The sequence below is a fragment of the Aeromonas sp. 600282 genome, assembly GCF_049175755.1.
GTDB classification, from domain to species: Bacteria; Pseudomonadota; Gammaproteobacteria; order Enterobacterales; family Aeromonadaceae; genus Aeromonas; species Aeromonas veronii_A.
Genome location: NZ_JAAKVR010000016.1, coordinates 56,595 through 113,428 on the forward strand (window position 1 = coordinate 56,595; position 56,834 = coordinate 113,428).

Genomic DNA, 56,834 nt, shown 5'->3' on the forward strand with positions numbered 1-56,834 from the left:
CCACCCGGGTCGATGTGGCGATTGCCATGACCATCGCCGGCTTCGTCAATCTGGCGATGATGGCGATGGCGGCCGCCGCGTTCCACAGCTCCGGCAGCCAGCAAGTAGCCGAGCTGGAGTCGGCCTACCAGACCCTCACCCCGCTGCTGGGTCAGGCGGCCGCGACTCTGTTCGGCCTCTCGCTGGTCGCCTCCGGCATCAGCTCTACCGTGGTGGGCACGCTGGCCGGCCAAGTGGTGATGCAGGGCTTCGTGCGCTTCACCATCCCGCTCTGGCTGCGCCGCGCCATCACCATGGCCCCTGCCTTCGTGGTAATCGCCATGGGCCTCAACACCACCGAGATCCTGGTGCTGAGCCAGGTGGTGCTGAGCTTCGGCATCGCGCTGGCCCTGATCCCGCTGTTGATGCTGACCGGCGATCGCGCCCTGATGGGGGAGTATCGCAACCACCCGGTGACCCAGGCGGTCGGCCGCCTCATCGTCGCCCTGGTGATCGGGCTCAACGCCTACCTGCTGGTCGCCATGATCTAGCGAACCGTCAAACCGAGAAGAGGGGCTCATTAACTCTGGTTAATGAGCCTCTTCGCACTTTGGCGTATGCTGCCGCTTTCTTTTCTCATTTATCGTTGCGGGAGCCTTGCCATGGAACATACCCGAGTCAGCTTCGTGCTGGGCCATCATCAGGAGCAAGCCAGCGTGGTCTGCTGTCAGCGTGGCGACACCACACTGCTGGTCACCGACCTCACCCCCTTTCATCCCCAGAGCCACCTCTGGCCCGATCAGCCGGGGGATGTGGGCCATGCTCGCTGGGAAGGGGGCGAAGCCGCCATTGGCCCTTGCCGGATGGGGGCCATCAGCCCGGATGGCGAGCTGTTTGTCGATACTGCGATTCCGGTCAAACGGGGCGCAGAGGGGTGGAGTTTCGTGGTGGTCCATCCACTGACCGGAGACCACGCACTAGCCGTTGGCAACCAGGTCGAATTGCAAGTAGATAGGGCTGCCCGCCACGCGTTGAGTCTGGGCCATAGTGGCTGCCATCTGGCGGCGTTGGCGCTCAATCGAGTACTGACTCCCTACTGGCGCAAGGAGGTAAGCGAGCGCGATGCACTGGGCCAGCCCGACTTCGACCGCCTGGCTATTCAAAGCTCTCGGGTCGAGCCTTGTGGATCGCGGGAGCAGTACCGCATCGGCAAGAGCCTGCGCAAGAAGGGGGTCAACAGCGAGGCGCTGCTGGCAGATCTGGCGCTGATTGAAGTGCAGGTCAACCAGCAACTGGCCGACTGGATCGCAGCCGAAGGCGAGATCCGCCGCAGCCGCGCTGGCGAGGCGATCATCGATTCCCGTTACTGGCACTGCATGCTGGAAGGCCAGGAGATCACCATTCCCTGTGGCGGCACCCATGTTGCCTCGCTCGCCGAGTTGGGGGAGGTCAAGGTACAGCTCACTCAAGTGGAAGAGGGCTTTGCCATGCTGACCCGGGTCACGCCAACCGAGGCCTGAGTCGCAAACTTGACCACTCAGGGCTAACGCCCAAATTGGCAATAGAGAAGTATCGCAAATGAGGGGGCATCATCATGCCTCTCAACGCCAGTCATGACGGGCCGATGCTTCTCTTTTAACCACTCCCTGATTAGAATGCGCCTCCCACAGGAGGCACATCACCCATGAGTAGTACCCAACTACGCACCACCCCGGATCGACTTCGTTATCTGGTTCTCTACGAAGGCATCGGGCTGGCACTGGTCGCACCGCTGATCAGCCAGCTGTTCGGTCAGGGCGTCGCCGAGGTCGGTTCGCTGGCCATCTTCTTCTCCATCGTCGCCACTGCCTGGACCTACGGCTGGAACCTGTTGTTCGACAAGGGGTTGCTCAAACTTTGCGGACGCACCAACAAGCGACCACTGGACCGCTTCCTGCACGCGTTTGGCTATGAGGCGAGCTTTATGATGCTCTCCCTCCCCTGCGTCATGTTCTGGCTCGATTTGGGAGTGTGGGACGCCCTGATGCTGGATCTCGGCTTCGTCGCCTTCTACCTCGTCTACATCATGGTCTTTACCTGGGCCTATGAGCGGATCTGGCCGCTGCCATCCAACCCGCAAACGGCATAAGGCCTCAGCCGCAACGAGGCCGACAGAAGGAAAAGTCAGGAAGGACTAATAGGAAGGATGGGAGAATCCCATAAAAACAATGCCAGTCAGCAAGCTGACTGGCATTGGACAAAACAGACTTTCGGACTTACTTGACGGCGTCTTTCAGAGCCTTGCCAGCCACGAATGAAGGCACGTTGGCAGCAGCAATCTGGATCTCTTTACCAGTTTGCGGGTTACGACCGGTGCGGCCTGCGCGGTGGGTGACCTTGAAGGTGCCAAAACCGACCAGTTGCACAGCATCGCCTTCTTTCAAGCTCTGGGTAATACCATTGATGATCTCTTCCAGAGCCACTTTGGCCTGAGCTTTGCTCAGATCTGCTTTGGCGGCAATCGCATCGACAAGTTGAGCTTTGTTCATAACATTTCCTTTATGATCGGGCATTTAGCGCTGGGTCACTCTATGCAAAAAAAAACGCACAGGCAAAGCCTTTATCGAGCCGAACGCGTCAAACGCTGGGGTTTTCATCAAGATCTGCGGAAATAGTCACATTCCACACGCGAAAAACCGTGAGCAGGCCTGAAACCTGCTAGCACGCAGACACAATCCGCTGACTATTTCTTCGCCACTTAACATTATCCCCCCATGGCTATTGACGCTTGCCCAGATTTTCCCTAGTTATAGGTTGTGTCACTGCTCAAACGGCTCGGAATACCGAACAATCGGCCAGCCTTTGCCCCACGGAGGGATAGGGATTATGTTGACGAAACTGGAACAGACCAAGCAGGCGCTGGCAGGCAAGCATAAAGCTATCGACGACTGGCTGGATGCAAGGCAAGCGTTGCTGGTTGGATACATGCAGCTGGCAGGCCTTACTCCGGCGCGGACCAAGCAACGCAGCCTGCCCAAAACAGAAGAGCTGCATCAGTTTTGCGACCGTCTAGTCGACTATGTCAGCGCGGGCCATTTCGAGATCTACCACCACGTCGTCACCGCCTTCGAGCAAGCCAGCGGCGAAACACTGGAGCTGGCCAAGCGCATTTATCCCCATATTCGTGCCACTACCGAGTTTGCCCTCGAATTCAACGACAAATACAGTGATGCCGACGAGGCCCAACTGCTACTGCTCGATGATGACCTCAACGAATTGGGCCCGGTACTGGAGGATCGCTTCAAACAGGAAGATCGCCTGGTCAAGGCACTCCATGTGGTGGAGTTCCTCAGTGCCCAGCAAGCCTGATTGCTATTTTCGGAGCAAGTTCAAGATACTGGCAGCCAAGGTGCATTACACTCAGAGCAATGATTCCCTGTGTCCAGCTGATTCCAAACTAGGAGATGAGCATGTCTGAGCGCCGCCGTTTTGCACGGATCCTCTATTTGACCACGGCCGAACTCACCCAGGGGGAGCACAAGTGGCAGACTCAGCTTGTCGACATATCCCTGCAGGGCGCCCTGTTAATCCGACCGGATGATTGGGAGAGCCGTGACAACAAGGAGTACCAGCTCAGTTTTGTCCTGAGTGGCAGCGACATCGAGATCAAGATGCAGGTCGAGCTAACCCATGAAGCCAGCAAGAAGCTGGGGTTCTACTGCCACCACATCGACATCGACAGTGCCACCCACCTCAAGCGGATGATAGAGCTCAACGTAGGTGACGAAGAGCTGCTGCATCGGGAGCTGGAACAGCTGTTGAACGAGCATCAGGAGCACAACCAGTCGTAACGACGCCCGGCCAGACATGGTGCTCTTTTCTGTTCATTCAGCCTCTATTGCTACGGTTATAACGCCTCGAGCGCCTCTGATAACTTCTTGACCGGCACCACTTCCATCCCCTCGATAGGATGCTTGGGGGCATTGGCGTGCGGCACGATGGCACGACGAAAACCGTGTTTGGCCGCTTCCTGCAGCCGCTCCTGACCAGAGGGGACAGGACGGATCTCCCCTGAGAGCCCCACTTCGCCAAACACCACCAGATCCTTGGGCAGCGCCTGATCCCGGAAACTGGAGACCATCGCCAGTAGCAGCGCCAGATCCGCACTGGTCTCCTCGACCTTGACCCCGCCAACCACGTTGATGAAGACATCCTGATCCGCCATCTGCAGCCCACCGTGACGGTGCAGCACCGCCAGCAACATGGCGAGCCGGTTGTGATCCATCCCCACCGCTACCCGACGCGGGTTGGAGAGCTGGGAGTAATCCACCAGCGCCTGCAACTCCACCAGCAGCGGCCGGGTGCCCTCCCAGATCACCATGACGATGGAACCGGGCGCCTGCTCCTGCCCCCGACTGAGGAAGATGGCGGAGGGATTGCTCACCTCGCGCATCCCCTGTTCAGTCATGGCAAAGACCCCCAGCTCGTTGACCGCACCGAAGCGGTTCTTGTGAGAGCGCAGAGTCCGAAAACGGGAGTCATGGCCACCGTCAAGCAGCACAGAGCAGTCGATGCAGTGTTCCAGTACCTTGGGGCCAGCCAGACTGCCATCCTTGGTCACATGACCCACCATGAAGATGGCCACATGGTTCTGCTTGGCGTAACGGGTCAGTAACGCTGCTGCCTCACGCACCTGTGAGACCGAACCGGGAGAAGATTGGACATCCGCCACATGCATCACCTGAATGGAGTCGATCACCATGATCTGCGGCTGCTCCTGCTGGGCAATCAGGCAGATCTGCTCAACGCTGGTCTCGGAGAGCATCCGTAGCTTGTCGGTAGGCAAACCAAGGCGGTTGGCCCGCATTGCCACCTGCTGGAGCGACTCCTCACCGGTGACATAGAGAGTTTTCATCCGCTCTGCCAGACCACACATGGTCTGCAGCAGCAGGGTCGATTTACCCGCCCCCGGGTTACCACCGATCAGAATCGCCGAGCCGGGCACCACACCGCCACCAAGCACCCGATCCAACTCCTTGAAACCGGAAGTAAAACGGGGGATTTCGGTGGTGGCGATCTCTGCCAGTGTCTGTACCTGACTGCCGACCGCGCCGGCATAACCGGTGTAACGGGCACTCTTGCCTGCGGGAGTGACGGAGCCAAGGCGTACCTCGGTGATGGTATTCCACTCCTTGCACTCGCTGCATTGACCTTGCCAGCGTGTGAAGTCGGCACCACATTCGGAACAAACATAAGCAGTTTTATTTTTAGCCATTGATAACTCGGGGACAGGATGAATTCCTGCTTGATATACTTGTTTGCGACCGACAGATCAAACCCAGAATCGGAAAAGTGACTTTCCGTGGCAGGAACACATGGATTCAGTACACCAACAACATCTGATTGAACAACTTGTACCCCTGCTGCGGGAGAAAGATTTCGAAGAGATCTTCAACCGTCTGACCCAGGACGAAAACAGTAACGGCCGTTTTCTGATCAAGATGGAGCTCAATCGCAAATGCTCCCCTTGCCGCAGGGTTATCGACATGCGCGATGAACTGGAGGACGAGTGCCTGGTGCACGAGTTCGACGGTATCACCCACTTTATGCCGGCCGAGGCCATCGGACTGTTTCAGTCCCAGTGCTATCTCTACCGTGACGCCTATACCCTTGGCGTTTACGAAGCGCTGCAACAATGGCAAAAGAACCATCACCACGCCCGGGTGGATGGCCTGCTGCAACCCCCTGTCAGCCCCTTCCGGCAATACGACGTCAACACCATCGTCTTTGCCAGTTACTACGGGCGACGACAAGAGCGGATGCACTTCAGCTCGCCCTTGCTCATCAAACTTCATGACGGGGAGAAGTTGTTCGCCAAGAGTTCCGATCTTTCCCTCGGCGGCATGAGAGTCTCGGTCCCCTATTTGCCCAATTACCAGACCGGCGCTCAGGTCGAGGTCTTCTTTACCGGGCTGGAGCGGGATCACCCCAATCCGGTGCTGCATCAGCCGGTCGGTTACCAGATCCTCGGTGAAGAGAGCAAGGAAGGGAAGTATTGGCTGAGGCTGGTACGCTCCGGTGAGCAGCCCGCCTTCGATGCCTTCCTCAGCGACTTTATCGAAGCCAACAAGATCCGCTATCGGGTCAGCGTCGACTATCTGCTCTCCGCCGCCATCATCAAGGGATATGAGCAGTTCTACCTGCCACGGATGACCGGCATGCCGCTCTTCTTCAGCACAGGAGACTGTCCCTCACTCGAGATAGCACTGCGCACCGAGAACAACCAGCACCTGCTGGAGTATTGGCGCGACGAGAAAAACCGCGATGCCCTGGCGGGACTCTTCTCAGCAAAACGGATGAAACGCCTCTGCCCTGCTCCCGGCACCACGACCGAAACCCTCATCTACTGCTTCACCCACACGGTACGCAGCCATATCTATTTCTTCTCTGCCACTGCTGAAGAGCTGCGCCAGAGTGGTCTCACCGCCCTCTTCTTCCAGGTGGGCTCCCGACGTCCCAGCTGGCGTGTCTACAAGTTTTCACTGGAGGCGTGTGAATCGCTGGAGGCAGATGTAGGGCAGTTGCAGGGGGTCGAAAATTCGCAACTGCAGGATATTCTGTTACTCGAACGTCTCAAACTGATTGGGTATTGCGGCCTGCTGCAGGAGATCAGTCTGGAGTCCCAACGGGAGGAGTTCCGCCCGGAGGGCGAGCTGGGCAATAATGCCAATGAATTGCAACGTTTTGGTCACGAGCTGGGCGTTGCCCCCTTCGAGATTGAATCCCTGCACTATGTCCAGTTGCGCAAGGAGCTGCGCTATATCCACAAAACAGCCGTTGCCATCCATCACAATGGCAAGTCATGGCTTGGCTGGACCCGAGATATTTCTGCCCATGGCCTGCAGGTCGAGCTGGAAGATGCCTTTATCGGCGAGAAAAACGATGTGGTGACCATCGCCCTGCCCCGTCTGCAGGAGTTATCCAAGAGCATGGATCTGCAGCATCTCTCCTACCGGCTGGTTAGTCTCAACATGACTCGCACCGTGCTGCACCTCTGTATCGACGGGGATTCCGATCGTCATACCGGTCGTCAGTTCTTCAGCCTGCTGATCGAGAGCAACCAGAACAAGCTCAAGGCGGCGCAGGAGCAGCGCCGTTATCGCGGACTGGCGCGAGCCCTGCGCAATATTTACACCCACCACCTGTTCAACTCACCGGTCTATATCAACAAACTGAAGGGTGCCCCCAAGCCAGCCGCCATCGGCAAGTCACTCACTCCGCGCAGCCTGCAACAACTGTTAACCGCCTGTGCCGAGCAACCTGAGCAGGAGAACCTCTATCCGCTGTTTCAGGGGGAGTTGTTCAAGGAGCTGCTGATGAATCCGTTGCGAGCCATCGAGCGGGAGGACAAACCGCGTGAAGATGAGGTCTATATTGCCAGCATCCAGACCAAGGCAGGCCTCCCCATCTTCACCAGCCGCCTCGCCAGCAGCTTTAGCAACCTAAAAGAGAAGCGCCAGTTCATCGAGCTGGCACTGCAGCAGGGAGAATTCTACTCGGTGCTGGTCGGCATCTCCCGCACCGGACGCCCCGACACCAACTTCATCGCCAATGAGCTGGACTACATCGCCAAGTTCGCCATTCACAAGGCAAAGCGGCTGGAAGAGGAGTTGTGGAGTGTCGTGGGGGTTGGCGAGCTGACCGACACCACCCAGGCAACTCTGTTCCGGTTCGGCATCACGCAGCCGCCCCGCTGATCCCATCGACACGGGCGCACTATGTGCCCTGTTTTTTGTCATGCTGCCTGCGGATTGAGCAGCCATTCCAGGATCCGGGGAAAGTGATCCTCCTGCGCCTGCGGGGCGGTCAGCATATTGATGTGGTCATAGTCAAGCCGGTTGCCATTATCACGCCCCAGGCGGGTGTGACGAGCAGCCGAGCCTATCTCGTCGCTGAAACGGCGCACATCGGTCGGATGGCCCAATACCTTGTCGGCTCTGGCAGAGATCATCCAGAGTGGCGGCCAGTTGACCCGTGCCGCCCCTTCGTCATAGGCAAAACCGTCGTGAGGATCCCGCCAGGGGCCACACTTGACCCAGGGGATGGTCTCCTGCAGATAGCGCAGCGGCTCGTCGTCAGCACCTATCTTCAGAGTGCGAGCAGCCAGAAAACCACGGCGGCGAGCCAGCCAGGGGGCCAGCCGATTCCAGATCAGATCCACCTTCAGCCAGCGCTCGGGATTGTGCACCGACACGCCGCGTTTGGTACCAAAAAACAGCAGACTGGCCACCTGCTCCGCCAGCTCGGGAAAGCGCACCAGGGTCGAGGCCATGATGACGCCACCCCAGGAGTGGGCCACCCAGTGCACCTTGAAGCCATGATGGCGCTCGGCAATCCAGCGATGCAGGGCGGGCAAGTCCTCGGTGATTAGCTCGTGCTGGCCGTGCTCCGCCTGCTCGGCGATGGCCGGAGTGCTGAGCCCCCGTCCCCGCAAATCAGCCACATAGACCTGATAGCCGTGGCGGGCCAAAAAACAAGCCAGCCCCTTGCCCGATTCGGTGTAAAAGATGCGGCCGTTCTCGATGGCGCCGTGCACCATCAGGATCGGCTCGCCATGCACGGCGACCCGGGGTTTGATGTGGCGAACATGCAGTTGATGGGCGCCACAGGGGATAAACAGAGACTGCTGCAACAATTCCATTTTTATTGGTTTCCTCCTTGAAACACAGTCAGCGCTTGTCCCAGCGTTGTTCGCTGCAGGCCCGCGCCGCCAGCAGGCAGATCACCCCCTCCAGATCGTGATGATTGAGGGTGGCCGCAGCCTGCGCCCGCACCAGCGGCTTGGCATGAATAGCAATCCCAAGACCTGCCACGCCCATCATCTTGAGATCGTTAGCACCATCGCCGATGGCCACGGTCTGGGCGGCAGCAATGCCGTACTCCTGAGCAAGCTGCTGTAACACCTCGGCCTTGACGCTGGCATCAACGATGCGCCCGCTCACCTTGCCAGTCAGCTGACCCCCTTCCACCGCCAGCTCGTTGGCGAAGATAGCATCGAGCCCCAGCGCCTGCTGCAACTCGCCGGCAAAACGGGTAAAACCGCCGGAGGCGATGGCCACCTTCCAGCCAGCCTCTTTGAGGGTATCGACCATCAGTTGCAAGCCGGGCATCCACGGCATGTTGGCGGCCACCTCGTCGAGAATGGTGACCGGCGCTCCAGCCAGCAGGGCCACCCGGTTGCGCAGACTGTCGGAGAACTCCAGTTTGCCCTGCATGGCAGCAGCTGTTACCGCCGCCACCTGATCGCCGACCCCCGCCAGCCGCGCGATCTCGTCGATGCACTCGATACGGATCGCGGTGGAATCCATGTCCATCACCAACAGGCCGGGTTCGCTCAGGGTGGGTAGTGCCGGCAGGTGGCAGAGATCGATCTCCCACTCACCGCTCTTGAGCTCGGCCACCAACTCGGAAGAGAAGCGATCGCAGCCAAGCAGCAGCAGCGGCACCTCCGTCACCTCGGTGGGAGGATAGAGGGTGGCCACCAGCCCCTGCGCAGCCAACAGTGGTGACAGATGCGTCAGATGGGAGGCGCCCAGCCCCTTGCCAAACAGTACCAACCAGCCGCCCGCCTGCGGGGTCTCTGTCGGTTGCAACGCATCGGCGTTGAGCTGCCAACAGGGTGAGCCGGACAACAACGCAGGCCAATCGGATAACAGAGGGGGGAGCCGGGACAACAACATAAGAGATACGCCTTCCTTGGTGATCAGGGGGTTAACAATGCTGACCCAGAGTAGCGTATTGCTTTTTGCGCAGGCAAGCGCCAAGATCCGGCACTCATTGTCAGCATGAGGTCTCGCGCTTGCAGCGTCATCTTCCCATCAAACGTGTACTCAGTCTGGTAGCCGGCCTGCTGCTCGGCTGCTGGGTACTGGTTGTTCTCCTTCATATGCAGGGAGAGAGCCAGGCTGCGCTGCACACCGAAGCACGCAACCGCGCCCAGGCACTGGTCGCCTATGCTGCCCGCGACATGAAGCGCTGGATCAAGGAGGAGAACAGCAGTGAGCTGGAACGGCTGGCCCGGGATCTGGCGACCGAGCCGGAGATCCTCGATGTCACACTCTATGATGGACGCGGCATTCCCCTCGCCCAGTCGGAACAGGCCGTACCGCTGGAGAGCCTGCTACCCATCGGTGACAATAACAAATCGATGCCGGAACAAGGCAAGGGGCGGATCCAGTTCGTACAGGAGGTCCTGGATGGCGATCAGACACTGGGCTACCTGCGCATCACCCTGGAAGAGCAGCAGATGCTGGCGGACAAGGACACCAGACTCAAAACGATTCAGGAGAAACAGCGGCTGATATTGCTGATTGCGCTGCTGGCAGGTCTGCTTATCTCCTATGGCATTCGTCGCAACTATATGCGAGTGCGCAAGCACAAAAAACGAAGTCCTCCACCCTCCCCGCCGCCAACCAACAATGATGCGGCGCAGTAAACGGATAAAGAAACGGCGACCAGAGGTCGCCGTTTTTGCATGGTTCCAGAGGCTGCGGGATTAGTTGTCGCCCAACAGGACGGAATCCAGCGCGATTTCGATCATATCGTTGAAGGTCAGCTGACGCTCTTCAGAGGTGGTCTGCTCACCGGTACGGATATGGTCGGAGACGGTGCAGATGGTCAGCGCCTTGGCACCGTACTCTGCGGCCACGCCGTAGATACCGGCGGCTTCCATCTCGACACCCAGGATGCCGTATTTTTCCATGACGTCGAACATGGAGGGGTCCGGGGTGTAGAACAGGTCGGCGGAGAAGATGTTACCGACGCGCACGGCAACGCCCTTGTTCTTGGCGGCCTGCACGGCATTGGCAACCAGGTCGAAGTCAGCGATGGCAGCGAAGTCGTGATCCTTGAAGCGCAGACGGTTTACTTTGGAGTCGGTGCAGGCACCCATACCGATCACCACGTCACGCAGTTTCACGTCTTCACGCACGGCACCACAGGAGCCCACACGGATCAGGGTCTTCACACCGTAATCGGTGATCAGCTCTTTTGCGTAGATGGAGCAGGAGGGGATACCCATGCCGTGGCCCATTACGGAGATACGACGGCCCTTGTAGGTACCGGTAAAGCCGAACATGTTGCGCACGTCGCAGATCTGCTCGACGTTCTCCAGGAAAGTTTCAGCGATGTACTTGGCGCGCAGGGGGTCGCCCGGCATCAGCACGGTATCAGCAAAGGCGCCATCTTTCGCATTGATATGAGGAGTTGCCATTCTCTTGATTCCTTCACACTAGGTTGAGTTTTATTGTTTTATAAATTGCCCGCCGCCGAAGTGGCGGGCGGGTAAATTACAGGAAGCTGGTACCGTACGCCAGTTTCGGCAGGCCGTGGTAAGCCGCGATGCTCTGGCCGATATCGGCAAAGGTCTCGCGACGACCGACAGAGCCAGCCTTGACCGGCTTGCCGAAGAACAGCACCGGAATGTATTCGCGGGTGTGGTCGGTACCACCCCAGGTCGGGTCACAGCCGTGGTCGGCAGTCAGCACCACCACGTCGCCATCTTGCAGCAGCTCAAACAGCTCCGGCAGGCGGGAATCGAAATACTCCAGCGCACCGGCATAACCGGCAACATCACGGCGGTGGCCGTAGGAGGAGTCGAAGTCGACGAAGTTGGTGAAGACGATGGTGTTGTCACCGGCCGCTTTCACCTCTTCCAGCGTGCGATCCCACAGCTCGGTCAGACCGGTCCCTTTCACCTGCTTGGTGATGCCCTGCTGGGCATAGATGTCGGCAATCTTGCCGATGGAGACAACCTGGCCACCCGCATCTTTCATGTAATCCAGCACGGTCGGCGCCGGCGGCAGCACTGAGTAGTCGTGGCGGTTGCCGGTACGCTTGAAGTTGCCCTTGCCTGTGCCCACGAACGGGCGCGCAATCACGCGGCCGATGTTGTAGGGCTCCAGCAGCTCGCGCACTATGTGGCACAGCTCATAGAGCTTCTCGAGGCCGTAGGTCTCTTCGTGGCAGGCAATCTGGAACACGGAGTCGGCAGAGGTGTAGAGGATCGGCTTGCCGGTCTTCATGTGCTCTTCGCCCAGATCGTCCAGCACCTGGGTACCGGAGGCGTGGCAGTTACCGAGATAGCCCGGCAGACCAGCCTTCTCGACGATGGCGTCCAGCAGCTCCTGCGGGAAGCTGTTGTGGTGATCCTTGAAGTAGCCCCACTCGAACAGCACGGGCACGCCGGCGATCTCCCAGTGACCGGACGGGGTATCCTTGCCGGAGGAGAGCTCCTGAGCAAAGCCGTAGGCACCGACCACCTCGATATCTTTCTTCAGCCCTTCCGGGAAGTAGCCGGAGGCCTGCTCGCAGGCGTGGCCCAGACCCAGCTGGTTGAGGTTCGGCAGATTGAGGGCGCCACGGCCTTCAATTTCACCTGCCGCACACGCCTTGGCGATATGGCCAAGGGTGTTGGCGCCCACATCTCCGAACTTGTCGGCGTCGGCAGCAGCGCCAATACCGAAAGAGTCCATCATCAGAATAAAGGTACGTTTCATGGGTCTTCCCCTTGTTACAAATCGGCCAAGGTGATACGGCGGTACACTTCAGGCAGTGCCTCCGGCCGTTCGCCACCAATCCGGACAGCCGCCTGCACCATGCTGGCAGCCTGAGCATATTGCTCTTCAGTCTGAGCGTGGATCATCGCGATCGGCTTGTCAGCATCAACGCTTTGACCCAGGCGGATAAAGTCGGTCAGACCGACCGCATAATCAAGTTTGTCACCGGCAGCGCGGCGACCACCGCCCATGGCGACCACCGCCAGACCCAGCTCGCGTGTATCCATGGCGGTCACGAAGCCGCTGTTGGCCGCGAAGACCGGGCGTACGATGGCTGCCTTGGGCAGGTAAGCGTCGTAACGCTCCATGAAATCGGCCGGGCCACCGAGACCTGTCACCATGCGACCGAAGATCTCGGCCGCCTTGCCGTTATCCAGCACCGCCTGCAGCTTGGTGCGGGCATCGCGCTCGTCGCTGGCCAGACCGGCGGAGATCAGCATCTCGGCGCACAGCGCCATGGTCACTTCGTGGATGCGCGGGTTGCGGTATTCACCTGTCAGGTAGCGCACCGCTTCACGTACTTCCACCGCGTTACCGGCGCTGGAGGCCAGCACCTGGTTCATGTCGGTCAAGAGCGCAGAGGTGCGGCAACCGGCACCGTTGGCCACGGCCACAATGCTCTTGGCCAGCTCTTCGGAGGCTTCGAAGGTTGGCATAAAGGCGCCGGAGCCCACTTTCACATCCATCACCAGCGCTTCGAGCCCGGAGGCGAGCTTCTTGGAGAGGATGGAGCCGGTGATCATCGCGATGGATTCGACGGTGGCAGTAATGTCACGTACTGCATAGATACGCTTGTCAGCGGGGGCAAGATCGCCGGTCTGGCCGATGATGGCCACGCCCGCCTCTTTCACCACTTTCAGGAAACGGTCGTTGTCGACCGAGGTCTGGTAGCCGGGAATGGCGTCCAGCTTGTCGAGGGTGCCGCCGGTGTGGCCCAGACCACGGCCGGAGATCATCGGCACGAAACCGCCGCAGGCAGCGACCATCGGGCCAAGCATCAGGGAGACAACGTCACCCACCCCGCCGGTGGAGTGCTTGTCGACAATCGGGCCACCCAGATTGAGGTGATCCCAGGTCAATACCATGCCGGAGTCGCGCATGGCGCAGGTCAGGGCAACCCGCTCATCCATGGTCATGTCTTTGAAGTAGACCGCCATCGCCAGCGCGGCAATCTGCCCCTCACCGATGGTGTTGTTGGTAATGCCCTGAACGAAGAATTGAATTTCTTGGGTACTGAGCGCTTCACCGTTGCGCTTCTTGCGAATAATTTCTTGAGGCAAAAACATCTTTCATTCCCTCCGCCATTGCTGGCGTTACACAAGCCTGAATCTTTGCCCGCACACCGCATGGTGGGGGCTAACAGGGCGGACAGCTGTCCGCCCTCTCATCGACCTATTAGTAACCGCTGGTGTTGGCCGGCTTGTCGCCATGCCCCAGAGTGGCCAGCAGACTGGCCAGCAGGCTGGATGCACCAAAGCGGAAGGTACGGGCGGATACCCAGTCGTTGCCGAGGATCTCTTCGGCCATGGCCAGGTACTGACCGGCAACGGCGGCATCTTTCACGCCACCAGCTGGCTTGAAGCCGACTTTCGGATTCTTGGCCTTGATCACTTCCATCATGATGCGGGCCGCTTCTGGGGTCGCATTGACCGGCACCTTGCCGGTGGAGGTCTTGATGAAGTCGGCACCAGCATCGATACAGATCTCGGAAGCGCGACGGATCAGCGCCTCTTCTTTCAGCTCGCCGGTTTCGATGATCACTTTCAGCAGCACGTTGGCACCGCAGGCCTCTTTACAGGCTTTGACCAGATCAAAACCGATCTGTTCGTTGCCAGCCATGAAGGCGCGATACGGGAACACTACGTCCACTTCATCAGCACCGTAGGCGACAGCGGCACGGGTCTCGGCCACGGCGATCTCGATGTCGTCGTTGCCGTGCGGGAAGTTGGTCACGGTCGCAATGCGTACGTCGGCAGCGCCGATCTCACGCAGTGTCTTGCGAGCGATAGGAATAAAACGGGGGTAGATGCAGACGGCGGCAGTCAGGCCAGCCGGTGACTTGGCCTTATGGCACAGGTCGATCACCTTCTGATCGGTGTCGTCATCGTTCAAGGTGGTCAGGTCCATCAGGTTCAGGGCGCGCTGAGCGGCCACTTTCAGATCAGTCATTCTGTTCTCCAAAGTCTCGATTTAATCCAGATAACCGGGCACCACCATACCATCCAGCGATGGATGCACAGGCAGTAATCCCCAGCTATACGGGAATGGAATTACAGTGCGAAGGCACCGGCACTATCGGGATGCTATTCAAAACACCCTGCAGGCACTGCGACTGTAAATAAGGCAAGAGCCCTGTCACTTTCTTACAAAAGTGCGGACTTGGTTCCATGAAGACTTGAGAAAGGCCGACAACATCTGACCCGACTTCCCAATCAATTCCATTTGACCGCCAACACCCGATTTCATCGAGTATTAGTCATTACCAGCACCCTGCTGGCAATGCCTATTTCAGCCGAGATACCCCCTGTTTGCAAGCCGGATTTGCCAATTTCAGAGGTACCTCACATCTGGCAAATCCAGGTCTAAAAAAGCCTTACGAAAAGAAACGAGTCAGGATCCAGGAGTAGGCCAATCCCCCCAAATAGACCCCGACGATCCCCATTACCCCGGATAAAACAGGAGGCGCCGGGATCGGCAATTTGAGGAAAGAAAACAACAAACCAACTATAAAGCCGGCCACCATCGCCAGTAGCACTTCATTCATATAACCTCCGATTTGACTCATTTTATTATTAGTTTAGATAGGAAAACGGTTGTCACCGCTCCATACGCGAACGCCACGGCAGATGCCGTGGCGTTCGTGTTTATACCCTGTCAGTCAGGCGGCGATTACATGCCGGACAGTGCCAGGAAGAAGCCTGCGATAGTGGCAGACATCAGGTTGGACAGAGAGCCAGCCAGTACGGCTTTCAGACCAAAGCGTGCAATGGTACCGCGGCGGTTCGGCGCCATGGACCCCAGACCACCCAGCAGGATGGCAACGGAGGAGAGGTTGGCAAAACCACACAGCGCGAAGGAGATGATCGCCTTGGTGTGATCGGACATGGCCACACCGTTGATCAGCACTTCGTCTTTCAGGTACGGAGCGAAGTTCAGGTAAGCCACGAACTCGTTCACTACCAGCTTCTGACCGATGAAGGAACCGGCAACCACTGCTTCATTCCAGGGCACACCGATCAGGAAGGCCAGCGGGGAGAAGATCCAGCCCAACAGCAGTTCCAGAGAGAGTTGCGGATAACCGAACCAGCCACCCACACCGGAGAAGATGCCGTTGATCATGGCAATCAGACCGATGAAGGCCAGCAGCATGGCGCCGACGTTCAGGGCCAGTTGCATACCGGCAGAGGCGCCAGCAGCAGCAGCGTCAATGACGTTGGCAGGCTTGTCATCCAGCTCGGCATCGGCAGAGCTTTCGTCGTAGTTCGGGGTCTCGGTCTCGGGAACCAGCAGCTTGGCGAACAGCAGACCACCCGGTGCAGCCATGAAGGAGGCAGCAATCAGGTACTCCATCTTCACGCCCATGGAGGCGTAACCTGCCAGTACGGAACCGGCAACGGAAGCCAGACCACCACACATGACGGCGAACAGCTCGGAGTCAGTCATCTTGGCGATGTAAGGACGAACCACCAGCGGCGCTTCGGTCTGACCGACGAAGATGTTGGCAGTTGCAGACAGGGATTCGGTGCGGGAAGTACCCAGTACTTTCTGCAGACCGCCGCCCAGCAACTTGATGACCATCTGCATGATGCCCAGGTAGTAGAGCACTGCAATCAGGGAGGAGAAGAAGATGATGACCGGCAGAACACGGAAGGCAAAAACAAAGCCGCCGCCACCGAACACTTCAAACATCTTGTTGCTGACCAGACCGCCAAACAGGAAGTCGATCCCGTTCTGGCCGTAGCTGATCACGCTGGATACCGCGTCGGACACGCCGACCAGGATATCGCGACCAACCGGAACATAGAGAACAAACGCCCCCAGACCGGCTTGAATTGCGAACGCACCGACAACGGTACGGACGTTGATTGCCTTGCGATTGCTGGAGAACAGCACCGCGATAAGGACGAGCGTCGCCATCCCTACCAGACCCATGAACAAATTCATTATTATCTTCCTCTAGTAGCACCTGGCTTGTTAGCGAGTTGTTATCAAACCCAACTAATCAAGGGGAGCGCATTATACTAATTAAAGTCCGATAAAATAGAATGCTGGTCACATTTTATCGTTATCAAAATGTCCAAGTGTCACAAAATTAGACAGCAAACGATTTTTACGCTCATTTTTTTTCCTGACAACTAAATCAGGTGTTGCGAATTTGTTTCATGGCAATGGGTCGTGATGGAAAATATGCCGGGCAGTTTCAAATAACACCTTAGCAACATCTACCGATGATTCCTCCCGCAAAGTCATCAATATTTCAGCTATTTTCGGCAGCGCTTCCGGGGTATTCCGAGTGCCTTGCTCATCTTGTAACGGCATATCGGGCGAATCGGTTTCCAGCACCAGGGCCTCGAGCGGCATAGCACGAAATACCTCTCGCGTCTTGTTCGCCCGCTCAAAACTGATTACCCCGCCCACCCCGAGCCGAAAGCCCAGTTGCCAGAAAGCCTCCGCCTGCTGCAACGAACCGCTGAAAGCATGGATCACCCCGCCACGAGGCGGCTTGAAGCGGCGCAACAGCTTGACCACAGTGTCATTGGCGCGCACCGAGTGGATCATCAGGGGGAGCCCAGCATCAGCAGCCAGCCGGATCTGAGCCTCAAACAGCGCAAGCTGCCCCTCCTGCGGCACGTGAGAACGGAGGTCCAGCCCGCACTCACCAATGGCCACCAGCCTGGCAGGTTGACTCATCACCAACGCTCGCAGCCGTTCCATCACCCCCTCCCGCTGCTCACCGGTATACCAGGGATGAATGCCCAAACCATAAAAAAGGCCGTCATGCTGATCTGCCAGTGCCATCACACGAGTCCAGTTATCCTCTGCGATGGCAGGAATGATATACTGCGTCACCCCTAATGCCCGGCAACGGGCCAGCAGCGCCTCCCTGTCCTGGTCGAACACCGGAAAGTCGAGATGGCAATGGGTATCTATCAGCTGCATATCACTCACACCTGTTTGCGGTATTTAATGGGTCATTGAACATGATGAACAACAGAAACAACGGCTTTACCCTGATTGAACTGGTGTTGGTGATCATAGTGCTGGGGATCCTGGCCGTCACCGCCCTGCCACGCTTTATCAATATCAAGGATGATGCCCTGAAAAGCACGGTCTCGGCGACTGCTGGCAGCTTTGCCAGTGCAGTTCAACTGGCAAATGCCGGCTGGTCGGTGAAAGTGAAGGGGGAGTCTATCGGGCTCTACAACTTGAGTAGCTTTGGCAAAGGCGATCTTGATATTAATCGCTATGGTTGGCCTGTAGGCACGAAAGAGGACTATAACCAAGCGCCAGATACAACATTTCCACCTGGCTCTAACGAAAACCAGATCTCTGTTAACAACGAAGATGACTGCAAGCTACTCTTCACTGGATTACTTGATACAGAGCAGACTGTTCCTGACTTAGACAATAACAACACTGAAACTGACTATAGTTCCGAACTTATTATTGCAGATGACCAAACTGAGATCGGAGGGTTAGAGCATCACAACTGCCGCTATATCCTGCGTGATTCTATCGGCCGCTTCCCGGATCACCCCAACGGCCTCGGCTTCGAGTACAACAGTGTTACCGGTGCCGTGACCCGCAATTTTGATTGAGCTCAGCCTCTTCTGCGCAAGCTCGCTCTTTGCTTGAGTCCTCATTATAACGAACCGGTGTGCAGCAGCGCCGGTTCTCCTGAGTGAGCCCCCACTCCTCGCACCACGCATCGTAACGGGCCAGCCAACGCAGCAATACCCCTTTCATCGTCACACCTCCGCCAACAGGTTCAGGTCAAAAACCATCCTAATCAGAGTCGACAAGGGGAGCAAGCCATCCCAATTTTTGCGGTCGGTTGAGATAGAAAGAGCCGGTCAGCATGGCTGACCGGCTCTTTTAACATTCCCTGAAGAGGTTATCAGATGAGCGATAGCTCATCCGCCTCAAAGGCTCTTCAGTTTCTCTTCCGGCAGAGCCAACTCGTCGTTGTGGTTAACACCGATGCCACGCTCCAGCACATGACGGGCGATGGCGTGCGCCTCTTCCAGCGAGTGCATGCTGTAGGTGCCGCACTGATACTCGTTCAGCTCGGGGATCTTGGCCTGATCCTGCACAGTCAGCACGTCGCTCATGGCCGCCTGCCAGGCTGCGCCAACACGGGCTTCGTCCGGCGCGCCGATCAGGCTCATGTAGAAGCCGGTACGGCAACCCATGGGGGAGATGTCGATGATCTCCACACCATTGCCGTTCAGATGATCACGCATAAAACCGGCGAACAGGTGCTCCAGCGTATGGATACCGCGCTCGGAGAGGATCTCCTGGTTCGGCACACAGAAACGCAGGTCGAACACGGTAATGGTGTCCTTGTTCGGGGTCTGCATGGTCTTGGCCACACGCACCGCTGGCGCTTCCATACGGGTGTGGTCAACGGTAAAACTGTCCAATAACGGCATTTCTGACTCCTGATTTGGTTACCAGAACCAGCCCCCACGGGAGAGCTGGTCCTTGCATTGACGGTACTGGGCGCCGTAGCGCTGGGCGCGAGCTTCCACTTTGCGAGAGGTCTTCATCAACCACCCCTTGCTGCGATAGCTGCCACGCCGGTAGCCACCCCACCCTTCGTGATAGTTGAGGTACTGACCATAGGCATCCCACTTGGAGGTGCCATTTAGCCGCTGGGCCTTGTTAGTGTACCAACCCATAAAATCGATGGCGTCGGCAAAGTCATCGCGGTCACTCCAGCTGTTGCCGGTTTCCCGCTGGTAATCAGCCCAGGTTTCATCTTTGACCTGAGCATAACCATAAGCCGAACTGGCCCGCCCGGTCGGGATGAAGAGGAAATACTGCATCGGCGGCTGGGCATCATGTACGTAAGAGGACTCCTGATACATCATGGCCATCACCACATGGATCGGCGTCCCCCACTTCTCGTTCATCTTGAGCGCGGCCTTGTGCCAGTCAGGCTTCTCGCGAAAGATCTGGCACAGATTCTCCGGCTGGGCCGGTGGACGGGTACTGCAAGCAGTCAGGCCCGCCAACAGGCTTGCGACCACCACGAAGCGCATCCACCCCATCAAATGAGGCCACACTTCACGCCTCTGGTCAGGTAAAGAGATAGCCAAGGTCAGATCGCGTCTTCGTTCTCTTCGCCGGTACGGATACGAATGACACGCTCCACCTCGCAGACGAAGATCTTGCCATCACCAATCTTGCCGGTACGGGCGGTGTTCTGGATCGCTTCCAGGCAGGCATCGAGATCCTCGTCCTGCACCACCAGCTCCACCTTCACTTTCGGCAGGAAGTCGACCATATATTCGGCGCCGCGATAGAGCTCGGTATGGCCCTTCTGGCGGCCGAAGCCTTTGACTTCGGATACGGTCATGCCGTTGATGCCGATCTCGGCCAGGGCCTCGCGCACATCGTCCAGCTTGAACGGTTTGATGATGGCTTCAATCTTCTTCATGGTGACTCCTTACCAGTTCTGTTTGCCGAACCCGGATGTAATAGGGTAACGGCGATCCTTACCAAAGTTGCGAGCCGTAATGCGGGGCCCGACTGCCGCCTGACGGCGCTTGTATTCGTTGAGATCCACCAGGCGGATCACCTTGCGCACCACCGCTTCCTCGAACCCTTCTGCCACCATGTCGGCGACCGAGGCATCCTCTTCCACGTAACGCTTGAGGATGGCATCCAAGATGTCGTATGGCGGCAGACTGTCCTGATCCACCTGGTCCGGCGCCAGCTCCGCTGAAGGGGGGCGATCGATAACCCGCTGCGGGATCACGTAGTCAACCGAGTTGCGATATTCGCACAGCTTGAAGACCAGCGTCTTGGGCACATCTTTCAGCACGTCGAAACCGCCCGCCATGTCACCGTACAGCGTGGCATAACCCACCGCCATCTCGCTCTTGTTGCCGGTGGTCAGCACGATACGACGACGTTTGTTGGAGAGCGCCATCAGCAACACACCGCGGCAGCGGGCCTGCAGGTTCTCTTCGGTCGTATCGCGAGCGGTACCTTCAAACAACGGCGCCAGCTGGGTCATAAATCCTTCGAACATTGGCTCGATGGAGATGATGTTGAACTCAACCCCCATCCGCTCGGCCTGCTCCTTGGCATCCTCTACGCTCATCTGGGCTGTGTAGCGGAACGGCATCATCACCGCCTGCACCTTGTCGGCACCGATGGCATCGGCTGCAATGGCCAGCGTCAGCGCCGAGTCGATACCGCCGGAGAGGCCCAGCACAGCACCATGGAAACCGTTCTTGGTGACATAGTCGCGCACCGCCAGCACCAGCGCCTGATAGGTCTCGGCCAACGGCTCCAGCGGCGCAGCCGGTTCCCGCTCTTTCACCGGCTGGCCATCAGCAAAACGTACCAGCGCCAGCTCTTCGGCAAACGGGGCGAGCTTATGGGTCAACTCACCCTGGCTGTTGAACACCTTGGAGCAGCCATCGAAAATCAACTCATCCTGACCGCACACCTGATTGAGGTAGACCAGCGGCAAACCGGTCTGATCGCAGCGCTCAGTCATCAGTTCGCGGCGGATCCAGGGTTTCTCCTGATCGTAAGGAGACGCATTGATGGTGAGCAGCAGATCGGCTCCTGCCGCCTTGGCGGCCAGCGCCGGGCCTGGCTGCCAGAGGTCTTCGCATATGAGCAGCCCTAGCTGATAACCACGGAACGGCACCACGCAGGTCTCGGTCGCCGCGGTAAAGTAGCGCTTCTCATCAAACACGCCGTAGTTGGGCAAATCCTGCTTGAAGTAACGGGCAATCAGCTGGCCCTGCTCATAGAGGGAAGCCGCGTTGTAGAGCGCCTCTCCTTCACGCCAAGGGTGACCCACCAAAATGGCACAGTTGCCCTGCCATTCGGCAACACGAGCCAACGCGGCTTCGACCCGGATCATCAGATCGGCGCGCAGCAGCAGATCTTCCGGTGGATAGCCGGTCAGGGCCAGCTCGGAGCAGACCAGCAGATCGGCACCTTGCTGCTCGGCCTGAGCCGCCGCAGCGAGCACTTTGTCAGTGTTATCTTCGATGGCGCCTACCGTCAGATTCAACTGGGCAAGCATCAGAGAGAGGGCTTTTGCCATGGCGATGCATCTTGTATTCGAAAATGATGGGGAATGATAAAGAAAAGGCGCTGGCTGTGCCAGCGCCCCGGATTCAAGGGGTACAACTTAGATTGGCCGCATTGGTTACACCATTATCCACCAGCAGGGCACAAGGACCACTAATCACCTGACCGTTGGCGGGTGGCGTCATGGCGATGCTGAGGGAAGCTGGTTTCAACAAGTAAGTTTTATTTCCCTGTGCACTGTAGGAGAAGTTCACCACCAAGCTACTATTTTGCGCTGCCGTACAGACATAGGTAGCCGGCTGGTTGTTAGCCTGGGGTTTATCAATACGGCAAGTAGCCCCCGTAGTTGTGGTACTGACATTCAAGCCACCGAAGGTATTTTTGCTGCAAGATACTGGCGCAGTATTGTTGCCATTCCCCTGCTCAAGACACTCGATCCGTCCCGATACCGTGAGAGTTGGCACAGTCTGGGAGCTGGTATCGATCGAGATAGGCATGGTGGCGACCTTGGCCTCACTTCGATCTACCGGTGAGATAAGTGAAGCTGTGATCCCCGAGTTACCTTGGTAGGCCGTCACCTTGATCGATGCACTTTGCAACACGTTGGATGCATCCTTGGTGCTCTTCTTGGCGGACAAATAACCACGGCTGTAGCTACCAAAATAATAGCTGCCAAGATCAACGACTGTCTTGACAGGCTCGTTGGTCACACCGACATAGTCAGAGGCACTGCCAGTCAACTGGCCACTCAATGGCACCAAGCTCCACTCCGCCAGCATGGTCAGATTGATATCCTGAAACGGAACCTTGGCCAACAGATCCTGAGAGGTCAGATCGAGCTTCGAGAGACTGTCCGGCGAGAGCAGATCCACGTAGATACCTCTAGCAATCAACTGGGCGGTCCCCGTATTCATGGTGATCTTGGTGCTGGTATCTCCCCCTGTCGCAGCATTGGCAGGCAACCAATCCGCAAATTCGGTGATCGTCGGCGGCGTGGCCGTGGGGTTTGCGGTCCAGTTGAGGGTGTTTTTCTGCCAGGTGATGTAGGTAGTAACTACGTACTTGATGTAGTTCTGATAGCTGGTCTGGTTTGCGGGCTTGGCAAGAAAATCAGCGCTGGTCACGACAACTTTGATCAGGTTCCAGTCAGGCAGCGGGCGATAGTAACCATCAAGTCTGACAAAGCGGCAGGCATCCACATAATCGCCACTATTGACCGATGAGAGGCCACTGTTGTAACGCAGTCGACTGGTATTGAGTGGAGCGTAAAACTGTTCGAAACTGCTGCCGCTGCCATCGAAATGATCCTTGCAGCAACTGGTGCAGAGACTCGGTTGATCTCTGACACTGCTGTTGAGTACCCCGGTCTGCTTGGTAACCTGGGAGCCCACATTCCAGTACAACAGGTTGCTGCTGGTCAAAATGGCCTTACCGGGCAGGTAGGCATTGACACTCGAGCCATAACTGCAGGAACAGGAGACCGATGCCAGATCCTGCAGCACCTGTTGAGTATTGCCACCATTGTCTGGCTTATAGGTAACAGTCTCGAATTGCACCAGTTTGCCAACAGAACCATCCTTGGAGGTCACGGTGGGCAATGGCTTGCTGGTCTCTTGCTTGCGCCCTTCCTGGTCAATCTGGATGGAAATGACATCGGGCGCGACCCCGGGGGTATAAACCACATGGGGCGGCTCACGACTGGTATCCAACCCCCCGTTAAACTGATTCTGGGTTAATGACTCAACAGGCGATACCGCACCGGAAAGCAACAAGGAATGGGACTGCCCGACGCTGTCGCTCCAACTGACAGTGACATTGACCACCTTTCGGCCAGGATAGGCATGCAAATAACCCGCCGGGATAGCCGTCTGCCAGCCAGAGCCATTCCAGTACTGATTACTGACGCTCCAACTAAGGGCATAAGTCCCACCGCCATCAGGAGGTGTTGCCGAACTGGAACCTGCCGCGATACTGTTATAAGCAGTAAACGGTGAAACCGCGCTTACCACTCCATTGAAGGTACGAAACGCATCCAGTTTTGACTCCGCCAGACGCATGGCTACCTCATAACGGCGGCTATCCTGGGAGGTATTGAGCAACGAACGAGACATAGCCACCAGTCCTGCGACCCCCACTCCCAGCAGAACCAGGGTGATCAAAATCTCTAACAGCCCAAATCCCTTGTGCGGTTTCATACATGCTCCTACCAGTCGCGCCAGCTACCAGGCACCAGATTGATGCTCTGAAACGCAGCCCCATTTTCGATATTGCTCAACACCGCCTGATCATACTTGGCATCAAAGGTACCGTTAGCCGTTTTGCCCAGTTGATAGTTGGCCACCACGGCACCGTTGACGATAGCCCCCCCCTTCAAGCTGATATCAGTAGTCGCCGTAGCAGGCGTGGATGAATAGGCAAACACCAGCCCATAGAGGGTAGCGCTCCCATTGACCATCAGATTGCCATTGCGAACGATGAGTACCACGGGCGCAGCAACCGAGCCGATAGACCCACCCGGTTTGCAGTCTCCATCGACGATAATCAGGCCGCTTGAGGCGGTCGAGAGCGAGTCGCAATTATTCAACCGATGTACTGCTCGTGACTCCAGATTGGCCCACCCCGTAGCGTCATCATTCTCGTTAAACAGATACCAGACCAGGTCTGTGGGGAATGCCGTATCATTATCTTTGATGTCCGACTGCTTATCACCCTTCTGGCTAATGTAGGTACTACACCCGCCGCTGTAGTCTCCCTGGTGGCAAGTCTGACCAGAACCATTGGTCAAATCCACATTGCCATTCGTCCAGACAGATAACGGAACCCCTGGCCCCCCACCGTTAGGGTTGGCCACCACAGTGAAGTTGCCGGATACTGCCATACCACCGGCAACTGTCAGGGGGGCTGCGGGAGTGCCGGCCAACACGCTTATCTTGATGGCCTTCACCTCAACCTCTGCATTGGCGGTACTGTCCACCAGGGTTGCCATAGTGCGCACTTTAACCGGAACTACGTTCGCCCCACCGACAATCACGGTCGGTTCATCCAGAGCCCACAGGGTATAATTGCCAGCCGAAACAGTGATAGATATACCGCTACTGGGGGTGCGCCAAGCTGCATCCTGCGCAAGCCGTCCGACCCCATCCGAGAGACCCAGCTCGGCCAGTGCCAACGCCTGCCGGTACTGTACTTCATTAAGACTGACACGACGGTCAGCAACCATCAGCTTGCCCACCAGCAAAGAGATGCCAAGCAGGATCACAATAAGCAGCAGCGTAATAGTGAATGTGGTAAAGCCAAGATAACGTTTCATGGCATCAATACCCGTCGTTACGCAGCTTGATATCACGCTGCAAGGTGAGTTTAAGTGCACTATTTGCCTTTAACTGACCCGATATGGCCAAGCGCACCGTTCTCGCGCCAGCCGACGCACTGCTTCCAAGCAGCGAAAAAGTGAGGTCAGTCACCTCAATGGTGTCATCGGTACTGAGTAAATTCCCCGTGCTGCAACTGGTACCGAGCTGCACCCCTTTGTCGGTACTGTCGTAGCTGTAAATAAAGATCTCATTGGCACCGAGGGTTCCATTGTTATCATCATCGTATTTCAGCCGGATACAGCGATAAATCTTGGAACCAGTGATCGTCTCATTCATCAGGTCGCTGCCAGTATCAAAATAGAAGGGGGATCTGGAGCCTGATGCAGCATTGAGAAACACAGTAGCTCCCTGATCGTAACCAGTTCGCTGTACATCACGGGCAATCATGTCCGTGATACTTTGCAGCTCCTGATTTAGACGACTTACCTGCATCGATGTTTGATTGGCCTTGAGAATAGTGGCGAACAAGGATGTTACGGCTGCGACCAAAAACAGACCTGCGACCATGGCCACCATTAACTCGACGATGTTAAAGCCTCGTGCCAGACCTAATCGCATGGAGAGCTCCCCGTGACTGGCTCGGTTCTCACTCGCCCATTTGTGGCAATAATAACCCTGTGCTCAGAGGTCCCGTTCTTCAGACAAATAGAACCATTGCCCAAACCGCCACTGCCGTGAAGATCTTTGAATGAGCCTCTACGGTTATTGATTTCAAGAGCATTTTCAGAACCGGATAATTCATAGTTTGTCGTCAGAGTAATGCCGTTAAACTCGCTGGCATCAACGCCCTTGCGACCTTCAATAACAGAACATGAATCCGAGCAGCTATTACATGCCGAATCAAGAACGATGCGATAGCACCAATTGGCCTGCCCCGCATTGAATATCTTGAAGATTATCGGCTTATTACGTTTGATAGCCTCAGACTTGAGCAGCATGATATCCGTGTAAACGGCTTGGGTAGCCGCCTTGACCATCTGCTCCTGGCGCAATGACTGATAACTGGGGATGGCTACGGTTAGCAGCAGGGCGACCAGAGCCATGGCGATCATCAATTCAATCATGGTAAAACCGGCTGAGCGCCCCTCTGCGAATTCCATTGGCTAAAGACTCCTTTCTTTTCGCACATGCCAGTAGAGTATGATGTCAGTACTATCCTATAGTATCTATCTGTTTAACGAACCCTGCCGCGCCCATGAGAATCAAACAATCCGGAATCACCCTGCTGGAATTGATGGTGGTCGTTGCCATCGTTGCCATCATTGCCGCTGTCGCCTACCCGAGCTTTACTGACGGTCTGCGTAAATCTCGTCGAGCCGATGCCATCAAGGGCTTGCTGACCATGCAGCTCAAACAAGAAGAATTTCGCATCTCCAATGCCAGTTACAGCAGTGCGATAGCCAGTGTGGGCAACCCAACCAGCGATTACTACACCTTTAGCATTTCTGGCGCCAGCGCCACCGCCTACACACTAGTGGCCACCAGCAAGGGGGCCCAGGTCGGCGACAAGGCCGGCAATACGGCCTGTGATACCCTGACTATCAACAAGGCCGACATCAAGACGCCTGCCGAGTGCTGGAACTGAACGCTACCAGCATTCGGTGGCTGTCATGGTGGCTCGTGATACCCCCTGCAGTCCGCTCTGATCGAGAGTCAACAATCCACAGGGATCGCCATTCATCACACCTGTCGGAATGGCGGTCAGGGTATAACGGGCCCCACTGGCATTGAGCGCTACATTGTAATACGCAGCCCCCCCATCCCTCGGCAGGGTCGCCAAGCCGGCAGAGGCTAGGTTACCGGCGTCGTAATTGCCATTGGCAGTAAACTCCCGCTCCAGATATTGCGCCGCTTCCAGCAACACTGCCTTGGCTTCGGCCCGCTTGGCAGCCGCCATGTAGTTGTTGTAACTGGGATACGCGATCGCGGCCAGAATGGCGACCACTGCGACCACTATCATCAACTCAATCAGGGTAAAACCACGTTCCATGCCAACCTCTACTCCAGTTGCAACCAGGACTGGCGGCCACCCAGATCGCCTGCCCCCTCTTCCAGCGTGACCGAGATATTTCCGCTGGAGCCGCTGATATATTTGCGCTCCATCTCGGCATCTTCCACTACGCTTGGCGTCGTGGTGAGCTCATCAAATTGCTTGCCGCTGACCGGCACCTTGATGTCATTACCAGAATCATCCTTGATCGCGACGTAGTCATCATCGTTGACAGCCCCGTCGCCGTTAACGTCGAACACCGAGTAGGTGAGTCTGGCCCCCGAGATGGGATCCAGCTCCATCAACCAAGAGCGGCCACCAAAGTCACAGGCATCCGCCGACGGGATCAAGGTATTGAAGATCAGTCGCTTATGCCGATAGAGCATCTCGGAGACGGCCCGCTCACCGACCCCCTTGCTCAAGCTTGGCGATTTCAATAGCAGATACCAACCCTTTTGGCTGGTGTAATTGACATTCCGGTTGGAGACAACCCTCACGTTGAACTTGATAGTGGTGCCGTTGGCCACAAACTCATGGGTGATGATCTGCTGCAACAGCTGGCTACTGAGCACGGTAGCCCCCGTATCCCAGATACCGTACACCGCTTCCAGCCTCGGCGTGGCGGGAACCAGTTTGTCATCATTGGTAAAATAACTGCCAGTCCCCATCATCACCATAACCCCCCCTTTAGGGTGCCGAATAGCCAAAGGACGCATGGTGATCGGCTGACGCGTACCGGCACTGCAGCTGCCATTACAGGCCTGGAACAGCGGCTTGGGCTTGTTGCCCGTTTTCAAAGCACTTCCCCACTGGGCACTGTTTTTGTCAGTCAGATCGAATTTCCACAGATTGCCGTGCAGGTCACCGGCATAGACATAGTCGACAACCCTGTCCCCGTCTTGATCTACCGGCAAGGGGGAAGATAGACCGTTGGGCTCGCTGGAAGACCCTACCTCGGTATCAATCTCTTTGATGATGGCGCCAGTCGCCAGATCCAGCACAAAAAGCCTCGCAGTCTGACTGGTGCTGTTGTAACCATTCGCAACCAGAGCAACCCATTTGTTGTCGGCTTTGACACGTACCAGAGTGGGTGCCGCCAGTGCAACCCCCATTTCGCTATCGGTGAACTCCCACAGCATCTTGTCGGCGGTGAAGTTATCCGGGGCCGTCACATCGATGGCAAATACCGCCTTGCCACCGGCACCGGTGGATCCCAGCAAGATGCTCTTCCAGCGACTGCCCAGATAGGCATCGCCCACCTTGGGCGTCCCATCCACATAGTAGCGATGGCTGTAATTCGGTCTGGTCAACTGATTCAGCTCGCCCAGCAGGCTGGACGGGATATAGGCCAGTCGCTCGACACCGTCGGCGACTCGAAATCCGTGCAGCATACCGTCATTGGCACCGACATAGAGCATGGGTGGGCGCCGTGTAATCGCCGTCGAGCTTAGAAAAGCTTGGTAACCCTCCCGCTCGGTCTGGGTCAGACCGGCTGCACTGCTGTAACCGTAATCACGCTTGCCCACGTAGACGGGATCAGAATTGATGATGTCGCCGAGCAGATCACTACGATTACGAAACGCACCACCATTGCGCTGCTCACCACTGCGATCACCGCGCAGATAGGCGACACGGCTTTCTCCCTGGTTGTCACCAGCGACATTGAATAGAGCCCGGTTGGTCACATTCAGCGTATCCCAACGAAAGGGGATGCCGACACCATCTTGCCGGGTGAAGATATTGCGTGCCGAAGGCTCGGGGATCAAGGTAGCGGCATCCCAAGCGATCTCCCCAAGGGTGCCATCGCTGTTCAGCGGGATCGAGACCAGTTGCCCCGACCAGTCGCCGCTGTTGTAGCGGGCCTGGTAGATGTGGGTATTGCTGTCCAGCCGGGTTGCGTTGGCGGTCACTGAACTGGCTGAGCTGTTACGGGCGGCAATCTGTGCCAGCGTACTGCTCAGGGCTGCGGCGAAGGTATCCGGATCCGCCGCGCTGAAAAAGCTCCCCTTGCTGTTGACAGCCGCATGCCACAGATCGTCGATCTTGAACTCATCGGAATCATAAGGATTCGGCCAACTGCCCGGGATACCGTTGGCAGGATTGAGCGACCCGTTGACCCCGAGTCCGACGGTAAAGTTGACCAGATGCTGCCAGTTGGCAGGATCCGCCGTGCTGGTTGGCACCTTGTTGGCGAGATCGGGGCGCAGATCTCTCTTCCAGTACTGGTAGGCCACATCGGCCAGCGTATTCTCGATGCTATCTTTGTCCTGATCGCCGACCGAGGGGGAATCACCGTTCCAGTAGCCATCCGTCATCAGGATGTTGTAGCTCTGGCGGCAAGTCAGATGAGGAAGCGTGCTGCCGGCACGGGCAGACCAAGGGCCATTATTGTCACTGCGGGAAAAATACTCCCCAACCTCTTTCAGACCGGTACGCAGCGGTGTCCCCTTCGCCAAAATATCGCGGCCATACAGTTCATTGAAAAATGCGCTTCTGTCGGTACCCGAAAAAGGGGTGACACCACGAATAACACTATCCTTGGCATTGATGGTGGCAAAGCCGACCCGAATTCCCTCTCCCTGACTGGCAAAAGCTCGTCCCACGCCTGCCCGAGCAGCCAAAATCCGCGAGCGGTAATAGGTATACCAGTTGGCAAAATTCTGGATCTCTTCGTCATAGCTACAAACGGGAGCGTTTTTGCAGTCACTGCGATTGGGGCGACCGTCATAGACGGTGGCCACCGCTTTGTTTATCACCACCTGGGTATAGTTCTTGGCGTTGAATACATTGCCACTTCCCTTGTAGTCAAAATAGACAGCCGGCCAGAAACTCTCGTCTTGGTTGTAATAATCAGGAGAAAACTCAGTGTAATAGATGGCCCACCATGCTCGATTGGTTTCAGTCAGGTTGCGACAACCGGCCGCCGTCTTCATAGGGTTGTGAGGGGCACAGGTCACTTTGGCATTTGCCATCAAGGAGCCATCCGCATTGGCCCAGGGACGATAGGTCAGCTGCGGGTTGTAATAGAGCTTGTTGTTATGGCTGGAGCGCACGTAGGCATTGCGGGCATTGTCGCTAGCAAAGGTGATCGTATAGTTGGAGTAATCGTCATTCCCATAAACATTGTTGGCTCGTGGGTAGACATAGCGTGCTTCGTTCTCGATCAAGGACTCGGGCATGATCTCGAAATGCATCGAACCCGAATCATCCAGGGTAAACATGATATTGGGATCGGCCCGGGTGCCGAGATAGAGGGGAACCTGGGCAATATCGAGCGCCGCCTGCGCCGAAGTGCAGCAGAGCATCACTGAAAGGCCAAAACCAAGTTTGCCCATACACCGCCTCCTAGCGACTATAGGTCGATTGCAACAGCACCCGGCTCTCGTCAGAGAGACCAAATCCCCTTGCAGTAATACGATATAGACGACGCTCACTGATGGGCTCATCGACTGCCAGATCCTCGCTCCCCCCCTGGGTATAGGGCAACCGTTCGATAAAGTATTCGGGAGCGCGCCCCGCCAGACCACTGTTGGTATAGGTACGCCAGGCGGTCGAAGGGGAGGCAGGATCCACCGCGGTGTCGATAAATTCATACAGGCCCGCGCTGTTGTCATAGGGACCCGAGTTGCCAGCCTCGATATAGCGCTCGGCAGCGCGCAGGCCCGCTTCTGCCGCCTGCAATGCCTGCAGTGCCTCTTTCTGGTTACCCGCCATCTTCTCTTGCAACTGCGCCCCACGCATGCTGGCCATACCCAGCAGGCTCACCATGACCAGAAAAATCAGGCTGATCACCAGCGCCATCCCCTGCTGTCGATCCATCATGACTGGGCTCCTCAAGGTAGCCGATTGCGCAGCGCAACTGTGGTTTCGGCGACCCAGTACCAGTTGCGATCGGTCGCCCGGAAGGTGGCTCCGGCAAAGCTAAGGGCCTGCGGAGACGACACCACATTGCCTTGGTTACTGCGCATAAGAAGCTGTACTCCAATCCCCAGTACATTGTTCCAGTTTGGATTGCTGGCGGCGCTCACATAGCGATCTGCCGCCCGATCCCGGTTCTGATCCTCGCCGAATGTAAGTTGCATATTGGCCACCCCTTCGATAAGGGGCATACCTGCAGCCACCCCGTTCTTGCGATAAAGCGCATAGGGGCTGCTGGCTGAGGGGCGGGCGATATAGTAGAGACGGGTTTCCACCCTGTTCACGACCGAGCCAAGACCAAACCGCTCCTCGGGTGGGCTGCTGGCCCCCCCCCAGGAACTGCTGGCATTGCCTGGCGTATATTTGTTGTCATTGGAGTGGACGATATTGACCTCACGCCCCCCTGCCACGCCCTGTACTTTGGTGACCTGAAATATTCTGGCCTTCTGACAGTCGGAGACCATGACGATATCTCCCTCGCACAGATCGCTATAACCCTGTGCGCCGGAACCACAATAGTCGGCCTTGCTGGATAGCTGCTGCACAAACAGCTGGGCGGCACTGTTATGATTATCACGACTGAGCGGAACCCCAACCCCAACCGGCCCCTGAACCAACAGGATATCGCTACCCGGCATGGGTCTGGGCTCGGAACCGCTGAACAGAGCAGACAGCTCGGCTGGCAAAGTGGACGTCACATTGTCGTAACCACGCAAAAAGGTGGTGAAGTTGTAGGGCAGTGCCGTACTGTTGTTGAGGGTATTGGTGATATTGACCCCCTGTTTGCTGAGACACCCCTGATAGCCCACCATACGCAGCTCTTTTTGCAGCAGATTGGTGGCAAATCCGCTATCTTCCCGCACCCGGGCAATGGCCTCGCCAGTGAGATAGGTTTTGTGATTGCCGAGAAACACCTGAATCATGACCCCCACCGTTATCAGCGAGAGCACCAAGGCGATCATCACCTCGACCAAGCCGATCCCGTGCTGGTGTAGCGGCAAACCGCTCCTGCTCATAGGTCCGTCCTCAGGATCATGCTGCGCGACGCAGGATCAGTCGACAGCCGACTGCTATCCCACTGAATAGTGATGGTGGCCCTTCCGGCACTGACCGATACGGCGCCATCGCCACCTGGTAGCTCGGCTACGACCCGCTTCCAGTGTTGCAGATCCTGAACCGCCATAGAGCTACCCGAGACAGTTTCGCCCAAGTCGATATTGTATTGCCCGTTCAGAGCCGCGCTGCGATTAGCCCGCATCATGTCGTTGATCATGTATGCATACTGGGTCGCCTCGGTACGCGTCAGCGCCGACTGGTTACTCTTGAGAGCCTGCAGTTGCAGAGTCGCCATGCCCAGAATACCGATGGAGAGCACCAGTACCGAGATCATGATTTCAAGCAGTGACAAACCCCGTTCTCGCATCATGGGCAGCTAGCCTCGGTAATGGAAGGGCGACCAGCCACTGTGATGTTGATATCACGGGAGGGCTCATTCCGACACTCATCAGGACGCAGGGAAAATACCCGTGCCAACGGAGTGCGGCCATCAAGAAAACCCTCGCTATTAAAACGCAGCAGGGAGGTATTGCTGCTCAATACCCCGCCCCCCATGTCGGGAAAGCCTCGCAACAACTCACCATTATCCAGTATGCCGTTACCGTTGCCATCGACCCAGATCTGCCAGCCAGCCTCCCAGTGATGCTGGGTCAGGTTATCGGCAGAGGCGGAGAGGGTCACTACCGTGTTGCGGCGAATGGCTTCTGAGCGGGCAAGGTTGATGGCCGCAACAAAGTTGTTAGCCTGAGTATTGAGAGAAATAGTGCGCAGCAAAGCGTTGAAGGAAGGAACCCCCAACGTGAGTAACAAAGAGACGAGCGCTATGGTGACCATAAGCTCGATAAGGCTAAAACCTGAACGCAAAAACATCCTGTTTCGCTCTGATTTGTTCCAGGAGGACAGACACACTCCATGTGTGCTAAGCCAGAATAAGGGCTTGCTGGCAGTCTATGCCGGGCACTTGGGGTTTCAATCCCGGCAATGCAAAAGTTCGAGCTACATCATCAATTTTTGCTGCGATCTGGTTGCGAACATGCACAAAGGACTCGTTGGGACCAAAAAAGCCACCTCAACGAGGTGGCTTTGGCAATAAACCGACATCTAGCGAGATGAGAGGGATCAGAGGATCCGCAGCTCGGGTGGTACCTCAAACACCACGTTCTCTTCACGGCCAGGATGCTCGGCGACGACATTGCCACCCAACTCCCGCAGGCGTGCAATCACGGACTGCACCAGCACCTCGGGAGCGGACGCACCGGCAGTGACGCCGATCGCCTTCACACCCTCTAGCCAGCTCGCCTCGATCATCGACGCATCGTCGATAAGATAGGCTCTGGCGCCCACCTTCTCGGCCAGCTCGCGCAGACGGTTGGAGTTGGAGGAGTTGCGAGACCCCACCACCAGCATGGCGTCCACCAGCCCCGCCATCTCCCGCACCGCATCCTGACGGTTCTGGGTGGCATAGCAGATGTCATCCTTGCGCGGCCCCTGGATCTTGGGGAAGTGCTTGCGCAGCGCATCGATCACGTCAGAGGTCTCATCCACGCTCAGGGTAGTCTGGGTGACGAAGCAGAGGTCATCCGGATTCTTCACCTTGAGCTTGGCCACATCTTCAGGCGTCTCCACCAGATACATGCCGCCTTCGCGATTCTCGTACTGCCCCATGGTCCCGATCACCTCGGGGTGACCGGCGTGGCCGATGAGCACAGCCTCGGAGCCCTTGCGGCTGGCACGATGCACCTCCATGTGCACCTTGGTCACCAGCGGACAGGTGGCATCGAATACCTTGAGGGCGCGGGACTTGGCCATCTCGCGCACTGTCTTGGCCACGCCGTGAGCAGAAAAGATGACGATGCTGTCGTCAGGCACCTCATCCAGCTCCTCGACGAAGACAGCGCCCGCATCTTTCAACTTGTTCACCACATACCGGTTATGCACCACTTCGTGGCGGACATAGATGGGGGCACCGAACTTCTCCAGCGCGCTCTCGACAATGCTGATGGCGCGATCGACACCGGCGCAAAAACCGCGAGGGTTAGCAAGCAGAATATCCATTAATGCACCTTCTCCTCATCATCAACACCCAGGATCTCCACCTCGAAGGTGACGGTATGACCGGCCAGCGGGTGGTTGAAATCGACTGTGACCGACATCCCTGCTACCGCCCGGATGATGCCCGGCAGCTCGCTGCCGTTAGGCTGATCGAACAGGATGATGGTGCCGACTTTTGGCTCCACATCGGCGCCAAATTTGGCACGGTCGAGATGGTAGATGTTGTCGGGATTGGAGAGACCAAAGGCCTCTTCCGGCGCCAGAGTAAAACTCTTGCTCTCCCCTTCGCTCAGCCCCAGCAGACACTGCTCGAAGGTGGGGGTCAGGCTGCCATCGCCCATCCGCAGGCGGGCAGGTTTGCCGTGCAGCGCCGTGCTGTCGGCAACCGAGCCATCTTCCAGCTTGATGGAGAAGTGGAACAGCACGCTGCTGTTAGCGGTGATCTGCTGGCTCATGCCTGCTCCTTTTTCTCACCACGGACACCGTCCAGCACGATCATGGCGGCCCCGATAAAGATAAAGCTGTCGGCCAGATTGAATGCCGGCCAGTGCGCACGCTGCCAGTAGAAGTCGAGGAAATCGACCACATGGCCCAACACCAGTCGATCAAAGACGTTGCCGAGGGCGCCGCCGATGATGAGTGAATAGGCGATACCGCTCCAACGCTGGGTCACCGACTGCTTGCGCAGCCAGTGGATCAGCAATCCACAGATGGCAAAAGCCAGCACCGCGAAGAACCAGCGCTGCCAGCCCCCCTGATCAGCCAGAAAGCTGAATGCGGCCCCCTTGTTGTAGACGTGAACCAGATTGAAGAAGGGGGTGATCTCCACCCCCGGGTAACCAAATGGCAGCAACTTGACCACGGCGAGCTTGCTCGCCTGGTCCAGTACAAAGGCCAGCACTGCCAGCCACAGCCAACGCAGGCCGCTTTTATGTTGAGTCATGTTCATCAGGCAAATTGACGAGTTTCGCCGTCACCCTCAACGTTGGTCACACAGCGACCACAGATCTCTTCGTGACCCGCGATGGTGCCCACATCTTCTACATGGTGCCAGCAGCGGTCGCACTTGGCGGCAGCAGACTGGGCCACGCTCAACCACAGGTCATCACGCTCGGTCGCCACAGAGCCTTCCGGCGCAATGTCAGCCTCCACAACCTTGGCTTTGGAGGTGAGCAGCACGAAGCGCAGCTCATCAGCCAGGGCATTCAGGCGTGCAGCCAGCTCCGGCTTGGCGAACAGGGTCAGCTCGGCCTGCAGGGAGCCGCCGATGCGCTTCTCACCACGAGCCACTTCCAGCGCCTTGTTCACTTCACCGCGCACGGTGAGGATCTCGGCCCAGAACTCGTCGTTGAGGGTTTCACCCGCTTCCAGCCCGAACAGGCCGTCGTACCACTCTTCGGTGAAGACGAACTCGCCGCGCTCACCCGGCAGCAGGGCCCAGATTTCATCAGCGGTGAAGCTCATGATCGGCGCCATCCAGCGCACCATGGCCTCGGCGATGTGATAGAGGGCGGTCTGGCAAGAACGACGGGCCAGGCTGTCAGCCTTGGCGGTGTACTGGCGATCCTTGATGACATCCAGATAGAAGGAGCCCATCTCGATGGAGCAGAACTGCATCAGCTTCTGGGTTACACCGTGGAAGTTGTACTCGTCGAATGCCGCCATGATCTCGGCCTGTACCGCTTTGGCACGACCCACAGCCCAGCGATCCACCACCACCATGTCGGCAGGTGCCACCATGTCGGTCGCCGGATTGAAGCCGTTCAGGTTGGCCAGCAGGAAGCGGGCAGTGTTGCGAATACGACGATAAGCATCGGCAGAGCGCTTGAGGATCTCGTCGGAGACAGTCATCTCGCCGGTGTAGTCAGTGCTCGCTACCCACAGACGCAGGATGTCGGCACCCAGCTTGTTCATTACGTCTTGCGGGCTGACCACGTTGCCGATGGACTTGGACATCTTGCGACCCTGACCATCCACGGTGAAGCCGTGAGTCAGCACCTGGTTGTAGGGAGCCTTGTCTTTCATGGCCACACCGATCATCAGGGAGGACATGAACCAGCCGCGGTGCTGGTCAGAGCCTTCCAGATACATGTCGGCTGGCTTGCCGTTGAACTCGGGACGGGAATCAACCACGGAGGCATGGGTAGAACCGGAGTCAAACCAGACGTCGAGGGTATCAGGTACTTTCTCGTAGTTGTCGGCATCGGCACCCAGCAGCTCCGCCTTGTCCAGATCCCACCATGCCTGAATGCCGGACTGCTCGACCCGCTTGGCTACTTCGTGCATCAGGCGCACGGATTCCGGGTGCAGTTCCTGGGTCTCTTTATGGACGAACAGGGAGATGGGCACACCCCAGGTGCGCTGACGGGAGATACACCAGTCAGGACGGTTCTCGACCATCGCCTGAATGCGGTTTTTACCCCAGGCCGGTACCCAGCCGCTCTGGCCTTGCTGGGCAATACCGTCCTTCTCGATGCGCTCGATCTCTTCCAGTGCGCGCTTGCGCAGACCCTTCTGCTCCATGCTGATGAACCACTGTGGAGTAGCACGGAAGATGATCGGGGTCTTGTGACGCCAACAGTGCGGATAGGAGTGGTTGAACACCTTGTGATGCAGCAGGGCGCCGCGCTCGGTCAGCACTTCGATCACGGAGGCGTTGGCCTTGAACACATGCTGACCGGCAAACAGTTCGGTATCCGGCAGGTAAACACCGTTGCTGCCAACCGGGTTGGCCACTTCCAGACCGTACTTCTGGCCGACCACGAAGTCTTCCTGACCGTGGCCAGGTGCGGTGTGAACGGCACCGGTACCGGCATCCAGGGTGACGTGATCACCCAGTACCACAGGCACATCGAAGCTGTAGAAGGGGTGGTTGAAGCGCAGCTGCTCGAGCGCGGCCCCCTTGGCATAGCCCAGATTGTGGAATTTCTCGATACCGGCGCGATCCATGACGTCCTTGACCAGCTCTGCGGCCAGGATCAGACGCTCTGGGTGCTCACCTTCAACCTGCACCAGTGCGTAATCCAGATCGGCGTGCATGGCGATGGCGCGGTTGGCTGGCAGGGTCCACGGAGTGGTGGTCCAGATCACCGCAGAGAGCGGGCCCTTGCCGGTGTGGCCTTCGGCGCAGTCAAACTTGGCGGCAACGGTCGCCTCATCAACAGCCTTGAAGCGCACATCGATGGAGGGGGAGTTCTTGTCGTAGTACTCAACCTCGGCTTCAGCCAGCGCGGAGCCGCAATCGGTACACCAGTGCACCGGCTTGGAGCCTTTGTGCAAGTGGCCGTTTTCAACGATCTTGGCCATGGAGCGGATGATGTTGGCTTCGGTGCCAAAATCCATGGTCAGGTAGGGGTGTTCCCAGTCACCCAGCACACCCAGACGGATGAAGTCGGTCTTCTGCGCTTCGATCTGGGTCTTGGCGTATTTGCGGCACTCGGCACGGAATTCGGCAGCGGAAACCTTCTCACCCGGCTTGCCGACCATGCCTTCCACTTTCAGTTCGATAGGCAGACCGTGGCAATCCCAACCCGGCACATAGGGGGAATCAAAACCGGAGAGGCCCTTGGACTTGATGATGATGTCTTTGAGGATCTTGTTGACCGAGTGACCGATGTGAATATTGCCGTTCGCATAGGGGGGGCCATCATGCAGAATGAAAGAAGGCTTGCCCGCTTTGGCGCGGCGAATAGCGCCGTAGAGATCCTGATCGTACCAACGTTTCAGCATGTTGGGTTCGCGCTTGGCCAGATCGCCACGCATCGGAAACTCGGTTTCCGGAAGATTCAGGGTGTGTTTATAGTCGCTCATCAGTCCTGGGTTCCCTTCTTTTCTAAAAGAGTGCTGGGTAAATTGAATTGTGGCAGCCCGAACCAGGCTCGGGCCGCCAGGGCATCTCGTTCGATCTGCTCTTTCAAGGCAGTGAAAGAGGCAAACTTCTGCTCTTCGCGCAGCTTGTGGCGAAGCAGCACCTTGACCTGCTGACCATATAGATCACCAGAAAAATCAAATAGATGTACTTCCAATCTGGCTTGTGTACCGCTCAAGGTCGGCCGTACACCCACATTGGCTACACCGGGGAAGGTCTTGCCGGAACATATCACTTCCACCGCAAACACGCCACCGACCGGGATCACCTGACGCTTGAGGGCCAGATTGGCAGTGGGAAAACCTATGGTGCGCCCTAGCTTGTCGCCGTGGGCCACCCGGCCGCTGATGCTGTAGGGGCGGCCAAGCATCAGCTCCACCTCCGCCATCCGGCCCGCCTTAAGGGCTTCACGCACCAGGGTGCTGCTGACCCGCTGCCGTTCGAGCTGGAAGCTCTGGGTGCTGATCACCTCGAAACCGAAGCGATGGCCCGCCTCCTCCAGCAGGTGGAAATCCCCTTCCCGCCCCTTGCCGAAGCGAAAATCATCGCCGACCACCAGATAGCGCACCCCGAGCTTCTCCACCAGCAACTGCTCGATGAAGGTCGAAGCCGCCTGCTCGGCGAAGCGGTGGCTAAAGCGCACGCAGAGCATGCGATCGATATCCAGCCCCTGCAGCGCTTCGTACTTTTCCCGCAACCGGCTCAGCCGGGCGGGCGCCGCCGTGCCGGCAAACAGCTCCAGCGGCTGCGGTTCAAACAGCATGACGCAGGCGGGCAATCCCAGCTGGGCCGCTTTCTCCTTGAGACGTGCCAATACCGCATGGTGACCCTGATGAACCCCATCAAAGTTGCCAATGGTTAATACACATCCCCGGTGACGGGGCTTGAGATTGTGAATGCCGCGAATAAGCTCCATCAGTGCCTTGTGCGTTGCTGCCATGGAAATCGGCGGATTATATATCAGGCAGCAGGCAGGGTCAGCCCTCATAGCCTGATTTCAACTATCCGGGCCCAATCCCGCCCCTTGGCGGTGCCATGGGGCACTATCCCCATGACGCCACAGGATCACGGCTACTGCTGCCCCGATTTAAGGTGATGCGGCCGAATGCCCAACAGCAGCAACACCACGGCATAGACCGCAGCCCCCAGCGACAGCAGCATGGTCAGCTGCAAACTGGCCTTGCCCATGCTCCATGCGCCCCACTGGGCCAGATCCGGCGACAGGTAGGCGAGCACGCCCCCCATCAGCACGCTGGCGACCAGCAGCTTGAGGCAGAACACGCCGGTATGGCGGGAGGGACGATAGACGCTCTGCTGGTACAGCCCCTTGAACAGCAAGGCCGCATTCAGAGTGCCCGAGCAGGCGGTCGAGAGCGCCAGCCCCACGTAACCGAGCGGGTAGATGAAGATGAGGTTGCAGACCATGTTGGCAATCATCGACATCACCCCGATCCGCACCGGCGTCTTGGTGTCCTGACGGGCGTAGTAACCGGGCGCCAGCACCTTGATCAGCATCAGGGAGAGCAGACCGGTGGTGGAGGCCAGCAGGCTGGCGCTCGACATGCTCACTTCATGCAGACCAAATTCGCCGCGCATGAACAGCACCCGCAGAATCGGCTCGCGCATGACCGCAATGCCTATCATGGCGGGCAAGCCGAGCAGCATCACCATCCGCACCCCCCAATCCATGGTGCGGGAGAAGTCCGCCGGATCGGCATCCACATGCTTCTTCGCCAGCGCAGGCAGGATCACGGTACTGATGGCCACTGCAAACAGACCGAGGGGGAACTCCAGCAGGCGATCAGAATAGTAGAGGTAACTGATGGCACCGGTCGCGAGGAAAGAAGCCAGCATGGTATTGACCAACAGGTTGATCTGGCTGACCGAGACCCCGAACAGGGCGGGGATCATTAGGGTTCGGATCTTCACCACCCCAGGGTGATTCCATCCCCACTTGGGCCATACCAGCATGTTGATTTGGCGCAAAAAGGGGTACTGGAACAAAAACTGCACCAAACCGCCCAAAAAGACACCAATCGCCAGCGAGATCTCAGGTTTGTCCATCAGTGGCGCAATCCACCAGGCCGCCGCAATCATGGTGATGTTGAGAAACACCGGCGTGAACGACGAGACCGCAAAGCGGCCGAAGGTGTTGAGGATAGCTCCCGCCATGGCGGTAAAGGTGATGAACCAGAGGTAAGGGAAGGTGATCTTGAGCATCAGACTGGCGAGCTCGAACTTCTCGGCCGCAGGGCCGCCATGCAGCCAGTCCCAGAACCAGCCCCAGCCAAACAGCGCGGTCAGTACACCCGACCCCAGCACACCAAGCAGGGTGACCACCGTCACTATGCCCCCCAGCGTACCCGCAACCGCCGCCAGCAATTCACGCACCTCCCCCTCATCGCCATTTTTCTTGTACTCCGTCATCACGGGGACAAAGGCCTGGTTGAAGGCACCTTCGGCGAACAGACGACGCAGAAAGTTGGGAATGCGATTGGCAAAAAAGAAGACGTCGGCGGCCACCCCGGCACCAAGCAGATTGGCGATGACCACATCGCGAACCAAGCCCATTACGCGGGATGCCAGCGTCATTCCGGACACTATCATGCCGGATTTGATCAATTTCTTACTCAAGACGAGGCCTCTGGAACTGTCAGAATGAAAAGAATGCTGCTAGAATCGGCCGACAGTTTAACCGTCTCCCTACTGACACACCACCGGGAGGCGGTGTTTATTTGCACAAATCATTTGACAATATGTGGTTGGAAGGGCATATTTCCGGGCCTTTTCAATACACTCGCTAAGACAGTTTTAGGAGTTTTACCTTGGCTAACATCAAATCTGCTAAGAAGCGCGCTCTTCAGTCAGAAAAACGCCGTCAGCACAACGCCAGCCGTCGTTCCATGACCCGTACCTACCTGAAGAAAGTCATTGCTGCTATCGCCTCTGGCGACAAAGCTGCTGCGACTGCCGCTTTCGCTGTTGCTCAGCCGATCATGGATCGTATGGCGACCAAAGGCCTGATCCACAAGAACAAAGCTGCTCGTCACAAGAGCCGCCTGTCTGCCCAGATCAAAGCTATGGCTTAATCAGCGTCTGCTGATCAAAGCTGAAAAAACCGGCCTTAGTGCCGGTTTTTTATTTATCTGCGCTGCAATAAAGTCGATGTAGCAAACTGATCATTTCACGCACCTCATGACTGCGCAGCGAATAGTAGACCGTCTGGGCCTCTTTGCGTGTCGTCACCAGCTCATCCCGCCGCAGCAGCGCCAGATGCTGTGACAAGGCCGACTGACTCAATCCCAATCGCTCGTTGAGCTCTCCTACTGACAGTTCGCGCTCCAGCAACTGGCACAGAATAAACAGTCGCCGTTCGTTGGCCAGCGCCTTGAGCAAGGCCACCGCTTTACTCGCATTGGCTTCCATCTCTTCAAGTTGCATCACATCTCTCCTCTACCACTGATCGCCGATGATACGTGGTGACGGGTCGTTTTAAAACGACAGGGTGGCCGGCTGGATGGCGGAGAAGTTCTCCTGGCCGGAAAAGAGAAAGGTAAAATCGCTCTCGCAGACCCGCTTCACCGCCGGATGCTGGATCATTCGCTCGGCGAAGATGACGTAATACTCCTCCATCAGATCCTGAGTTTCCCCGATCAGCATCACCCCCTCCCCCTCAAGGATCTCCTCCCGATAGATGGTGGGAGCCATGAAGATGCCCTGATTGAAGAAGCCAAACGCCTTCATCAAGGCGGCATCATCAAACTCGCCAAGAATGCTGGGAGAAACCCCCTGCTGCTCGAACCACTGGGTCAGCTGACGCCCCATGGCAGTACGGCGACCGGGGATCAGTAGCTTGCGCTCTTCCAGACAGGCGGGAAAGGGCTTTTCAGGCAACGGCGCCTTGCAGAAGAAGCTGACGCCACAGCCGCCCAACCGTTTGGAGAGCAGGCCCGCATGCTGGCTGGAGTCCACCGGACAGTCGGAGAGGATCATATCGAGCTTGTGCTCGCTCAGCTGCTCCAGCAGCAGTTCGTGGGTCGATTCGAAACAGCGCAGATGGATGGAACCATCATTGGGGATGACAGAGAGCAGCACGCGGCTGGCAAGGCGCTTGGAGAGGGCATCGGCGATGCCGACGTCGAACAGGATCTGGCTCTCCTTGCGGTAGTTGACGATATCGAGCATCTCGTAGGAGAGGCTGAACATCTTGTCGGCATAGCGAAACACCAGCTGGCCCAGCTCGGTCGCCTCAAGAGAGCGCCCCTTGCGTTTGAGTAGCTTGCCCCCGAGGCGCTGCTCCAGCAGCTTGATCTGACCGGTGACGGTTTGCGGGGTCAAAAAAAGGGCTTCCGCAGCCTGGGTAACGGAGCCCTTCTTCTGAGTCATCCAGAAATAGTAGAGATGGTTGTAATTAAGGTGTGACATCCGATGGGGTTCCCGCTTGACGCGGACTCCGGTAGCAGCTGAGTTCAACCGCCAGAATGTCATACATGTCGCTAACCGAGTCAACCTTGTTCGCGCCAAACTGCTCCATCAGACTGGCCTTGAGGCGTGCTTTGTCCGGCATTCGGTCAGCGCAATAACGCTTGTTGGAACGCTTGACCATCTCCCCTGCCCGACTGCTCAACGCCCGCTCGGAGAAGGTCTCGCCGAAACGAGCCTTAGCCTGCTTGTCCCCCAACATCAGAGCACTCTCCACCACCCCGTTGAGATAGGCCGAACAGCTGGCCGAACCAGCCTCCTGTCGACACTCTTCAAACCCGCCAGCTAATCCCATAGGACTGACCAAGAAGAGCAGTAACCATGCCTGTTTTCTCATAAACCCTCCGCATTCTGGTCCCCATCACTCTTGGGGAGTGACAATCGCAAGGCCAGATAGCCAACCAGCGCTGCAATGCTGGATCCAACGAGGATCCCGAGGCGCGAGTAGCTGCCGTAATCTAGCCCACCATGCTCAAAGGCCAGTGACGCGATAAACATCGACATGGTGAATCCGATACCACAGAGGATGCTGACCGCAAAAATCTGCTTGAAGTTAACCCCGGGCGGCAACTGGGCGATACCCAGTTTGACCGACAGCCAGCTGATGGTAAACACCCCGAGCGGCTTGCCGATAAACAGTCCCAGCATGATGCCCATGGGCACCGGATTCAACAGGGAGGAGAGACCTATCCCCTCAAGGGATACCCCTGCGTTGGCAAAGGCAAACAGCGGCAGGATCAGATAGGCGCTCCAGGGATGTAACGAGTGCTCAAGATGCTTGAGTGGCGACTCATAACGCTTCCCCTTGAGCGGGATCATAAATCCGACCACCACACCGGCCAACGTCGCGTGAACGCCCGACTTGAGCACCGCAACCCAGAGCACCAGACCAACCAGCATGTAGAGGCTGATCCTGTCCTCGCCACGACGGTTCATCCAGAACAGGGTAAAGGTAGCCAGAAGACCGATCGCCAGCGCCTCAAGCGACAACTGCTGGGTATAGAAGAGCGCGATGATGATGATGACACCTAGGTCATCCATGATGGCCAGCGCCAGCAGGAATACCTTGAGGCTCACCGGCACCCGCTTGCCGAGCAGCGCCATCACCCCGAGGGCAAAGGCGATGTCGGTCGCAGCCGGGATCGCCCAGCCAGCACGCGCCACTTCGTCCGAATAGTTAAAAAAGGCGTAGATCAAGGCTGGAGCCAGCATGCCGCCCACCGCCGCGATGGCCGGAAAAGTCGCTTGCACCCGGGAGGAGAGCGCCCCCTCCAGCATTTCACGCTTCACTTCCAGGCCAACCAGCAGGAAGAAGATCGCCATAAAGCCATCGTTGATCCAGAGCAGCAGTGGCTTGTTGATGTCGAGAGCCGCGATGCGCACCTGCACCGGCGTGTCGAGAAACGCCTGGTACCCGCCAGCCAGCGCGGTATTGGCTAAAATCATTGCCAGCATGGCAGCCATGATCAGAATAATTCCGGAGGCGGCCTCCAGCTTCAGGAACTTTTTGATTACATCACTCATGGTTAAATTTTCCACCGTATTGCTTTGGTTTGAGTCTATCTCTTGCAACAACCAATGGAAAATCGTTTCTTGCTGCTCAATACAACGAAAAAACCGAAGGCAAAATAGAACATACCTGCTATAAGCAGGTTTTTCCTCGTCTCTGGTTACCGTCTTATTAATCAATAAAATGAATTTTCAATTATTTAACTGCATAAAAAAGGCGCCCTGAAGCGCCTTGCTATCAGATGGCGACGGGCGCCTTGATGCCGGGATGGGGGTCATAACCCTCGATCTCGAAATCCTCGAACTTGTAGTCGAAGATGGAGTCAGGTTTGCGCTTGATCACTAGGGTCGGCAGCGGGCGCGGCTCGCGGGAGAGCTGCAGCGCAGTCTGCTCCATGTGGTTGGAGTAGAGATGCACATCACCGCCAGTCCAGACGAAGTCACCCACTTCCAGATTGCACTGCTGGGCCATCATGTGGGTCAGCAGGGCGTAGCTGGCAATGTTGAACGGCAAGCCGAGGAACACATCACAGCTGCGCTGGTAGAGCTGGCAGGAGAGCTTGCCGCCCGCCACATAAAACTGGAAGAAGGCGTGGCAGGGGGCCAGCGCCATCTTGTCCAGCTCGCCCACGTTCCAGGCGGATACGATGATGCGGCGCGAATCCGGGTTGTACTTGATGTCATCCACCGCCTTCTGGATCTGGTCGATGACAGACCCGTCAGCGGCAGGCCAGGAGCGCCACTGAGCGCCGTAAACCGGCCCCAGATCGCCATTCTCGTCGGCCCACTCATCCCAGATGCTGACGCCGTTTTCCTTCAGATAGGCGGTATTGGTATCGCCATTGAGGAACCAGAGCAGCTCGTGAATGATGGAGCGCAGGTGGCACTTCTTGGTGGTCACCAGCGGGAAACCTTCCGCCAGATTGAAGCGCATCTGATGGCCGAACAGGGAGACAGTACCGGTGCCGGTACGGTCTGACTTGACGGTGCCCTCATCGAGGATTTTCTGCATCAGGTCGAGATAAGCTCGCATTATTTCGCCTCCTTCACGGCATTACCGAACAACTGCGGACGCTTGTAGGCGGCCCAAATCATCAGGGCACCGACGATAATCATCGGGGTGGAGAGGATCTGGCCCATGCTGATCTCCTGGAAGTAGAGACCGAGCTGGCTGTCCGGCTGGCGCACAAACTCCACCAGGAAGCGGAACAGGCCGTAGAACAGCAGGAACATGCCGGAGATGGCGCCGCGCGGCGGATTCTTGCGCCAGAAGAGATTGAGGATGATGAACAACACCACCCCTTCCAGGGCGAACTGGTAGAGCTGGGAGGGATGACGCGGCTCGGGACCCGCCTCCGGGAAGATGATGGCCCAGGGCACATCGGTGACCCGGCCCCACAGCTCGCCGTTGAGGAAGTTGCCGATCCGGCCAACGCCGAGACCAAACGGAATGAGCGGTGCCACAAAGTCGGCCACGGTGAAGAAGTGGCGCTTGGTCTTGTGGGCAAACCAGACCATCGCGGTGATCACCCCGATCAGACCACCGTGGAACGACATACCGCCGGTCCAGATCTTGAACAGGTAGGTGGGATCCGCGAGGAAGAGATCGAAGTTGTAGAACAGCACGTAACCGACACGGCCACCGAGGATCACCCCGAGGAAGCCGTAAAACAGCAGATCCGACACCTCGTTGCGGGTCCAACCGCTGTTCGGTGCATCGGCACGACGGCCGGCAAGCCACATGGCAAACGCGAAACCGAACAGGTACATGAGACCATACCAGCGTACCGATAGTGGTCCCAAACTGAATGCTACGGGATCAATCTGCGAGAAAACCCAATATCCATCGTGCTGCATATGCGGCCCCAGTCAAAATAAAAGCCGCATTTTCCGATCATTCGTCAGCAGGGACAAGGCATGATTATCAATCACTCTGTTTCGATTTATGACCGGCTCGCAGCAAACCGCCCAAACCATGCTCTTCCAGATAACGGGCAAACAGGCCGCGCAGCACGTGGGGATTGTCATGTTTGAGGCCATCAGCCATCAGTTCCGTCAACTCGCTCAGGGTGGATTGACGCAGCACGTACTTGATCCGGGCGATGTTGTGGGTGTTCATACTGAAGCGGCGATAACCCATAGCAAGCAGCAGCAGCACACCGACCGGATCACCGGCCAGCTCGCCACACACCGACACCGGCTTCTGGTAGCGATGGGAAGCATCAACCAGCTGTTGCAGGGCGCGGATCACCGCTGGATGGAAGGCATCGTAGATATTGGCAACCCGGGAATTGTTGCGATCTACCGCCAGCAGGTACTGGGTAAGGTCATTGCTGCCCACAGACCAGAAGTCGATGAGCGGTGCCATCTCCGGCAAAATAAAGAGGGCTGAGGGCACCTCGATCATCACCCCGAGGCTGGGGTAGCGGATCACCGCATCGCGGCTTGCCGCCTCTTCCGACACTTCCCGCCATGCCTGATCCAGCAGACGACGGGAGGCTTTGATTTCGCTGACGCTGCTGATCATCGGCAGCATGATGGCCAGATTGTCCAGCCCTTCACTGGCCCGCAGCATCGCCTTGAGCTGCACCAGAAACAGTTCGGGGTGATCCAGCGTGATCCGGATCCCCCGCCAGCCAAGGAAGGGGTTTTCCTCGACGATGGGGAAATAGGGCAACGGCTTGTCGCCGCCCACATCCAGCGTCCGCATGCAGACCGGCCGGTTGCGGTAGGTCTCCAGAATGCCGCGATAGCGGGCAGTCTGCTCCCACTCAGAGGGGAAACTCTCCTGCAGCATAAAGGGGATCTCGGTGCGATAGAGACCGACCCCGTCCGCCAGCTGATTTAGGGAGATCTCGGTATCGGCGCTGAGACCGGCGTTGAGCAGCAGGGAGACCTTGGTGCCGTCGGCCGTCTCGGATGGCAGGTTGTCGACGCTGCGCACCAGGCTATCGAGCGCCCGCTCTTCGCTCAGCAGCTGACGATACTCGGTCAGGATCACCTGATTGGGCTCGATGAAGAGATCGCCGCTGTAGCCATCGACGACCAACATGCGACCACCGATGTCACCAAGGGGCAGATCGACCCCCATGATGGCAGCCACCCCCATGGCGCGGGCCAGAATGGCCGCGTGGGAGTTGGTCCCCCCCTTGAGCGAGACCACCCCGGTCAGATACTCGCGGGGCACTTCCGCCAGAATGGTGGCCGTCACCTCGTCGGCAACCAGCACAACCGGCTCGCCGATGGAAATATGCTCCGGTTCATTCTGCACCAGTCGGCTGATCAGCCGCTGGGCAATATCCTTCACGTCGGTGGAGCGCTCCTGCAGGTAGGGATCCTTCATCCCCTTGAACTGCTCGATCAAGCGATCGCTGATGAGCTTGACCGCAGATACCGCAGTCCAGTGCTCCTTGCTTACCTTGTTGCGAATGGGCTTGATGTAGCCGGGATCGTTCAGCAGATGGAGATAGATATCGAAGATCGCCACCGAATCCTGGCTGTAGCTCTCGCGAAAACGCAGCGCCAGACTCTCCAGATCGTGACGCACCTCCTCCACGGCCAGCTCCAGCCTCGCCAGCTGGCTGGCATGGTTTTCATCCTTGCGCGGGGTAATGGACGAGAGCGCCTTGCGGGGCCGCCACACCCAGGCCTTGGCCATGGCAATACCGCTGGCACCGGCAATACCGCGCAGCGGCTTGCTCCAGTCGGTCTTCTGCAACCACCCCTTGGCCTGCGCCTGGGCGATACGCGCCGCCAACTGGGCCGCCAGGGTGACCATGAAGGACTCTTCCCCCTCATCGAAGCGGCGACTCTCCTTCTGCTGTACCACCAGAATGCCGACCACCTGACGCTGGTGCATGATGGGGGCGCCCAGGAAGGAGCGGAACGCCTCTTCGGCCACATCGGGCAGGAATTTGAAACTGGGATGCGCGGGGGCATCCGCCAGGTTGATCAGCTCTTCCCGCTGACCGACCAGACCGACGATGCCCTGTTCGAAGGGCAGAGTGGCCTTGCCGACCGCGGACGGGGCCAAGCCGTCGGTAGCCGCCAGGCGATAGCGGCGCACCTCGGGTTCCGAGACATAGACGGAGCAGCAGTCCACTGCCATGGCGTGCCGGGTCTGGCTCACCAATGCTTGCAAGGCCTGCTCGAGGGTATTGGCCTCGGCCATGCTCTCGACGATACGTCTCAGTTCCGTTAACAACTAATCTGTGCTCCTTAACGGGCGCGGTTGCGCCGCCCATCCTTCTTGTTGACCTGCACTACCGGCACTGGCATCGCCAGCGGGGCAAACTCTTTCATGACCCGGCGGTAAACCTCCCGCTTGAACGAAACGACCTGACGCACCGGATACCAGAAGCTGACCCAACGCCAGTCGTCAAATTCGGGATGGCCATGACAGCCGAACTGGATCCTCGACTCCTTGCCCGAATTCAGCTGTAACAGGAACCATTTTTGTTTTTGGCCAATACAGACCGGTGAACTGTCCCAGCGGACAAGACGTTTGGGTAAACGGTACTTTAGCCAGTTACGACTGGTGGCCATGATGGTCACATCTTCGGGCTTGAGGCCAATCTCCTCATACAGCTCTCGATACATGGCCTGCTCTGGCGTTTCACCATCATCAACCCCCCCCTGCGGAAACTGCCAGGAGTGCTGCCCATAGCGTTTAGCCCACAACACTTGTCCTTCACGGTTACAGATCACGATACCGACATTGGGACGAAATCCGTCGCCATCAATCACGTGATCACCTTATAAAGGCTGAATCTATAAGGAGATTGTTCCACATTCACTCCGTGGCAGCAAACAAGGAGTGAATCCCCTGTTTCATGAATAACTTTCAATTTCAAACATACTTATAAACAAATCCAAGGATCCGCGCCCCCAAGTTGCCCACCCAGGCTGTGCATAAAGCTGTTAGCAAACGGGTATATACAGTACTTTTTAACTGTACGCGAAAAGTAACTCTTCGTATCACCACGCGACATTAAATATAAAAAATCATTATTTTTTATGAACTTGAGATAAAATAACTGGATCTAGATCCATGTTACCCCAAGAGCCTGATCCATGATCCGGATTGTGAACAAGTTCAACTGCTCAAAGATCCACCGCGGCGAAATTATCCACAGGAGTGGCACAATATCTACCCCGTTTACCCTGTAAAAATGGGGTGGCATTCACAATTTTTTGTAACATATCAGCGACTCCAACCACTTTCATCCACTTATCCAAGATTTCTGTGGATAACTGTGTGTAACATCATGCACAAACCCTTGGACAACTATTTAGAGGTCAAACCAGACCAGGATCACTACTCGATAAAATAGACAAAATCCTTTAAAATCATAATGATGAGATGATAGTCCCCAAACTCTCTGCATTTGATCTTATCCACTCAGGATCGGTTATAAAAACAGCGATCCTTCTCGGGATCCTCCCCTGTTAGAATATGGCGAGCAAGATGGAGCCAACTATGCCAAGCAATCCCCAATCCGAGCAGGAGTTATTGAGCCGCGCCTATGCCATGGCCGGATTCACCCTGGCGCAGCTGGCCGCCGAGGCTGGTGTCGCGGTGCCCAAAGACCTGCGCCGTGACAAGGGGTGGGTCGGTCAGTTGATCGAGCTGCAACTGGGAGCCAGCGCAGGGAGCAAGCCGGAGCAGGACTTCCCGGAGCTGGGGATCGAACTCAAGACGATCCCCGTGGATCCTCAAGGCAAACCGCTGGAGACCACCTTCGTCTGCGTCGCCCCGCTGATCGGCGTCAGCGGCCAGCGCTGGGAGGAGTCCAACGTGCGCAACAAGCTCTCCCGGGTGCTCTGGATCCCGGTGGAAGGCAGTCGGGAGATCCCGGTTGGCGAGCGACGGGTCGGCATGCCGCTGATGTGGAGCCCGAATGAAGAGGAAGATCGGCTGCTGCGTCAGGACTGGGAGGAGCTGATGGACATGATAGTGCTGGGAGAAGTGGAGCAGATCAGCGCGCGCCACGGCCAGGTGATGCAACTGCGCCCCAAGGCAGCCAACAACAAAGCGCTGACTCGCGCCATCGGCCGCGATGGTCAACCCATAATGACCCTGCCCCGCGGCTTTTATCTCAAGATCGACTTCACCCACAGTCTGCTGCAACGCTATTTTGCCTTGCCGACTTGATCTGCCTTATCAACATCTTTGTCATATGGTGGTATAAAAATAGACAGGAACCATTTTTAACTCACAGACAAGGAGGCGTCATGCCACTGATCAAACAGTTTTTGAAGTCCAAGCCCGAGGTCAAGGTGACCTTTGCCGTAGAGAAAGAGGCGGCTGCAGGAGCGGAACAGGTGATGCTGATCGGCGAGTTCACCCAGTGGCAACCGGTCGAGCTGAAACGCATGAAGAGCGGCGAGTTCAAAGCCACCCTCAATCTGCCGACCGACGGCCCGGGGTACTTCGAATATTGCTACCAGCTCATCACTCCGGCAGGGGAAACCCTCTACGAGAATGACTGGGCTGCGGACGACTATGTGCCTGGCCCTTTCGGGCGTGACAACTCGGTGGTACGGGTCATCCAGTAACGGCAACCAGAGAGCCAATAGACGGATACAAAAAAGGCTCGCCATTGGCGAGCCTTTTCACTACCTGTCGAGCTATTTGCCGACATACCGACACCAATTCGAATCGAATTAGTTGAGCTTCTCTTTGATACGAGCAGCTTTGCCGGACAGGTTGCGCAGGTAGTACAGTTTGGCGCGGCGAACATCACCACGACGCTTCAGTTCTACACTGTGGATCAGCGGAGAGTGAGTCTGGAATACACGCTCAACACCTTCGCCGTTGGAGATCTTGCGAACGGTGAAAGCAGAGTGCAGACCGCGGTTACGCTTGGCAATAACGATGCCTTCGAAAGCCTGCAGACGCTCTTTACCACCTTCTTTAACACGAACTTGAACACGTACGGTGTCGCCCTGGGCAAAAGCCGGGATGTCGGTACGCATTTGCTCTTGTTCAAGCTGCTGAATAATCTTGCTCATTGTCTTTCCTTACCTAGGATAAACTGAAAACTCTACTTAACGCTGTCACGCACTTCGCGGACATACTCGGCAAGAAGTGATTCTTGCTCGTCAGTCAGAGCTAGGTTGTTAATAAGTTCCGGCCTTCTTTGCCAGGTTCGTCCGAGCGATTGCTTGAGACGCCAGCGCCGAATCACTTCGTGATTGCCGCTTGTCAGCGCCTCGGGCACCGCCAATCCATCCAACACCTCCGGCCGAGTGTAGTGGGGATGATCCAGCAAGCCATCCGTAAAGGAGTCCTGCTCAGCACTGGCCTGATCACCCAAGACTCCTGGAACCAGACGCGAAACCGCATCGATCAGGGTCATGGCAGGCAACTCGCCACCACTTAACACGTAATCCCCGATAGACCACTCTTCGTCGACTTCGGTTTGTATCACGCGTTCATCGATACCTTCGTATCGACCGGCTACCAGAATCAGTTTCTGATTCGTCGCCAACTCGGTTACGCCCGCTTGAGTCAGCTTGCGTCCCTGAGGGGAGAGATAGATGACTTTCGCCCCGTCTCCCGCCGCTTGCTTGGCTGCATGAATCGCGTCACGCAGCGGCTGAACCATCATTAACATGCCGGGCCCACCACCATAAGGACGATCATCGACCGTACGGTGTTTGTCGTGGGTAAAGTCCCGGGGGTTCCAGCACTCAATCTGCAGCAGGCCACTCTTGACGGCCCGACCCGTTACCCCGTGCTCGGTAATGGCTCGGAACATTTCAGGGAAGAGGCTAATCACCCCAATCCACATAAGAAACCTCCGGCACCCGTGTTAGCGCGGGAAACTAGAAACCAGGATCCCAATCAACTTCGATTGTTCGAGCAGTCAGATCAATGTTCTTGATCACCTGCTCTTCCAGGAACGGAATCAACCGCTCCTTTGCACCAAAGGCATCTTTTACATTGGCCTCAACCACCAACACATCGTTGGAGCCGGTTTCCATCAATTCGGTCACCTTGCCCAGGTCATATCCCTTGGTGGTCACTACCGAGCAACCAATCAGGTCACGCCAGTAGAACTCGCCCTCAGGCAACGCAGGCAATAGATCAGCGGGTACGCCGATCTCGACATTGGTCAATGCCAGGGCATCTTCGCGCACATCGATACCATCGAGTTTGCAGATCAGACCCTTGTTGTGACGTTTCCAGGATGAAACCCGAATTTCACGCCACGCCCCGTTCTGATTAATCAGCCAGGGGTTGTAATCGAAAATCGCTTCGGCAACATCGGTGAAGGAGTTCACTTTAAGCCAGCCCTTGATGCCGTAAACGGTCCCCAGGGTGCCCAGAACTACAGGTTTTTCCACCTTAACTCCTTACCGTTTGGCTGATTAAGCAGCTTTGGCAGCGTCTTTGATCAGCTTGGCAACGCGCTCAGAAACAGCGGCACCAGTAGCAACCCAATGCTCGATACGAGCCAGGTCCAGGTTCAGCTTTTCAGCCTGACCAGAAGCAACCGGGTTGAAGAAACCAACGCGCTCGATGAAACGACCGTCGCGGGCGTTACGGCTGTCAGCAACTACTACCTGGTAGAACGGACGCTTTTTCGCGCCACCACGTTGTAAACGAATGGTTACCATATCGTCCTCATTAACATCTAATGAACAAGGCCCGCAAACACGCGGACCCTAGCTTAAAATAAGCCGCATAATTCTACTTGGATTCGTAATAATTGCAACCAAGCCAGCCATTTTTTGCGCAGGGCTGCAATGAAAAGGGCCTGCAACTCGCAGACCCTCGCTCAATACCTAACTCCGGATAATCAGAACGGACCGCGACCGCCACCAAATCCCGGTGGCAGCATGTTCTTCATCTGGCTCATCATTTTGCGCATGCCGCCCTTGCCGGACATCTTCTTCATCATACGCTGCATCTCGGTGAACTGCTTGAGCAGCTTGTTCACGTCCTGCACCTGCATGCCGGAACCTGCAGCGATGCGACGCTTGCGAGAGCCCTTGATGAGGTCGGGATGGGCACGCTCTTTCGGCGTCATGGAGCTGATGATGGCCTCCATCCGCACGGTGAGTTTGTCATCCATCTGATCCTTGATGTTGTCCGGCAGGCCGGACATGCCCGGCAGCTTGTCGAGCATGCCCATCATGCCGCCCATGTTGCGCATCTGGGCCAACTGCTCGCGGAAGTCCTCGAGATCGAAGCCTTTACCGCTCTTGACCTTGCTGGCCAGCTTGGCCGCTTTCTCTTTATCGACGTTACGCTCCACCTCTTCGATCAGAGAGAGCACATCGCCCATGCCGAGGATGCGAGAGGCGAGGCGATCAGGGTGGAACGGCTCCAGCGCATCGGTCTTCTCGCCCATACCGATGAACTTGACCGGTTTACCGGTGATGTGGCGCACCGACAGGGCGGCACCACCGCGGGCATCGCCGTCCGCCTTGGTAAGGATGACACCGGTGAGCGGCAGCGCTTCGTTGAACGCCTTGGCGGTGTTGGCGGCATCCTGACCTGTCATGGCATCCACCACGAACAGGGTCTCGACCGGCTTGATGGTGGCATGCAGATCCTGGATCTCGGCCATCATTTCGCTATCAACATGCAGACGGCCGGCGGTATCGACGATCACCACGTCATAGAATTTCTTGCGCGCCTGATCGATAGCGGCAGTCGCGATGGCAACCGGCTTCTGGCTTGCATCGCTCGGGAAGAAGTCGACGCCGATGTCACCCGCCAGGGTCTCCAGCTGTTTGATCGCCGCAGGGCGATAGACGTCGGCACTGACCACCAACACCTTCTTCTTGTTGCGCTCTTTGAGCAGTTTGGCCAGTTTGCCGACCGTGGTGGTCTTACCGGCCCCCTGCAAACCGGCCATCAGGATAATGGCGGGCGGCTGGGCAGCCAGATTGAGCTGTTCATTGGCCTCCCCCATCACGGTGACCAGCTCGCCGTGCACTATCTTGATGAATGCCTGACCCGGGCTCAGGGATTTGGCCACTTCCTGCCCGACGGCACGCTCCTTGACGCGCGCCACGAAATCACGCACGACCGGCAGGGCGACGTCCGCCTCAAGCAGCGCCATGCGGACTTCGCGCAGGGTCTCTTTGATGTTCTCTTCGGTCAGCCGACCACGGCCACTGACATTGCGCAAGGTGCGCGAGAGTCTTTCAGTCAAATTCTCAAACATGACGCATTCCGGTTCTTGGCGTAATAAATAGGGGGCATTATAACCCAGAGCAGCCGCGAGGACGATTATTCACCGCACCGTCGCTCATCTATGCTTCGTCCCTATATATGGGCGGATCGGCCATTGCACAACTGGCGAGCACATCTTGTGCAAGGTATACTGCTCCTCTTATATCCCTAAATGCTTGTGTAACAACGACCTGGTTATGATCGTGATCTCTGTTCTGGCCCTGGCGTTTTATCTGCTGGCCATCATCGCCTCACTGCACCTGCTGCTCAATGCCAAACAAGTCGGGTACACCCCCCTGTTCGCTTGCGTGGGACTGGCACTGGTAGCCCATGGTGCATCTGTTGCCAGCGAAGTAATGGTGACCCATTCCGGTCAAAACCTGAGCATGCTCAACGTCGCCTCGCTGGTGAGCCTGATCATCAGTTGCTTCATGACCTGCGTCACCCGTCGCTTCAACGGCTGGATCCTGCTGCCGGTAGTCTATAGCTTCTCGGCCCTGTTGCTGGCTGCCAGCGCCTTGATCCCGGGTCGCTACATCACCCATCTGGAGGCCCATCCCCAGCTGTTGCTGCACATCGGCCTAGCCCTGATGGCCTATGCGGTATTGATGATCGCCTGCCTGTTTGCGTTGCAGCTTGCCTGTCTGGACAAGCAGCTTAAATCTCGAAAAATCAGCAACCTGCCAGCCATGCCGCCACTGATGACGGTGGAGAAGCGGCTGTTCCAGCTCATCTCGGCGGGTCTGTTCCTGCTGACACTCTCCATTGCCTCCGGCCTGTTCTTCCTCGAAGACATGTTCGCCCAGGGCAAATCACACAAGGCGGTACTCTCCATTCTGGCCTGGTGTGTCTATGTGCTGCTGTTGTGGGGCCATCACACCTATGGTTGGCGCGGCCGTAAAGTCATCACTCTCAGTCTGATCGGCAGCTTCATCCTGACTCTTGCCTATTTTGGCAGTCGCTTCGTCAAAGAAGTGCTGTTGAGCTGACACCTATACTCTTTTAGCCATACCATCCAACAGGAGCCCTTTTTGGACAGCATCTCAACGAGTACATTACTGATTGTTCTCGTTATCTTGATCCTTCTTTCCGCCTTTTTCTCCAGTGCCGAAACCGGCCTGATGTCCATCAACCGCTACAAACTTCGGCATCTGGCACAGACCAAACACAAAGCCGCACGTCGCGTCGAGCAACTGCTCGCCCGCCCCGATCGCCTGCTGGGGCTGATCCTGATCGGCAACAATCTGGTCAATATCCTCGCCTCCGCCATCGCCACCATCGTCTGTATCCGGCTGTTTGGTGATCTCGGGGTCGCCATCGCTACCTTCGGCCTGACTCTGGTAGTACTGGTATTCGGTGAAGTGACGCCAAAGACACTGGCAGCCATGTTTCCGGAGAAGATCGCCTATCCCGCCTCCTGGATCCTCAAGGGGCTGATGGTGCCGCTCTCGCCGCTGGTCTGGCTGATCAACGGCATCACCAGCGGCCTGCTCAAGATGCTGAAGATCAATCCCAACAAGGATGACTCCCTCAACACCGAGGAGCTGCGCACCATCGTCAATGAGGCGGGTAACCTGATCCCCCAGCGTCATCAGGAGATGCTGCTGAGTATTCTGGATCTCGACAAGATGCTGGTCGAGGACATCATGGTGCCGCGCAGCGATATCTACGCCATCGACATCAACGATGACTGGAAGAGCATCCAGCGCCAGCTGGCCCACTGCGCTCACACCAAGATCCTGCTCTATCGCGATAATATCGACGACGTTGTCGGCTTTTTGCACGCGCGCGATGCCCTGCGGCTGGTTGCCAGGGATCAGTTCAACAAATCGAGCCTGTTGCGGGAAGTGGACGAGATCTACTTCATTCCGGAAGGAACGCCGCTCAACGTGCAGCTGGCCAAATTCCAGCGCAACAAGGAGCGAATTGGCCTGATCGTCGACGAATACGGCGACATTCAGGGGCTAATCACTCTGGACGATATTCTGGAAGAGATCGTGGGCGACTTTACCACCTCCATGACGCCTGCGCCAAGCGACGAGATCCACCCCCAGTCAGATGGTTCTTATCTGGTCGAAGGCTCAGCCAATATTCGTGAGCTGAACAAGGAGATGAACTGGCACCTGCCCATCGACGGCCCGCGTACCCTCAACGGTCTGATCCTCGAATATCTGGAGGAGATCCCCCAGCCCAACATCGGGATCCGGTTGGCCGGTTATCCTATCGAGATCCTCGATGTGGAGAACAACATGGTCAAGATGGCGCGGATTATGCCGGCATCGTACCGAGCGGAGTCGGATTCGCAAGATTGAAAAAGGGCTGCCAGTGGCAGCCCTTTTCTATTGCAGCTCTTCACTGTTCATCTTCATCATCCGGCTCCAGCACCAGCGTCGGGATCAACTCGCCAAACACCCTCTGTAGCTCGTCACGGTTGGCCAGCAGGTCTTGCAGCGTATAGCTGTCCATCACCGCCAGAAACGCATCCATCGCCTCTTTCAGCGCACTCTTGAGCAGACAGACAGAGACGATGTGGCAA

At 57.1% G+C, this 56,834-nt stretch carries 59 protein-coding genes (2 of these 59 cut by a window edge); 14 read left to right on the forward strand and 45 right to left on the reverse strand.

Annotated elements, in window-relative coordinates:
* The 3 genes from G5137_RS15380 to G5137_RS15390 form a co-directional block, all read left to right on the forward strand.
* Positions 1-530 carry the 3' portion of an Nramp family divalent metal transporter gene (locus G5137_RS15380; protein WP_042053364.1) on the forward strand. It extends 694 nt beyond the left edge of the window, so 530 of the gene's 1,224 nt are visible here — the last part of the coding sequence; the start codon falls outside the window, past its left edge; its stop codon occupies positions 528-530.
* A gap of 111 nt (positions 531-641) precedes the next feature.
* Entirely contained in the window at positions 642-1,499 is an 858-nt protein-coding gene (locus tag G5137_RS15385) for a hypothetical protein (protein WP_266134763.1), read from the forward strand.
* A gap of 164 nt (positions 1,500-1,663) precedes the next feature.
* Positions 1,664-2,107: a PACE efflux transporter gene (locus G5137_RS15390; protein WP_005358045.1), complete on the forward strand. Its 444-nt coding sequence runs from the start codon at positions 1,664-1,666 to the stop codon at positions 2,105-2,107.
* 127 nt (positions 2,108-2,234) lie between these two features.
* Here the strand turns inward: G5137_RS15390 and hupA are convergent, their stop codons facing one another.
* The gene (gene hupA, locus G5137_RS15395) at positions 2,235-2,507 is read right to left on the reverse strand and encodes a nucleoid-associated protein HU-alpha (protein WP_005340484.1); all 273 of its coding nucleotides are present in this window, start codon (positions 2,505-2,507) and stop codon (positions 2,235-2,237) included.
* Between the two features lie 337 nt (positions 2,508-2,844).
* On the opposite strand from hupA, the gene rsd reads away from it, so the two are divergent.
* Entirely contained in the window at positions 2,845-3,327 is a 483-nt protein-coding gene (rsd, locus tag G5137_RS15400; RefSeq protein ID WP_216952872.1) for a sigma D regulator, read from the forward strand.
* Between the two features lie 101 nt (positions 3,328-3,428).
* Positions 3,429-3,809: a PilZ domain-containing protein gene (locus G5137_RS15405; RefSeq protein ID WP_216952871.1), complete on the forward strand. Its 381-nt coding sequence runs from the start codon at positions 3,429-3,431 to the stop codon at positions 3,807-3,809.
* 56 nt (positions 3,810-3,865) lie between these two features.
* Here the strand turns inward: G5137_RS15405 and radA are convergent, their stop codons facing one another.
* Complete coding sequence (gene radA / locus G5137_RS15410; protein ID WP_005341318.1) at positions 3,866-5,233, reverse strand: DNA repair protein RadA; 1,368 nt, start codon at positions 5,231-5,233, stop codon at positions 3,866-3,868.
* Positions 5,234-5,333: 100 nt separating this feature from the next.
* On the opposite strand from radA, the gene G5137_RS15415 reads away from it, so the two are divergent.
* Entirely contained in the window at positions 5,334-7,715 is a 2,382-nt protein-coding gene (locus G5137_RS15415; RefSeq protein ID WP_421206094.1) for a PilZ domain-containing protein, read from the forward strand.
* Positions 7,716-7,753: 38 nt separating this feature from the next.
* On the opposite strand, the gene G5137_RS15420 is transcribed toward G5137_RS15415, so the two are convergent.
* On the reverse strand, positions 7,754-8,659 hold the full coding sequence (locus tag G5137_RS15420) for an alpha/beta fold hydrolase (protein WP_216952869.1): 906 nt from the start codon (positions 8,657-8,659) through the stop codon (positions 7,754-7,756).
* Between the two features lie 28 nt (positions 8,660-8,687).
* On the reverse strand, positions 8,688-9,698 hold the full coding sequence (serB, locus tag G5137_RS15425) for a phosphoserine phosphatase SerB (protein WP_216952868.1): 1,011 nt from the start codon (positions 9,696-9,698) through the stop codon (positions 8,688-8,690).
* Positions 9,699-9,817: 119 nt separating this feature from the next.
* Between serB and G5137_RS15430 the strand changes: the two genes are divergently transcribed.
* On the forward strand, positions 9,818-10,453 hold the full coding sequence (locus tag G5137_RS15430) for an AhpA/YtjB family protein (RefSeq protein ID WP_219265291.1): 636 nt from the start codon (positions 9,818-9,820) through the stop codon (positions 10,451-10,453).
* Positions 10,454-10,513: 60 nt separating this feature from the next.
* Here the strand turns inward: G5137_RS15430 and deoD are convergent, their stop codons facing one another.
* The 7 genes from deoD to G5137_RS15465 form a co-directional block, all read right to left on the reverse strand.
* On the reverse strand, positions 10,514-11,230 hold the full coding sequence (gene deoD, locus G5137_RS15435; protein ID WP_040096807.1) for a purine-nucleoside phosphorylase: 717 nt from the start codon (positions 11,228-11,230) through the stop codon (positions 10,514-10,516).
* Positions 11,231-11,306: 76 nt separating this feature from the next.
* Positions 11,307-12,515, reverse strand: coding sequence for a phosphopentomutase (locus G5137_RS15440; RefSeq protein WP_421206092.1), 1,209 nt, complete (start codon positions 12,513-12,515; stop codon positions 11,307-11,309).
* Positions 12,516-12,529: 14 nt separating this feature from the next.
* A complete protein-coding gene (gene deoA, locus G5137_RS15445; protein ID WP_005358033.1) occupies positions 12,530-13,861 on the reverse strand; it encodes a thymidine phosphorylase in 1,332 nt (443 codons plus the stop codon).
* Between the two features lie 109 nt (positions 13,862-13,970).
* Positions 13,971-14,744: a deoxyribose-phosphate aldolase gene (gene deoC, locus G5137_RS15450; RefSeq protein WP_005340468.1), complete on the reverse strand. Its 774-nt coding sequence runs from the start codon at positions 14,742-14,744 to the stop codon at positions 13,971-13,973.
* A gap of 424 nt (positions 14,745-15,168) precedes the next feature.
* Positions 15,169-15,339 (reverse strand): XapX domain-containing protein, encoded by a 171-nt coding sequence (locus G5137_RS15455; RefSeq protein WP_005340467.1) that lies wholly within the window; start codon positions 15,337-15,339, stop codon positions 15,169-15,171.
* A gap of 125 nt (positions 15,340-15,464) precedes the next feature.
* Positions 15,465-16,739 (reverse strand): NupC/NupG family nucleoside CNT transporter, encoded by a 1,275-nt coding sequence (locus G5137_RS15460; protein WP_005340466.1) that lies wholly within the window; start codon positions 16,737-16,739, stop codon positions 15,465-15,467.
* Between the two features lie 216 nt (positions 16,740-16,955).
* Positions 16,956-17,735, reverse strand: coding sequence for a TatD family hydrolase (locus tag G5137_RS15465; protein ID WP_216952865.1), 780 nt, complete (start codon positions 17,733-17,735; stop codon positions 16,956-16,958).
* Positions 17,736-17,776: 41 nt separating this feature from the next.
* Here G5137_RS15465 and G5137_RS15470 point away from each other — a divergent pair, with 41 nt between their 5' ends.
* Positions 17,777-18,394: a type II secretion system protein gene (locus G5137_RS15470; RefSeq protein WP_421172251.1), complete on the forward strand. Its 618-nt coding sequence runs from the start codon at positions 17,777-17,779 to the stop codon at positions 18,392-18,394.
* A 324-nt stretch (positions 18,395-18,718) separates the two neighbouring features.
* On the opposite strand, the gene luxS is transcribed toward G5137_RS15470, so the two are convergent.
* From luxS to G5137_RS15510, 8 genes are all read right to left on the reverse strand, one after another.
* Positions 18,719-19,228, reverse strand: coding sequence for an S-ribosylhomocysteine lyase (gene luxS / locus G5137_RS15475; protein WP_005340462.1), 510 nt, complete (start codon positions 19,226-19,228; stop codon positions 18,719-18,721).
* Positions 19,229-19,246: 18 nt separating this feature from the next.
* On the reverse strand, positions 19,247-19,840 hold the full coding sequence (locus G5137_RS15480) for a hypothetical protein (RefSeq protein WP_272502552.1): 594 nt from the start codon (positions 19,838-19,840) through the stop codon (positions 19,247-19,249).
* Positions 19,841-19,899: 59 nt separating this feature from the next.
* Positions 19,900-20,238 (reverse strand): nitrogen regulatory protein P-II, encoded by a 339-nt coding sequence (gene glnB / locus G5137_RS15485; protein WP_005308848.1) that lies wholly within the window; start codon positions 20,236-20,238, stop codon positions 19,900-19,902.
* Positions 20,239-20,247: 9 nt separating this feature from the next.
* Entirely contained in the window at positions 20,248-21,870 is a 1,623-nt protein-coding gene (locus G5137_RS15490; protein WP_421172252.1) for an NAD+ synthase, read from the reverse strand.
* A 73-nt stretch (positions 21,871-21,943) separates the two neighbouring features.
* Positions 21,944-24,052, reverse strand: coding sequence for a type IV pilus modification PilV family protein (locus G5137_RS15495; protein ID WP_421255638.1), 2,109 nt, complete (start codon positions 24,050-24,052; stop codon positions 21,944-21,946).
* Between the two features lie 8 nt (positions 24,053-24,060).
* On the reverse strand, positions 24,061-25,167 hold the full coding sequence (locus G5137_RS15500) for a PilX N-terminal domain-containing pilus assembly protein (RefSeq protein ID WP_421208960.1): 1,107 nt from the start codon (positions 25,165-25,167) through the stop codon (positions 24,061-24,063).
* Between the two features lie 4 nt (positions 25,168-25,171).
* Entirely contained in the window at positions 25,172-25,759 is a 588-nt protein-coding gene (locus tag G5137_RS15505; protein ID WP_216954532.1) for a PilW family protein, read from the reverse strand.
* Between the two features lie 20 nt (positions 25,760-25,779).
* Positions 25,780-26,331, reverse strand: coding sequence for a GspH/FimT family pseudopilin (locus G5137_RS15510; protein WP_421208961.1), 552 nt, complete (start codon positions 26,329-26,331; stop codon positions 25,780-25,782).
* Between the two features lie 95 nt (positions 26,332-26,426).
* Here G5137_RS15510 and G5137_RS15515 point away from each other — a divergent pair, with 95 nt between their 5' ends.
* A complete protein-coding gene (locus G5137_RS15515) occupies positions 26,427-26,816 on the forward strand; it encodes a type IV pilin protein (protein ID WP_100654566.1) in 390 nt (129 codons plus the stop codon).
* Between the two features lie 3 nt (positions 26,817-26,819).
* On the opposite strand, the gene tppA is transcribed toward G5137_RS15515, so the two are convergent.
* The 12 genes from tppA to murJ form a co-directional block, all read right to left on the reverse strand.
* Positions 26,820-27,221: a type IVa pilus pseudopilin TppA gene (tppA, locus tag G5137_RS15520; protein WP_100654567.1), complete on the reverse strand. Its 402-nt coding sequence runs from the start codon at positions 27,219-27,221 to the stop codon at positions 26,820-26,822.
* Between the two features lie 8 nt (positions 27,222-27,229).
* Positions 27,230-30,556 (reverse strand): pilus assembly protein, encoded by a 3,327-nt coding sequence (locus G5137_RS15525; RefSeq protein WP_421255639.1) that lies wholly within the window; start codon positions 30,554-30,556, stop codon positions 27,230-27,232.
* Positions 30,557-30,566: 10 nt separating this feature from the next.
* Positions 30,567-31,043 (reverse strand): pilus assembly PilX family protein, encoded by a 477-nt coding sequence (locus tag G5137_RS15530; protein ID WP_123173790.1) that lies wholly within the window; start codon positions 31,041-31,043, stop codon positions 30,567-30,569.
* Positions 31,044-31,054: 11 nt separating this feature from the next.
* On the reverse strand, positions 31,055-32,155 hold the full coding sequence (locus G5137_RS15535) for a PilW family protein (RefSeq protein WP_123173791.1): 1,101 nt from the start codon (positions 32,153-32,155) through the stop codon (positions 31,055-31,057).
* Positions 32,152-32,547 (reverse strand): type IV pilus modification protein PilV, encoded by a 396-nt coding sequence (gene pilV / locus G5137_RS15540; protein ID WP_272950156.1) that lies wholly within the window; start codon positions 32,545-32,547, stop codon positions 32,152-32,154. Before pilV ends, G5137_RS15535 begins: the two co-directional genes overlap by 4 nt.
* Positions 32,548-32,561: 14 nt before the next feature.
* Positions 32,562-33,065 (reverse strand): type IVa pilus pseudopilin TppE, encoded by a 504-nt coding sequence (gene tppE / locus G5137_RS15545; protein WP_100646794.1) that lies wholly within the window; start codon positions 33,063-33,065, stop codon positions 32,562-32,564.
* Positions 33,066-33,314: 249 nt separating this feature from the next.
* On the reverse strand, positions 33,315-34,250 hold the full coding sequence (ispH, locus tag G5137_RS15550; RefSeq protein ID WP_123173793.1) for a 4-hydroxy-3-methylbut-2-enyl diphosphate reductase: 936 nt from the start codon (positions 34,248-34,250) through the stop codon (positions 33,315-33,317).
* A complete protein-coding gene (gene fkpB, locus G5137_RS15555; RefSeq protein ID WP_005341354.1) occupies positions 34,250-34,702 on the reverse strand; it encodes an FKBP-type peptidyl-prolyl cis-trans isomerase in 453 nt (150 codons plus the stop codon). The genes ispH and fkpB overlap by 1 nt, the downstream gene beginning before the upstream one ends.
* Complete coding sequence (gene lspA / locus G5137_RS15560) at positions 34,699-35,196, reverse strand: signal peptidase II (RefSeq protein ID WP_129504761.1); 498 nt, start codon at positions 35,194-35,196, stop codon at positions 34,699-34,701. The genes fkpB and lspA overlap by 4 nt, the downstream gene beginning before the upstream one ends.
* Positions 35,196-38,057, reverse strand: a complete 2,862-nt coding sequence (gene ileS / locus G5137_RS15565; RefSeq protein WP_421255640.1) for an isoleucine--tRNA ligase — start codon at positions 38,055-38,057, stop codon at positions 35,196-35,198. Before ileS ends, lspA begins: the two co-directional genes overlap by 1 nt.
* Positions 38,057-39,031: a bifunctional riboflavin kinase/FAD synthetase gene (ribF, locus tag G5137_RS15570; protein ID WP_236353766.1), complete on the reverse strand. Its 975-nt coding sequence runs from the start codon at positions 39,029-39,031 to the stop codon at positions 38,057-38,059. Before ribF ends, ileS begins: the two co-directional genes overlap by 1 nt.
* Positions 39,032-39,186: 155 nt before the next feature.
* Positions 39,187-40,749, reverse strand: a complete 1,563-nt coding sequence (gene murJ / locus G5137_RS15575) for a murein biosynthesis integral membrane protein MurJ (RefSeq protein ID WP_247823906.1) — start codon at positions 40,747-40,749, stop codon at positions 39,187-39,189.
* Between the two features lie 191 nt (positions 40,750-40,940).
* Here murJ and rpsT point away from each other — a divergent pair, with 191 nt between their 5' ends.
* Positions 40,941-41,204, forward strand: coding sequence for a 30S ribosomal protein S20 (gene rpsT, locus G5137_RS15580; protein WP_005308808.1), 264 nt, complete (start codon positions 40,941-40,943; stop codon positions 41,202-41,204).
* 49 nt (positions 41,205-41,253) lie between these two features.
* Here rpsT and G5137_RS15585 read toward each other — a convergent pair whose 3' ends face one another.
* The 8 genes from G5137_RS15585 to rppH form a co-directional block, all read right to left on the reverse strand.
* Positions 41,254-41,556, reverse strand: coding sequence for an ArsR/SmtB family transcription factor (locus G5137_RS15585; RefSeq protein WP_013724128.1), 303 nt, complete (start codon positions 41,554-41,556; stop codon positions 41,254-41,256).
* Positions 41,557-41,607: 51 nt separating this feature from the next.
* Positions 41,608-42,540, reverse strand: a complete 933-nt coding sequence (gene nhaR / locus G5137_RS15590; RefSeq protein ID WP_005340434.1) for a transcriptional activator NhaR — start codon at positions 42,538-42,540, stop codon at positions 41,608-41,610.
* Entirely contained in the window at positions 42,527-42,892 is a 366-nt protein-coding gene (locus G5137_RS15595; protein ID WP_216954529.1) for a hypothetical protein, read from the reverse strand. Before G5137_RS15595 ends, nhaR begins: the two co-directional genes overlap by 14 nt.
* 38 nt (positions 42,893-42,930) lie before the next feature.
* Complete coding sequence (gene nhaA, locus G5137_RS15600; protein WP_005341370.1) at positions 42,931-44,121, reverse strand: Na+/H+ antiporter NhaA; 1,191 nt, start codon at positions 44,119-44,121, stop codon at positions 42,931-42,933.
* 223 nt (positions 44,122-44,344) lie between these two features.
* Positions 44,345-45,139, reverse strand: coding sequence for a thymidylate synthase (gene thyA / locus G5137_RS15605; protein WP_421255641.1), 795 nt, complete (start codon positions 45,137-45,139; stop codon positions 44,345-44,347).
* A complete protein-coding gene (lgt, locus tag G5137_RS15610; protein ID WP_421202933.1) occupies positions 45,139-45,963 on the reverse strand; it encodes a prolipoprotein diacylglyceryl transferase in 825 nt (274 codons plus the stop codon). Before lgt ends, thyA begins: the two co-directional genes overlap by 1 nt.
* Positions 45,964-46,030: 67 nt before the next feature.
* Positions 46,031-48,310: a phosphoenolpyruvate--protein phosphotransferase gene (gene ptsP / locus G5137_RS15615; RefSeq protein ID WP_421255642.1), complete on the reverse strand. Its 2,280-nt coding sequence runs from the start codon at positions 48,308-48,310 to the stop codon at positions 46,031-46,033.
* 14 nt (positions 48,311-48,324) lie between these two features.
* Positions 48,325-48,852, reverse strand: a complete 528-nt coding sequence (rppH, locus tag G5137_RS15620; RefSeq protein WP_005357996.1) for an RNA pyrophosphohydrolase — start codon at positions 48,850-48,852, stop codon at positions 48,325-48,327.
* A gap of 733 nt (positions 48,853-49,585) precedes the next feature.
* Here rppH and mutH point away from each other — a divergent pair.
* Positions 49,586-50,260: a DNA mismatch repair endonuclease MutH gene (mutH, locus tag G5137_RS15625; RefSeq protein WP_042084339.1), complete on the forward strand. Its 675-nt coding sequence runs from the start codon at positions 49,586-49,588 to the stop codon at positions 50,258-50,260.
* 80 nt (positions 50,261-50,340) lie between these two features.
* Positions 50,341-50,664, forward strand: coding sequence for an isoamylase early set domain-containing protein (locus tag G5137_RS15630; protein WP_005348910.1), 324 nt, complete (start codon positions 50,341-50,343; stop codon positions 50,662-50,664).
* A 108-nt stretch (positions 50,665-50,772) separates the two neighbouring features.
* Here the strand turns inward: G5137_RS15630 and rplS are convergent, their stop codons facing one another.
* From rplS to ffh, 5 genes are all read right to left on the reverse strand, one after another.
* Positions 50,773-51,120, reverse strand: a complete 348-nt coding sequence (rplS, locus tag G5137_RS15635) for a 50S ribosomal protein L19 (protein ID WP_005308701.1) — start codon at positions 51,118-51,120, stop codon at positions 50,773-50,775.
* A gap of 32 nt (positions 51,121-51,152) precedes the next feature.
* Positions 51,153-51,902 carry a tRNA (guanosine(37)-N1)-methyltransferase TrmD gene (gene trmD / locus G5137_RS15640; protein ID WP_005308699.1) on the reverse strand — a complete coding sequence of 250 codons (750 nt, stop codon included), beginning with the start codon at positions 51,900-51,902 and terminating at the stop codon, positions 51,153-51,155.
* Positions 51,903-51,936: 34 nt separating this feature from the next.
* Positions 51,937-52,458 (reverse strand): ribosome maturation factor RimM, encoded by a 522-nt coding sequence (gene rimM, locus G5137_RS15645; protein WP_005340394.1) that lies wholly within the window; start codon positions 52,456-52,458, stop codon positions 51,937-51,939.
* A gap of 24 nt (positions 52,459-52,482) precedes the next feature.
* On the reverse strand, positions 52,483-52,731 hold the full coding sequence (gene rpsP, locus G5137_RS15650; protein ID WP_216952849.1) for a 30S ribosomal protein S16: 249 nt from the start codon (positions 52,729-52,731) through the stop codon (positions 52,483-52,485).
* 182 nt (positions 52,732-52,913) lie between these two features.
* Complete coding sequence (ffh, locus tag G5137_RS15655; RefSeq protein ID WP_005341384.1) at positions 52,914-54,290, reverse strand: signal recognition particle protein; 1,377 nt, start codon at positions 54,288-54,290, stop codon at positions 52,914-52,916.
* A gap of 205 nt (positions 54,291-54,495) precedes the next feature.
* Here ffh and G5137_RS15660 point away from each other — a divergent pair, with 205 nt between their 5' ends.
* A complete protein-coding gene (locus G5137_RS15660) occupies positions 54,496-55,287 on the forward strand; it encodes a cytochrome C assembly family protein (RefSeq protein ID WP_227341902.1) in 792 nt (263 codons plus the stop codon).
* Positions 55,288-55,329: 42 nt separating this feature from the next.
* A complete protein-coding gene (locus G5137_RS15665) occupies positions 55,330-56,610 on the forward strand; it encodes an HlyC/CorC family transporter (protein WP_005348906.1) in 1,281 nt (426 codons plus the stop codon).
* Between the two features lie 40 nt (positions 56,611-56,650).
* Here G5137_RS15665 and G5137_RS15670 read toward each other — a convergent pair whose 3' ends face one another.
* Positions 56,651-56,834: the 3' end of an Rrf2 family transcriptional regulator gene (locus tag G5137_RS15670; protein WP_005340388.1), read on the reverse strand. Its footprint extends 287 nt past the window's final position; 184 of the gene's 471 nt are visible here — the last part of the coding sequence; the start codon falls outside the window, past its right edge; the stop codon is at positions 56,651-56,653.

What these genes read in the sequence shown, in the direction of transcription:
- G5137_RS15385 (WP_266134763.1), top strand. Translation starts at nt 642, where the DNA reads ATGGAACATACCCGAGTCAGCTTCGTGCTGGGCCATCATCAGGAGCAA.
- G5137_RS15390 (WP_005358045.1), top strand. Translation starts at nt 1,664, where the DNA reads ATGAGTAGTACCCAACTACGCACCACCCCGGATCGACTTCGTTATCTG.
- hupA (WP_005340484.1), bottom strand. Translation starts at nt 2,507, where the DNA reads ATGAACAAAGCTCAACTTGTCGATGCGATTGCCGCCAAAGCAGATCTG.
- rsd (WP_216952872.1), top strand. Translation starts at nt 2,845, where the DNA reads ATGTTGACGAAACTGGAACAGACCAAGCAGGCGCTGGCAGGCAAGCAT.
- G5137_RS15405 (WP_216952871.1), top strand. Translation starts at nt 3,429, where the DNA reads ATGTCTGAGCGCCGCCGTTTTGCACGGATCCTCTATTTGACCACGGCC.
- radA (WP_005341318.1), bottom strand. Translation starts at nt 5,233, where the DNA reads ATGGCTAAAAATAAAACTGCTTATGTTTGTTCCGAATGTGGTGCCGAC.
- G5137_RS15415 (WP_421206094.1), top strand. Translation starts at nt 5,334, where the DNA reads ATGGATTCAGTACACCAACAACATCTGATTGAACAACTTGTACCCCTG.
- G5137_RS15420 (WP_216952869.1), bottom strand. Translation starts at nt 8,659, where the DNA reads ATGGAATTGTTGCAGCAGTCTCTGTTTATCCCCTGTGGCGCCCATCAA.
- serB (WP_216952868.1), bottom strand. Translation starts at nt 9,698, where the DNA reads ATGTTGTTGTCCCGGCTCCCCCCTCTGTTATCCGATTGGCCTGCGTTG.
- deoD (WP_040096807.1), bottom strand. Translation starts at nt 11,230, where the DNA reads ATGGCAACTCCTCATATCAATGCGAAAGATGGCGCCTTTGCTGATACC.
- G5137_RS15440 (WP_421206092.1), bottom strand. Translation starts at nt 12,515, where the DNA reads ATGAAACGTACCTTTATTCTGATGATGGACTCTTTCGGTATTGGCGCT.
- deoA (WP_005358033.1), bottom strand. Translation starts at nt 13,861, where the DNA reads ATGTTTTTGCCTCAAGAAATTATTCGCAAGAAGCGCAACGGTGAAGCG.
- deoC (WP_005340468.1), bottom strand. Translation starts at nt 14,744, where the DNA reads ATGACTGATCTGAAAGTGGCCGCTCAGCGCGCCCTGAACCTGATGGAC.
- G5137_RS15455 (WP_005340467.1), bottom strand. Translation starts at nt 15,339, where the DNA reads ATGAATGAAGTGCTACTGGCGATGGTGGCCGGCTTTATAGTTGGTTTG.
- G5137_RS15460 (WP_005340466.1), bottom strand. Translation starts at nt 16,739, where the DNA reads ATGAATTTGTTCATGGGTCTGGTAGGGATGGCGACGCTCGTCCTTATC.
- G5137_RS15465 (WP_216952865.1), bottom strand. Translation starts at nt 17,735, where the DNA reads ATGCAGCTGATAGATACCCATTGCCATCTCGACTTTCCGGTGTTCGAC.
- G5137_RS15470 (WP_421172251.1), top strand. Translation starts at nt 17,777, where the DNA reads ATGATGAACAACAGAAACAACGGCTTTACCCTGATTGAACTGGTGTTG.
- luxS (WP_005340462.1), bottom strand. Translation starts at nt 19,228, where the DNA reads ATGCCGTTATTGGACAGTTTTACCGTTGACCACACCCGTATGGAAGCG.
- G5137_RS15480 (WP_272502552.1), bottom strand. Translation starts at nt 19,840, where the DNA reads ATGCGCTTCGTGGTGGTCGCAAGCCTGTTGGCGGGCCTGACTGCTTGC.
- glnB (WP_005308848.1), bottom strand. Translation starts at nt 20,238, where the DNA reads ATGAAGAAGATTGAAGCCATCATCAAACCGTTCAAGCTGGACGATGTG.
- G5137_RS15490 (WP_421172252.1), bottom strand. Translation starts at nt 21,870, where the DNA reads ATGGCAAAAGCCCTCTCTCTGATGCTTGCCCAGTTGAATCTGACGGTA.
- G5137_RS15495 (WP_421255638.1), bottom strand. Translation starts at nt 24,052, where the DNA reads ATGAAACCGCACAAGGGATTTGGGCTGTTAGAGATTTTGATCACCCTG.
- G5137_RS15500 (WP_421208960.1), bottom strand. Translation starts at nt 25,167, where the DNA reads ATGAAACGTTATCTTGGCTTTACCACATTCACTATTACGCTGCTGCTT.
- G5137_RS15510 (WP_421208961.1), bottom strand. Translation starts at nt 26,331, where the DNA reads ATGGAATTCGCAGAGGGGCGCTCAGCCGGTTTTACCATGATTGAATTG.
- G5137_RS15515 (WP_100654566.1), top strand. Translation starts at nt 26,427, where the DNA reads ATGAGAATCAAACAATCCGGAATCACCCTGCTGGAATTGATGGTGGTC.
- tppA (WP_100654567.1), bottom strand. Translation starts at nt 27,221, where the DNA reads ATGGAACGTGGTTTTACCCTGATTGAGTTGATGATAGTGGTCGCAGTG.
- G5137_RS15525 (WP_421255639.1), bottom strand. Translation starts at nt 30,556, where the DNA reads ATGGGCAAACTTGGTTTTGGCCTTTCAGTGATGCTCTGCTGCACTTCG.
- G5137_RS15530 (WP_123173790.1), bottom strand. Translation starts at nt 31,043, where the DNA reads ATGATGGATCGACAGCAGGGGATGGCGCTGGTGATCAGCCTGATTTTT.
- G5137_RS15535 (WP_123173791.1), bottom strand. Translation starts at nt 32,155, where the DNA reads ATGAGCAGGAGCGGTTTGCCGCTACACCAGCACGGGATCGGCTTGGTC.
- tppE (WP_100646794.1), bottom strand. Translation starts at nt 33,065, where the DNA reads ATGTTTTTGCGTTCAGGTTTTAGCCTTATCGAGCTTATGGTCACCATA.
- ispH (WP_123173793.1), bottom strand. Translation starts at nt 34,250, where the DNA reads ATGGATATTCTGCTTGCTAACCCTCGCGGTTTTTGCGCCGGTGTCGAT.
- fkpB (WP_005341354.1), bottom strand. Translation starts at nt 34,702, where the DNA reads ATGAGCCAGCAGATCACCGCTAACAGCAGCGTGCTGTTCCACTTCTCC.
- lspA (WP_129504761.1), bottom strand. Translation starts at nt 35,196, where the DNA reads ATGAACATGACTCAACATAAAAGCGGCCTGCGTTGGCTGTGGCTGGCA.
- ileS (WP_421255640.1), bottom strand. Translation starts at nt 38,057, where the DNA reads ATGAGCGACTATAAACACACCCTGAATCTTCCGGAAACCGAGTTTCCG.
- ribF (WP_236353766.1), bottom strand. Translation starts at nt 39,031, where the DNA reads ATGGAGCTTATTCGCGGCATTCACAATCTCAAGCCCCGTCACCGGGGA.
- G5137_RS15585 (WP_013724128.1), bottom strand. Translation starts at nt 41,556, where the DNA reads ATGCAACTTGAAGAGATGGAAGCCAATGCGAGTAAAGCGGTGGCCTTG.
- nhaR (WP_005340434.1), bottom strand. Translation starts at nt 42,540, where the DNA reads ATGTCACACCTTAATTACAACCATCTCTACTATTTCTGGATGACTCAG.
- G5137_RS15595 (WP_216954529.1), bottom strand. Translation starts at nt 42,892, where the DNA reads ATGGGATTAGCTGGCGGGTTTGAAGAGTGTCGACAGGAGGCTGGTTCG.
- nhaA (WP_005341370.1), bottom strand. Translation starts at nt 44,121, where the DNA reads ATGAGTGATGTAATCAAAAAGTTCCTGAAGCTGGAGGCCGCCTCCGGA.
- thyA (WP_421255641.1), bottom strand. Translation starts at nt 45,139, where the DNA reads ATGCGAGCTTATCTCGACCTGATGCAGAAAATCCTCGATGAGGGCACC.
- lgt (WP_421202933.1), bottom strand. Translation starts at nt 45,963, where the DNA reads ATGCAGCACGATGGATATTGGGTTTTCTCGCAGATTGATCCCGTAGCA.
- mutH (WP_042084339.1), top strand. Translation starts at nt 49,586, where the DNA reads ATGCCAAGCAATCCCCAATCCGAGCAGGAGTTATTGAGCCGCGCCTAT.
- G5137_RS15630 (WP_005348910.1), top strand. Translation starts at nt 50,341, where the DNA reads ATGCCACTGATCAAACAGTTTTTGAAGTCCAAGCCCGAGGTCAAGGTG.
- rplS (WP_005308701.1), bottom strand. Translation starts at nt 51,120, where the DNA reads ATGAGCAAGATTATTCAGCAGCTTGAACAAGAGCAAATGCGTACCGAC.
- trmD (WP_005308699.1), bottom strand. Translation starts at nt 51,902, where the DNA reads ATGTGGATTGGGGTGATTAGCCTCTTCCCTGAAATGTTCCGAGCCATT.
- rpsP (WP_216952849.1), bottom strand. Translation starts at nt 52,731, where the DNA reads ATGGTAACCATTCGTTTACAACGTGGTGGCGCGAAAAAGCGTCCGTTC.
- ffh (WP_005341384.1), bottom strand. Translation starts at nt 54,290, where the DNA reads ATGTTTGAGAATTTGACTGAAAGACTCTCGCGCACCTTGCGCAATGTC.
- G5137_RS15660 (WP_227341902.1), top strand. Translation starts at nt 54,496, where the DNA reads ATGATCGTGATCTCTGTTCTGGCCCTGGCGTTTTATCTGCTGGCCATC.